The sequence below is a fragment of the Curtobacterium sp. VKM Ac-2861 genome (assembly GCF_013204965.1).
In the GTDB taxonomy this organism is placed as follows: domain Bacteria; phylum Actinomycetota; class Actinomycetes; order Actinomycetales; family Microbacteriaceae; genus Curtobacterium.
The window spans coordinates 1-56,204 of sequence record NZ_JABMLA010000003.1 but is presented as its reverse complement, the minus strand read 5'-3'; the positions used below and the strand labels follow the sequence as shown (position 1 = coordinate 56,204).

General features: G+C 71.1%; 55 protein-coding genes and 2 tRNA genes (1 of these 57 running past the window's edge). 17 read left to right on the top strand and 40 right to left on the bottom strand.

Annotated elements, in window-relative coordinates; genetic code table 11:
- The 15 genes from HQQ88_RS08230 to HQQ88_RS08160 form a co-directional block, all read right to left on the bottom strand.
- Positions 1–5: the 5' end (the start) of an HK97 gp10 family phage protein gene (locus HQQ88_RS08230; RefSeq protein WP_173169169.1), read on the bottom strand. It extends 394 nt beyond the left edge of the window; the window shows 5 of its 399 coding nt (coding positions 1–5); it begins with the start codon at positions 3–5; its stop codon lies beyond the left edge, outside the window.
- Positions 6–8: 3 nt separating this feature from the next.
- Positions 9–455, bottom strand: coding sequence for a hypothetical protein (locus HQQ88_RS08225; RefSeq protein ID WP_173169168.1), 447 nt, complete (start codon positions 453–455; stop codon positions 9–11).
- A gap of 10 nt (positions 456–465) precedes the next feature.
- Complete coding sequence (locus HQQ88_RS08220; RefSeq protein WP_173169167.1) at positions 466–855, bottom strand: hypothetical protein; 390 nt, start codon at positions 853–855, stop codon at positions 466–468.
- Positions 852–1,193, bottom strand: coding sequence for a hypothetical protein (locus HQQ88_RS08215; protein ID WP_173169166.1), 342 nt, complete (start codon positions 1,191–1,193; stop codon positions 852–854). The genes HQQ88_RS08220 and HQQ88_RS08215 overlap by 4 nt, the downstream gene beginning before the upstream one ends.
- A complete protein-coding gene (locus HQQ88_RS08210; RefSeq protein WP_173169165.1) occupies positions 1,190–2,779 on the bottom strand; it encodes an HK97 family phage prohead protease in 1,590 nt (529 codons plus the stop codon). The genes HQQ88_RS08215 and HQQ88_RS08210 overlap by 4 nt, the downstream gene beginning before the upstream one ends.
- Entirely contained in the window at positions 2,772–3,056 is a 285-nt protein-coding gene (locus HQQ88_RS08205) for a hypothetical protein (protein WP_173169164.1), read from the bottom strand. The genes HQQ88_RS08210 and HQQ88_RS08205 overlap by 8 nt, the downstream gene beginning before the upstream one ends.
- A complete protein-coding gene (locus HQQ88_RS08200) occupies positions 3,049–4,233 on the bottom strand; it encodes a phage portal protein (RefSeq protein ID WP_173169163.1) in 1,185 nt (394 codons plus the stop codon). The genes HQQ88_RS08205 and HQQ88_RS08200 overlap by 8 nt, the downstream gene beginning before the upstream one ends.
- A gap of 102 nt (positions 4,234–4,335) precedes the next feature.
- On the bottom strand, positions 4,336–5,793 hold the full coding sequence (locus HQQ88_RS08195) for a terminase large subunit (protein WP_173169162.1): 1,458 nt from the start codon (positions 5,791–5,793) through the stop codon (positions 4,336–4,338).
- Positions 5,790–6,122, bottom strand: coding sequence for a hypothetical protein (locus tag HQQ88_RS08190; protein ID WP_173169161.1), 333 nt, complete (start codon positions 6,120–6,122; stop codon positions 5,790–5,792). The genes HQQ88_RS08195 and HQQ88_RS08190 overlap by 4 nt, the downstream gene beginning before the upstream one ends.
- A gap of 210 nt (positions 6,123–6,332) precedes the next feature.
- Positions 6,333–6,590: an HNH endonuclease gene (locus tag HQQ88_RS08185; RefSeq protein ID WP_367916997.1), complete on the bottom strand. Its 258-nt coding sequence runs from the start codon at positions 6,588–6,590 to the stop codon at positions 6,333–6,335.
- Entirely contained in the window at positions 6,583–6,789 is a 207-nt protein-coding gene (locus HQQ88_RS08180; protein WP_173169159.1) for a DNA-binding protein, read from the bottom strand. The genes HQQ88_RS08185 and HQQ88_RS08180 overlap by 8 nt, the downstream gene beginning before the upstream one ends.
- The gene (locus tag HQQ88_RS08175; protein ID WP_173169158.1) at positions 6,786–7,007 is read right to left on the bottom strand and encodes a hypothetical protein; all 222 of its coding nucleotides are present in this window, start codon (positions 7,005–7,007) and stop codon (positions 6,786–6,788) included. Before HQQ88_RS08175 ends, HQQ88_RS08180 begins: the two co-directional genes overlap by 4 nt.
- Positions 7,004–7,411, bottom strand: a complete 408-nt coding sequence (locus tag HQQ88_RS08170; protein WP_173169157.1) for a hypothetical protein — start codon at positions 7,409–7,411, stop codon at positions 7,004–7,006. The genes HQQ88_RS08175 and HQQ88_RS08170 overlap by 4 nt, the downstream gene beginning before the upstream one ends.
- Positions 7,412–7,499: 88 nt before the next feature.
- A complete protein-coding gene (locus HQQ88_RS08165) occupies positions 7,500–8,270 on the bottom strand; it encodes a hypothetical protein (RefSeq protein WP_173169156.1) in 771 nt (256 codons plus the stop codon).
- Positions 8,267–8,488, bottom strand: coding sequence for a hypothetical protein (locus HQQ88_RS08160; RefSeq protein WP_173169155.1), 222 nt, complete (start codon positions 8,486–8,488; stop codon positions 8,267–8,269). Before HQQ88_RS08160 ends, HQQ88_RS08165 begins: the two co-directional genes overlap by 4 nt.
- A gap of 24 nt (positions 8,489–8,512) precedes the next feature.
- Between HQQ88_RS08160 and HQQ88_RS08155 the strand changes: the two genes are divergently transcribed.
- A complete protein-coding gene (locus HQQ88_RS08155; RefSeq protein ID WP_216834415.1) occupies positions 8,513–8,896 on the top strand; it encodes a helix-turn-helix transcriptional regulator in 384 nt (127 codons plus the stop codon).
- Here the strand turns inward: HQQ88_RS08155 and HQQ88_RS08150 are convergent.
- The 3 genes from HQQ88_RS08150 to HQQ88_RS08140 form a co-directional block, all read right to left on the bottom strand.
- A tRNA-Arg gene (locus tag HQQ88_RS08150) sits at positions 8,862–8,934 on the bottom strand. The two genes, HQQ88_RS08155 and HQQ88_RS08150, sit on opposite strands and share 35 nt — an antisense overlap.
- A gap of 110 nt (positions 8,935–9,044) precedes the next feature.
- Positions 9,045–9,830: a dienelactone hydrolase family protein gene (locus HQQ88_RS08145; protein WP_173169154.1), complete on the bottom strand. Its 786-nt coding sequence runs from the start codon at positions 9,828–9,830 to the stop codon at positions 9,045–9,047.
- A gap of 28 nt (positions 9,831–9,858) precedes the next feature.
- Positions 9,859–11,280: a glucose-6-phosphate dehydrogenase gene (locus tag HQQ88_RS08140; RefSeq protein WP_173169153.1), complete on the bottom strand. Its 1,422-nt coding sequence runs from the start codon at positions 11,278–11,280 to the stop codon at positions 9,859–9,861.
- Positions 11,281–11,356: 76 nt separating this feature from the next.
- Here HQQ88_RS08140 and HQQ88_RS08135 point away from each other — a divergent pair, with 76 nt between their 5' ends.
- The 3 genes from HQQ88_RS08135 to HQQ88_RS08125 all read left to right on the top strand — a co-directional run bounded on the left by HQQ88_RS08135 (position 11,357) and on the right by HQQ88_RS08125 (position 15,897).
- Entirely contained in the window at positions 11,357–12,514 is a 1,158-nt protein-coding gene (locus HQQ88_RS08135) for a Gfo/Idh/MocA family protein (protein WP_173169152.1), read from the top strand.
- On the top strand, positions 12,511–13,446 hold the full coding sequence (locus HQQ88_RS08130; protein ID WP_173169151.1) for a sugar phosphate isomerase/epimerase: 936 nt from the start codon (positions 12,511–12,513) through the stop codon (positions 13,444–13,446). The genes HQQ88_RS08135 and HQQ88_RS08130 overlap by 4 nt, the downstream gene beginning before the upstream one ends.
- Positions 13,447–13,512: 66 nt before the next feature.
- A complete protein-coding gene (locus HQQ88_RS08125; RefSeq protein WP_173169150.1) occupies positions 13,513–15,897 on the top strand; it encodes a bifunctional UDP-sugar hydrolase/5'-nucleotidase in 2,385 nt (794 codons plus the stop codon).
- Between the two features lie 327 nt (positions 15,898–16,224).
- Here the strand turns inward: HQQ88_RS08125 and efeB are convergent, their stop codons facing one another.
- The 3 genes from efeB to efeU are packed head-to-tail and all read right to left on the bottom strand — an operon-like array spanning position 16,225 to position 20,325.
- Entirely contained in the window at positions 16,225–17,526 is a 1,302-nt protein-coding gene (gene efeB, locus HQQ88_RS08120; protein ID WP_173169149.1) for an iron uptake transporter deferrochelatase/peroxidase subunit, read from the bottom strand.
- On the bottom strand, positions 17,523–18,743 hold the full coding sequence (efeO, locus tag HQQ88_RS08115) for an iron uptake system protein EfeO (protein ID WP_173169148.1): 1,221 nt from the start codon (positions 18,741–18,743) through the stop codon (positions 17,523–17,525). Before efeO ends, efeB begins: the two co-directional genes overlap by 4 nt.
- On the bottom strand, positions 18,730–20,325 hold the full coding sequence (efeU, locus tag HQQ88_RS08110; RefSeq protein ID WP_173169147.1) for an iron uptake transporter permease EfeU: 1,596 nt from the start codon (positions 20,323–20,325) through the stop codon (positions 18,730–18,732). The genes efeO and efeU overlap by 14 nt, the downstream gene beginning before the upstream one ends.
- A 69-nt stretch (positions 20,326–20,394) precedes the next feature.
- Here efeU and HQQ88_RS08105 point away from each other — a divergent pair, with 69 nt between their 5' ends.
- On the top strand, positions 20,395–21,180 hold the full coding sequence (locus HQQ88_RS08105) for a trimeric intracellular cation channel family protein (protein WP_173169146.1): 786 nt from the start codon (positions 20,395–20,397) through the stop codon (positions 21,178–21,180).
- Between the two features lie 258 nt (positions 21,181–21,438).
- A complete protein-coding gene (locus HQQ88_RS08100) occupies positions 21,439–22,047 on the top strand; it encodes a TetR/AcrR family transcriptional regulator (RefSeq protein ID WP_159573171.1) in 609 nt (202 codons plus the stop codon).
- 141 nt (positions 22,048–22,188) lie between these two features.
- On the opposite strand, the gene HQQ88_RS08095 is transcribed toward HQQ88_RS08100, so the two are convergent.
- The 5 genes from HQQ88_RS08095 to HQQ88_RS08075 all read right to left on the bottom strand — a co-directional run bounded on the left by HQQ88_RS08095 (position 22,189) and on the right by HQQ88_RS08075 (position 29,248).
- Positions 22,189–24,534 carry a DUF3488 and transglutaminase-like domain-containing protein gene (locus HQQ88_RS08095; protein WP_173169145.1) on the bottom strand — a complete coding sequence of 782 codons (2,346 nt, stop codon included), beginning with the start codon at positions 24,532–24,534 and terminating at the stop codon, positions 22,189–22,191.
- Positions 24,531–25,862 carry a DUF58 domain-containing protein gene (locus tag HQQ88_RS08090; RefSeq protein WP_123673877.1) on the bottom strand — a complete coding sequence of 444 codons (1,332 nt, stop codon included), beginning with the start codon at positions 25,860–25,862 and terminating at the stop codon, positions 24,531–24,533. The genes HQQ88_RS08095 and HQQ88_RS08090 overlap by 4 nt, the downstream gene beginning before the upstream one ends.
- The gene (locus HQQ88_RS08085) at positions 25,862–26,854 is read right to left on the bottom strand and encodes a MoxR family ATPase (protein ID WP_235035938.1); all 993 of its coding nucleotides are present in this window, start codon (positions 26,852–26,854) and stop codon (positions 25,862–25,864) included. Before HQQ88_RS08085 ends, HQQ88_RS08090 begins: the two co-directional genes overlap by 1 nt.
- Positions 26,855–27,026: 172 nt before the next feature.
- On the bottom strand, positions 27,027–28,031 hold the full coding sequence (locus tag HQQ88_RS08080) for a sugar phosphate isomerase/epimerase (RefSeq protein ID WP_173169144.1): 1,005 nt from the start codon (positions 28,029–28,031) through the stop codon (positions 27,027–27,029).
- Entirely contained in the window at positions 28,028–29,248 is a 1,221-nt protein-coding gene (locus HQQ88_RS08075; protein WP_123673881.1) for a Gfo/Idh/MocA family protein, read from the bottom strand. Before HQQ88_RS08075 ends, HQQ88_RS08080 begins: the two co-directional genes overlap by 4 nt.
- Before the next feature lie 98 nt (positions 29,249–29,346).
- Between HQQ88_RS08075 and HQQ88_RS08070 the strand changes: the two genes are divergently transcribed.
- Positions 29,347–30,342, top strand: a complete 996-nt coding sequence (locus HQQ88_RS08070) for a LacI family DNA-binding transcriptional regulator (protein ID WP_173169143.1) — start codon at positions 29,347–29,349, stop codon at positions 30,340–30,342.
- 64 nt (positions 30,343–30,406) lie between these two features.
- Here HQQ88_RS08070 and HQQ88_RS08065 read toward each other — a convergent pair whose 3' ends face one another.
- Positions 30,407–30,856 (bottom strand): MarR family winged helix-turn-helix transcriptional regulator, encoded by a 450-nt coding sequence (locus HQQ88_RS08065; RefSeq protein ID WP_123291868.1) that lies wholly within the window; start codon positions 30,854–30,856, stop codon positions 30,407–30,409.
- A gap of 171 nt (positions 30,857–31,027) precedes the next feature.
- Between HQQ88_RS08065 and HQQ88_RS08060 the strand changes: the two genes are divergently transcribed.
- Entirely contained in the window at positions 31,028–32,224 is a 1,197-nt protein-coding gene (locus tag HQQ88_RS08060) for an MFS transporter (RefSeq protein ID WP_173169142.1), read from the top strand.
- 141 nt (positions 32,225–32,365) lie between these two features.
- On the opposite strand, the gene HQQ88_RS08055 is transcribed toward HQQ88_RS08060, so the two are convergent.
- From HQQ88_RS08055 to HQQ88_RS08040, 4 genes are all read right to left on the bottom strand, one after another.
- A tRNA-Ser gene (locus tag HQQ88_RS08055) sits at positions 32,366–32,454 on the bottom strand.
- 464 nt (positions 32,455–32,918) lie between these two features.
- Positions 32,919–34,109, bottom strand: coding sequence for an LCP family protein (locus HQQ88_RS08050; RefSeq protein ID WP_367916996.1), 1,191 nt, complete (start codon positions 34,107–34,109; stop codon positions 32,919–32,921).
- Between the two features lie 293 nt (positions 34,110–34,402).
- Positions 34,403–35,083 carry a GntR family transcriptional regulator gene (locus HQQ88_RS08045; RefSeq protein WP_131846694.1) on the bottom strand — a complete coding sequence of 227 codons (681 nt, stop codon included), beginning with the start codon at positions 35,081–35,083 and terminating at the stop codon, positions 34,403–34,405.
- A 170-nt stretch (positions 35,084–35,253) separates the two neighbouring features.
- On the bottom strand, positions 35,254–36,708 hold the full coding sequence (locus HQQ88_RS08040) for an MFS transporter (RefSeq protein ID WP_311316753.1): 1,455 nt from the start codon (positions 36,706–36,708) through the stop codon (positions 35,254–35,256).
- 284 nt (positions 36,709–36,992) lie between these two features.
- On the opposite strand from HQQ88_RS08040, the gene HQQ88_RS08035 reads away from it, so the two are divergent.
- A complete protein-coding gene (locus tag HQQ88_RS08035; protein WP_123291862.1) occupies positions 36,993–38,378 on the top strand; it encodes an AAA family ATPase in 1,386 nt (461 codons plus the stop codon).
- On the top strand, positions 38,371–40,389 hold the full coding sequence (locus HQQ88_RS08030; RefSeq protein ID WP_173169140.1) for a VWA domain-containing protein: 2,019 nt from the start codon (positions 38,371–38,373) through the stop codon (positions 40,387–40,389). Before HQQ88_RS08035 ends, HQQ88_RS08030 begins: the two co-directional genes overlap by 8 nt.
- A gap of 380 nt (positions 40,390–40,769) precedes the next feature.
- On the opposite strand, the gene HQQ88_RS08025 is transcribed toward HQQ88_RS08030, so the two are convergent.
- From HQQ88_RS08025 to HQQ88_RS08005, 5 genes are read right to left on the bottom strand one after another with little or no spacing between them, the layout of a single operon-like run.
- Positions 40,770–41,528, bottom strand: coding sequence for an SCO1664 family protein (locus HQQ88_RS08025; RefSeq protein WP_131880514.1), 759 nt, complete (start codon positions 41,526–41,528; stop codon positions 40,770–40,772).
- Positions 41,525–42,052, bottom strand: coding sequence for a DUF3090 domain-containing protein (locus HQQ88_RS08020; protein WP_123291859.1), 528 nt, complete (start codon positions 42,050–42,052; stop codon positions 41,525–41,527). Before HQQ88_RS08020 ends, HQQ88_RS08025 begins: the two co-directional genes overlap by 4 nt.
- Positions 42,053–42,085: 33 nt before the next feature.
- Positions 42,086–42,808 (bottom strand): MSMEG_4193 family putative phosphomutase, encoded by a 723-nt coding sequence (locus tag HQQ88_RS08015; RefSeq protein WP_173169139.1) that lies wholly within the window; start codon positions 42,806–42,808, stop codon positions 42,086–42,088.
- Between the two features lie 10 nt (positions 42,809–42,818).
- Positions 42,819–43,520, bottom strand: a complete 702-nt coding sequence (locus HQQ88_RS08010) for an ABC transporter ATP-binding protein (protein ID WP_123291857.1) — start codon at positions 43,518–43,520, stop codon at positions 42,819–42,821.
- On the bottom strand, positions 43,517–44,650 hold the full coding sequence (locus HQQ88_RS08005; RefSeq protein WP_173169138.1) for an ABC transporter permease: 1,134 nt from the start codon (positions 44,648–44,650) through the stop codon (positions 43,517–43,519). The genes HQQ88_RS08010 and HQQ88_RS08005 overlap by 4 nt, the downstream gene beginning before the upstream one ends.
- Positions 44,651–44,800: 150 nt before the next feature.
- Between HQQ88_RS08005 and HQQ88_RS08000 the strand changes: the two genes are divergently transcribed.
- The 5 genes from HQQ88_RS08000 (at position 44,801) to HQQ88_RS07980 (ending at position 49,544) form a co-directional block, all read left to right on the top strand.
- Positions 44,801–45,970 carry a sensor histidine kinase gene (locus tag HQQ88_RS08000; protein ID WP_173169137.1) on the top strand — a complete coding sequence of 390 codons (1,170 nt, stop codon included), beginning with the start codon at positions 44,801–44,803 and terminating at the stop codon, positions 45,968–45,970.
- Positions 45,967–46,587 (top strand): response regulator transcription factor, encoded by a 621-nt coding sequence (locus HQQ88_RS07995; RefSeq protein WP_123291854.1) that lies wholly within the window; start codon positions 45,967–45,969, stop codon positions 46,585–46,587. The genes HQQ88_RS08000 and HQQ88_RS07995 overlap by 4 nt, the downstream gene beginning before the upstream one ends.
- Before the next feature lie 46 nt (positions 46,588–46,633).
- Positions 46,634–47,848, top strand: coding sequence for an MFS transporter (locus HQQ88_RS07990; RefSeq protein WP_123938366.1), 1,215 nt, complete (start codon positions 46,634–46,636; stop codon positions 47,846–47,848).
- 59 nt (positions 47,849–47,907) lie between these two features.
- Positions 47,908–49,053, top strand: a complete 1,146-nt coding sequence (locus HQQ88_RS07985) for an AI-2E family transporter (RefSeq protein ID WP_123291852.1) — start codon at positions 47,908–47,910, stop codon at positions 49,051–49,053.
- A gap of 62 nt (positions 49,054–49,115) precedes the next feature.
- Positions 49,116–49,544, top strand: a complete 429-nt coding sequence (locus HQQ88_RS07980; protein WP_111084665.1) for a BLUF domain-containing protein — start codon at positions 49,116–49,118, stop codon at positions 49,542–49,544.
- Here HQQ88_RS07980 and HQQ88_RS07975 read toward each other — a convergent pair.
- The 4 genes from HQQ88_RS07975 to HQQ88_RS07960 all read right to left on the bottom strand — a co-directional run bounded on the left by HQQ88_RS07975 (position 49,507) and on the right by HQQ88_RS07960 (position 53,572).
- Positions 49,507–50,139: a ScbR family autoregulator-binding transcription factor gene (locus tag HQQ88_RS07975; RefSeq protein WP_134194579.1), complete on the bottom strand. Its 633-nt coding sequence runs from the start codon at positions 50,137–50,139 to the stop codon at positions 49,507–49,509. The two genes, HQQ88_RS07980 and HQQ88_RS07975, sit on opposite strands and share 38 nt — an antisense overlap.
- Positions 50,140–50,236: 97 nt before the next feature.
- The gene (locus HQQ88_RS07970; protein WP_123938368.1) at positions 50,237–51,610 is read right to left on the bottom strand and encodes a sugar ABC transporter substrate-binding protein; all 1,374 of its coding nucleotides are present in this window, start codon (positions 51,608–51,610) and stop codon (positions 50,237–50,239) included.
- Positions 51,611–51,637: 27 nt separating this feature from the next.
- Positions 51,638–52,579, bottom strand: coding sequence for a carbohydrate ABC transporter permease (locus HQQ88_RS07965; RefSeq protein ID WP_123291849.1), 942 nt, complete (start codon positions 52,577–52,579; stop codon positions 51,638–51,640).
- 15 nt (positions 52,580–52,594) lie between these two features.
- Positions 52,595–53,572 carry a carbohydrate ABC transporter permease gene (locus tag HQQ88_RS07960; RefSeq protein WP_228506149.1) on the bottom strand — a complete coding sequence of 326 codons (978 nt, stop codon included), beginning with the start codon at positions 53,570–53,572 and terminating at the stop codon, positions 52,595–52,597.
- A gap of 197 nt (positions 53,573–53,769) precedes the next feature.
- Between HQQ88_RS07960 and HQQ88_RS07955 the strand changes: the two genes are divergently transcribed.
- Positions 53,770–55,005 carry a Gfo/Idh/MocA family protein gene (locus HQQ88_RS07955; RefSeq protein ID WP_123339021.1) on the top strand — a complete coding sequence of 412 codons (1,236 nt, stop codon included), beginning with the start codon at positions 53,770–53,772 and terminating at the stop codon, positions 55,003–55,005.
- 74 nt (positions 55,006–55,079) lie between these two features.
- Positions 55,080–56,093, top strand: a complete 1,014-nt coding sequence (locus HQQ88_RS07950; protein ID WP_243692417.1) for a LacI family DNA-binding transcriptional regulator — start codon at positions 55,080–55,082, stop codon at positions 56,091–56,093.
- The last annotated feature ends 111 nt before the right edge of the window (positions 56,094–56,204 follow it).

Below are 56,204 nucleotides of genomic sequence, written 5' to 3'. Positions count from 1 at the left end.
GCCACGCGCTACTCGGTGGTCGGTGCGGTGGTGATGAGCTGCGGCTTGCCGTCGCACTTCCACTCGAGGTCGGTGGTGTACTCCTCGTCCTCGCCGGCGTCGCCACCGATCTCGGGCGGGACACCGATGCGGACGTTCCCGACGAACCACGGGGCATCCTCGGTCGGCGCGTCCGCGTTGCCCTTGGGTGCGTAGACGTAGGGCACGGTCTTTCCGACGTTCTCCCACGCGTAGCGCCAGAACGACGCCGGGTGGAGGGACTGGACCGCGCTGATTGCGAGGGTGTACGCCTTGCCGCCGCCCTCGCTGGCGTCCTTGAACGTGACGACGTTGCTGTCCGCGTCGTCGTTGGTGATCTTGCAGCTCGTCAGATCCATCCAGTAGTCGACCGTGTCGATCTGGAGGCTGAGGGCGTTGCCCTTCAGTCGGGGCGAGCCGCTGGCGGGGAGGGTCACGGGTGGTCTCCTAGGTGTTGTTGGTGGTGAGGAGCTGGAGCCGGCACGCGGTGTACGTGACGCCGGCGACCTCCAGCGGGTAGGGCTGGCCGACTGACTGGAGCCCGTGGTTGACGGCGACGTGCATCGCGGCCTCTACGAGCACGTCCAGCGAGCTCGCTTGCACGGCGTTCGCGGCGGTGGGCGGGAGGAGCAGGATGAGCTCGTGCCGGATCGACCACGAGCCGCGGGCGAACCCTGAGCCGGTCGCCGGCTCCAGGTAGGGGCTGCCGGGCTGCACGAGCGCGAGCGGCGGGTTGAGGCGGTCGGGGAGGTTGGGGTAGGCGCGAGCTCCGAGGGGGCGGAGCGCGGCGTCGAGCTCGGCGGCGATGCCGGTGCGGAGCTCGCCGAGCTCACTCACGCGAGACCTCGCGGGACGAACTGGTCGAGGAGCGGGTAGGTGCGCACGAGCGGATCGCGGGCGGTGAACACGGGCGCGGACTCGAACTGGCCGAACTGGGCGACCCCGCCGGGGGCCTTGCGGCGGGCGTAGAGCTCGCTGCCGACCTCCAGCACGGCCTCATCCAGAATCACGTCCGGGACCGCCGCCGCGCCCACGTAGGCGGACACGAGCGCGGCGGCGCGCTGCACGCACGACTCCACGAACGCGTCCGGGGCCTCGCCGGCCTCGCCATCCCGAACGGCGTCCGGGTTGACGTAGGCGGCGAGGTCCTGCGCGGTGACGGTCACGACGATCACGCGGTGGGGTCCGCGGCGACGACGGGGACGATCGCGTCGGGGACCTCGGCGGCGAGGGCCGCGTAGAAGTAGACCGAGAACGCGTTGGTCAGGTTGACCACGTTGCCGTCCGTGAGGGACACGAGCGGGCTGTTGTACTGCTTGATGGCGGACCGGTTGTAGAACGCCGCACCTTCGGCCTTCTGGCGGGCGTCCACCTTGACGGTGACGCCGGCGAGGTTGCCGTCGATGTTCTTGACGTTGACCTCGCCCACGGCGTTGGTGCCGGTGCCGTAGACGGTCATGAGCGGACGGCCGGCCGAGTCGTGCAGTCCGGCGAGCTCCTTGAACGTGGACTTGTCAGCGAGGAGCCCGTCGAGCGGGAGCGCCTGGTCCTCGTAGATGCCGGCGGCGTCCACGATCCCAGAGACCCACGCGAGGTAGGTGTCGGGGGCGTCCACCGTGACGGTCTTGCGCGCGGCGAGCGTGTCGGCGACGCGCTGGGCGGCGACGAGCTCGGCGAGGTAGGCGCGGAGGCCGACGTTGCGGCGCTTCGCGGCGGCGAGGGCGAGGGCGTTGAGGGTGTGGTTCAGCAGGTTCGCGCTGGAGCGCTCGACGGCCTGACGGGTCAGCGTCGAGTAGCCGCCGTAGGTGTGCACGTCGGCCGACTTGTTCTCGATCGACACCTTGCCGAACGTGAGCGGGTCGCCCTCGTTGGTCTGCTCCTCCACGGTGACCGTGTTGCTCTTGAGCTGGCCGTATTCGACCTTGTTGCCGGTCGCCGGCAGGGTGCCGGTGGAGAACAGGCCGGGCAGGATCGAGCTGTCTGCGATGATGCGGGTGAGGTCGCCGACCCACGTCGGCCGCGGGGCCGCGTCGGCGCTGGTGGCCGGCTCGTCGGCGCGCTGCTGCATGAGCTGGTCGTAAGACGCGACGGTGGCCTCGTCGCCACGCACGAGGGCGTGCAGTACCTCGCCGGCGGAACGGGTGTCCACGGCGGGCTCCTCGTCGCGCTGGAGGCCGGCGAGGCGCTGGTCGAGGCCGCGGTCGAGGTCCTGGAACTCGGTGCGGAGCGCGTCGAGGTCGGCGCGGGTGAGAACGTCGGTCATGTGGTCTGTCTCCTGGCGGGGGTTGGTGGTGGTGGACTGGTGGCGGACGTCGGTGACGGCTGCGCCGTCGTAGGCCGGCATCGGGACGACGGAGACCTCGCGGACTTCGACCTCCTCGCGGGTGACTGCGCCGGTCTCCTCGTCCACGGAGCTGCGGACGGGCCGGAACCCGACGGAGAACGAACGGATCACGCCGTCGCGGAGGAGCGTGTAGGCCTCCTCGCCGCGCGGGGTGGAGCTGATCGACGCGGTGATTTCCCACCCGGCGTCGGTGTCACGAGCGGCGGTGAGCCGGCCGATCGGCTCGTCGTGCCGCCAGTAGAGGAGCGCGTCGTCGCTGTCGCGGACCGAGCCGCGGGCAAACTGCTCGGTGTACTCGCCGGCCCAATCGCGGATCGTGACGGGCTGGTCCCACGGGACGGCGATGCCGGAGACCGTGCGGGCCTCCTGATCGACGGCGCGGACGTGGACGCTGCGGACGTGGAGCTGGTCAGGCATCCGCCGGCTCCTCGGTCGGCTCGTCAGTCGGCTCGTCGCCGGCGGCGGTCTCGTCGGGCTCGGTGACGTAGCCGTAGGCGGACGCGACGGCCTCGTTGGTCCAGAACTTCGCTTCCTGGAGCGCGGTGAGCGCCAGGGCGAGCTCGCGGCCGGCGGGGGCCATCGTCAGGACCTCCTCGGCGAACTCGCGGAACTTGCGCGAGTTGTCGGCGAGGGTCTCGACGGTCTCGGGCGCGAGCTCGCGGCGCTCGAACCGGTCCAGGATCGGGTTACTCATTGGTCGGGGTCTCCTCGTCGTCGGGCGTCGGGGCGTCGGGCGTCGAGCTCGTCGGGAGCGGGGGCCGGCCCTCGATGGCGCGCACTTCGTCTTTGGTCAGGAAGCCGGCGCGGATCGCGATTTCGTGCGCCTTGTAGCGGGTCTCGGTGTCGGCGCGGAGCACGCCGTCGAGGTTGAACCGGACGGTCTGGCCGCGGTTGGTAATCGCGGTCCACGCCTCCTCGATTTCGCGGAGGACCTTGTTGAGCGTCCAGCGCACGAACGACAGGTCCTCTTGCTGGAGGTTCGCGTAGGTGTCGCCGGACCCCTCCAGGCTGGCGAGCATGATCCGGGGCGGGATGCCGAACATGCGGGCTACCTGGAGCACGCTGAGGTTCTGCGACTCGATCCACTGCGCGTCCTTGGGCGCGAGCATGATCGGGGAGAACGACAGGCCGGCTCCGAGGACCTTGATGCCCTCGGTGTCGCGATACCACGAGTCCTTGTAGGCCTTCGCCATGTCGGCGTTGAGCTGCTGCTCGGTGGTGAGCACGCCGGGCGGCACGTCGCCGCGCTTGAACCAGTCGGTCGCGTAGTCGCGGAGGTCGATCGCGCCGGCGAGCTCGGCGCGGGCTGCCTGGATCGGGCCGAGCCCGGTGGTGTGGCCGGGGACGCGGAGGAGCTTTAGGTGCTGCACGTCGTCCAGGCCGAGCGTCTTGCCCTGGTAGCTGTAGCCGACGACGCGGGCGGTGGCGTCCTTGACGAGCGGGGTGACGAGGAGCGGGTTGATGACCTCGGCGGTGCGCACTTCGCCCTTGGCGCGGGAGCCGAACGAGCCGCCGGCGCGGTGGAGCCGCCAGTAGGCGTTGCCGGTGGTGGCGAGGCTGGTGGTGGTCTCCTCGATGAACGCCGAGCGGGACGTTGCGAGGTCGGGCTGGCGGACGATCGCCGGTTGCGGGTCCACGAGCTCCAGGCCGCGGTACACGTCCACGGTGAGCTGTGAGGCCCCGGTCGCCCAAATCTGGACGGCACGGTAGACGGCGGAGAGGCTGAGGGCGCTGTCGATGGTGACGCCGGCGGCGGCACGAGCGGCCGGCTGGACGTTCGCGGCGAACTCCTCGACATCGCTCGTGTGGTCGTTCTCGACGGCCGCGGAGCGGAGGCCGAGAGCGGCGGCGAGGGAGCGAATCAGGGGCACGAAAGAGACCCTGACGGCCGAGCTCGGTGAACCCCTAGCGGGTGCTGCGGGACCCGACCGTACCCGTCCGATGGCTACGTTTCGGTACGGGCCCGGTGGGGCCTAGAACAGCTGAATGCCGGCCTCCTCGGAGACCTCCGCAACGTAGATCCCGCGGACGGTGGCGAGCACGGCGTCGATGCCGCCCGCGCCGGCGCGAGCGAGCTTGTACTGGTCGCCGTGGGCCTTGCGGATCACGTTGGGGAGCTGGCGGGTCAGGAGCTCGTCGCCGGCGTGCCGGACCCGTCCGCCGGCCACCTTCGCGTAGGCCATGCTCGCCGCGCTCACTTCGTCGCCGAGTGTCATGTAGCGCACGGGGAGCCCGTTGCGCTTCAACTGGTCGCCGAGCGCTCGGAGGCTGTAGCCGTCCACGACGTAGGTCGCCGGCGAGTGCTTGTAGAGCCGCTGGCACGCCTCCGCCAGCTTCTCGACGGTCGGATGCGGCATGCTCTCGATGACCTCGGTCTCGATCACCCCGTCAGCGGCTTTCGAGCTCGCGACGATCGACGCGTAGCTCCAATCCGGCGTCCGGTCGATCGTGATGACGGGCCGGCTGATGTGGACCGCGCCGGCACACGAGCTCCAGAGCGTCGGGGTCATGTAGCCGTTGTCGGAGCCGCTGACGAACCGGTTGAGGCGGTAGCGCACGGCCTCGCCGGGCGGCATGCCGCGGACGGCCGAGACCGCGATGGACACCTTGCGCCGACCGGACGCGATGCCGGGGTTTGCCATCGCGAGCCACCGCGCGAGCACGGCGTCGTCGTCGGGCACGCGCGGCTCGGGGGCCTCCCAGATGAATCGGCCGAACCCGGTGCCGGGGGCGTCGTCGCGGTCGTAGAGGCGGAGCAGGAGCGCGCTGTCGTCGTCGCCGGCGGTGGTGATGCCGGCGACCATGCAGTTCTCGCGGTCGCCGGTGCCGTTCACCAGGTCGGTCCAGAGCTCGGGCTTCAACAGGTGTACTTCGTCGATCGCTCCGAGGTCGATCGGGAGGCCCTGGAGCGCGGCGGACTTGCTCGCTTTGAGCTCCCACGAGCCGCCGGTCGCGGTGGACAGGCCGCGGGTGTCGGTGAGGCGCGCGAACCGACGGGTGAGCGGGCCGTAGCGGGCCACCACGTCGTAGGCACGCTTGTAGACGAGTCGCGCCTGCTCGGCGCTGGAGGCGATGCCGATGACTTGCGGCGCGCGCTTGGCGACCATGAACAGCAGGCCGAGCGCGGCGGCAATCTCGGTCTTGCCGTTCTGCCGGCCGAGCGAAATCAGGACCTCGCGGTAGCGGAGGTTGCCGAACGCGTCGAGCTCGGTGATGGCGTGCAGTAGCCGCTCCTGCCACTCCTCCAGGCAGTAGGCGTTGCTCACCCACCACGCGCGTTGCAGAGTCTCGCGGTAGCGCTCCCAGAGCGACGGGTGACGCTCGGTGAGCGGGGCGGTGTAGCGCGTCGGGGGCCACGGGGCCACGTCCGACACGTCGAACGCCGGCCCCGCGTCGGGGGCCGGCGTCGGCGTCGGTGCGGTGAGAGTCACCAGTCGATCCCGCCCATTGGCGGCGGCATGCTCGGGTCGCCGGCGTCGTCGCCGGCGGGCTTCTGGCCGAGCTTCGCGAGGTCCCGGTAGGTGAGCCCGAACTGTGACACGAGCGCGGCCTGCGGAGCCTTCCCGCGGGTGAGCTCGTCGTCCAGGACCCGCGCGAGCGAGCGGAGGACCTTCATGGCCGGCCGGTGCTCCTCGCCGAGCCATGTCGCCGACTTGATGAACCGCTTGACGCTCTCCAGGTAGGTCTCGTCATCGTCGTCGTCGGGCTCGGCGGCGTTCGCGAGCTCGTCGGCGTCGATCGCGGCGGTCTGGTCGGTCATGGCTGGGGACTCCCGAATATTTGGGCTGATCTGGGAAAAAGACAGAAGGGGGCGGGGCTGGCCGGGGGTCGCTCAGAAGAAACGGCCGGCCTCGCCGGGCGGGTTAGGCGGGCGGGCCGGCTGGTCTGCGGCTGAGGTCGGCGGACAGGCGGGCGAGCTGGAGGCGGGACGATCGGGTGGTGACGGGGCGAGCTCTTGGGGGCAAGCGGTTCAGCTCCAGCGAGGGTTGCGGTAGTGAAGGCGGGCGTCGGGGCGGTCGCCCTTGCTGCTGTTGCACGGGCGGCAGAGGGTGGTGAGCATGTGGTCGGGGTACTGGTCGCCGGGGATGCCGGTGACCGAGGGCGGGCTGATGTGGTCCACGGTCAGGTCCTCGGGGTTGCCGCACGACGTGCAGGCCCCGTCCCTGGCCTTGATCCGGACGCACTGTGCGCGCCAGCGCCGGCTCTCCAGGTCGGGCCGGCTACCCACCGATGAGCTCGCGCCGGCGGTGCGCGTAGGCGTACACGTCGGCCCACGCGTACCGGATCGCCTTGGCAGTGAGCGCGATGTGGCGGGGACCCTGGCCGGCCCGGCGGAGGTCGGCGAGCTGGCGGGGCGTCAGGGCCATCCAGTCGGCGACTTCCCGCTCGGTGGCGAGGCGCTGCTGGGGCTGCTGCTGGCCGCTCACCAGCCGAACGCCTCGCGGACGGCGAGCAGGTGGGCGGTGCGGTTGAACGCGCGGCGGTAGGGCGCTGGCAGGCGCTCCTCGGCGGTGAGGAGCCGGCCGCGCATGCCGAACATGCCGTGCAGGTGACGGGCGTTGAGGATGCCGGCGCGGAGCTCCCGGGCGGCTCGGGTGCTGATCGGTCGGCGGGGGCGGTCGTGGGCGGTGCGGGGCCAGGTCATCGGATCGTGCTTCCTTGCTGGGCGTGGATGAGGGCGAGGCGGAGGGCTGCGGTCTGGCGGGCGTCGAGGTCAATGGACTGGTCTCCTACGTCGAGTCGGATGGTGGGGCCGGATGCGTGGGCGAACTCGCCTGATCGGACGGCGATGCCGAGTGCTCGGAGAGTGCCACCGATTCCGAGACCGGCCGTGCTCGTCACTCCCCCTGCCTGGCCGCGGAGCGGCCCTCCTGCCGAGCTCTCGGTGGCGCGAGCCGCACGAGCGAGGCGAGACATGTGCCAGGCCAACGCGTCAGAGGCGCTGCGGAGCAGGCCACTCAGGTTCTGCTCTCCGACCTGCCGGCGGCTCTCCGCCGTCCTGCGGAGCTCTCCGATGAGCTCCTTGCCAGCGGCCTCGTGATCGGTCATCGCTTCACCCATGTCTGTACGGCGAGGACGGCGAACGCGACGACGGCGAGAGCTGCGATGACGAGCGGGTCGTTGTGCATGTCCGGGGTCATGCGCTAGCCCCGATCGGGCCAGAGGTGATCCGCTGCCCGCAGTGCGCGCAGTACCCGCTCACGCTGTCGATCCAGTGCGCTCCACGCGGGGACTGCATGCAGAGCCCCGCTTCAACCTGGGAACTCGCCGAACGTGCCTCGTAACTCATCTTGGACACAGTACCAGGATTGTGGGTTGAGTCTTCTACTTGATCTTCTGATGAGTGCTCTTCTGTAGTCGTGCGATTCTCCGTGGACGGGGTTTCCGTGACACGGGATTCCGTTGCACGGGATTCCGTCGTACGGGATTCCGTGTCACGGAAATCGCACGACGGAGCTGATCGGGGCTTTCCGTCGTCATCCGTAGCGTCCGGTGCCACCGGGGGCACGAGCGCCATCGGCCGGCGCGGGGACTTATCCACAGGTTTCGCGCCGTCCTCGAATGGGTCAGAGAGGGTCCAGACGTTGCCGCCGAACTTCTGCCCGCCCCGTCCGCCGGTCTGCTCACGGGACACGTACCCGTAGGCCTCCAGCTCGTGCAGGGCGGTCCGGACGCCGGCCATACCCTCGCGGGCGTTCTCGTCCTTGTCCCGGACGTTCGCGGCGAGCTCGCGGATGGTTTGCGACCAGCCCTCCGCGTGGCTCATGAGGTGCACGAGGATGCCGAGCGCTCGGTAGCTGAGGCGGCGGTCGCGGAGCCAGTCGTTGGGGATGCGGGTGAACCCGCGCTGCTCGAACGAGAGGCCGTTACGGACGATCCTGCCGGCCGTGTGGGGCACGCCGGTCATCGGGTGAGCTCCGGGGCGAGGCAGAACACGTCCGGGGCGGAGAACAGGTAGCCGCCGGTGCGCGCCGGCGACTTGTAGATCGGGCGGAGCGTGCCGGCGTTGACGCGCTGGAGGACGGCCTGCCGGGTGATGCCGAGCGCTGCGGCGACCTCGCTGGTCGTGACGAGCTCGTTGGTGTAGGTGTGCAGGCCGAGTTCCTGCGTTGCTGAGTTGGACATATGTCCACCTTGTCAGATGGACATATGCACAAGCAACTCGTGTCGCTGCAAGTTTTTCGCGCAATGCGTGCTAGCGACCGCTATGCTCCAGACATGAGCATGGACGTATCCCCGCAGTGGGGCATCCCAGAGTGGACAGTCAGCGACAGACTGCGCAAAGCACGCGAGTTCGCGGGCATTGACCAATTCGAGCTCGCGCGGAGAGCGGGCCTCGGGCGCAACACGATCAGCAACTACGAGCGCGGTGCAGTGACGCCTCGACGCGCGAACATGCTGGCGTGGGCGATGGCTACCGGCGTCCCGATCGCATGGCTGGAGAAAGGCGAAACGCCCCAGTCAGGCGGAGGGCCTGACGGGGGCGTTTCTGGTGATGTGCGCTCGAAGGGACTCGAACCCCCAACCTTCTGATCCGTAGTCAGATGCTCTATCCATTGAGCTACGAGCGCGTGGCCTTGCGGCCGTGGAAGACTCTACAACAGCTCCGGCCCGGGCGCCAATCGAGGCCGCCCGACCGCTCCACCCGGCGTGTCGCGAGGCGACAGCCGAGCCCCCGACGTCACAGCGCCGCGGCCTCCTCGTCGAAGACCTCGGCCAGGAACACCCGCAGCGCCTGCCACGATCGGCGATCGGCGCGCTCCTGGTACTGGGCGCCGTGGTCGGGCGCGTCGGTCCCGGGCACGGCGAACGCGTGCATGGCCCCGGCGTAGGTGACGACCTGCCAGTCGACGCCGGGCTCGGTGCGCATCTCGTCCTGCCAGGCGTGCACGGCGTCGTCGGGCACGACCGGGTCCGCTCCCCCGGTCAGCACGAGCAGCTTCGCCCGGATCGCCGAGGCGTCGGCGGGGTCGTGCGTGATGAGGCCGCCGTGGAACGACACCGCTCCGACCAGGTCCGCGCCGGTGCGTGCGAGCTCGATCGCGGTGGAGCCGCCGAAGCAGTAGCCGATGACGACGATGCGGGCGGGGTCGACGTCGGGGTCCTGTCGCAGCCGCTCGAGTCCGGCGGTGGCACGTGCCCGGAGCAGCGGCAGGTCCTGGTAGTACGACCCGGCGACCTGGCCGGCGGTGTCGTCTCCGGGCCGCACGCCGGCACCGTAGATGTCCGCGCCGAACGCCACGTAGCCGAGGCGGGCGAGCATCGTCACGCGCGCTTCGACGTGCTCGTTCACGCCGTGCCAGTCGTGCACGACCAGGACGGCAGGGCGGGGACCGGTGACGGCCGAGTCCTTGGCGAGCACGCCGAGCAGGTCGGTGCCGTCGTGGTCGTAGTGGACGGGCTCGACACGGATGTCGGCGCCGGCGGGTTCGGGAACGGTCTGCAGGACGTCGTCGATGGTGGTCACGTCGTCCGACGCTACGCCGCCGTCCGGCTCAGGCGTCGATGTTGTCCCAGTCCTCAGGACCGCTCGACCCGGCCGGGTACTCGTCGAGCGGCGTCGTGCCGGCCTTCCACGCCTCGAGGAACGGTCCGACGACCTTCCAACCCTGCACGGCGCTGTCACCGCGGACCGACAGCGTCGCATCGCCCTCGAGCACGCCGGCCAGGACCTCGCCGTAGGCGCTGAGCCGTCCGGGGTTGAACGTCGTCTCGAGGCTGGTGCGGTCGATCGTGTACGGGTCGCCGGGACCGTTGACGTTCAGCTCGAGCTGCATCTCGTCCGGGGCGATCCAGATCCGGAGCCGGTCCGGCTGCGCGGCGCCGGACAGACCGACGGGCACCTGCGGGGAGTCCTTGAACGTGATGACGATCTCGCGGCGCTGCTTCGCGAGCGCCTTGCCGGACCGCAACGTGAAGGGGACTCCGGCCCATCGCCAGTTCGCGATCTCCAGGGTCAGCTGGGCGAGGGTCTCGGTGCCGAGCGAGGGGTCGACGCCGTCCTCGTCGGCGTACGACGGCAGCTTGCGGTCGCCGACCGTGCCCGCGGTGTAGCGGGCGCGCCTGCCGGCGGCGACCACGTCCCCGCCCCACGGCCGCACGGCGCGCAGCACGAGTTCCTTCTGGGTCCGCAGGTCGTCGGCGTCGATCGACGCCGGTGCCTCCATCGCCACGACCGCCATGACCTGGAGCAGGTGGCTCTGGATCATGTCGGTGAGGGCGCCGGCCTTGTCGTAGTAGCGGGCGCGTCCCTCGAGCCCGAGGGTCTCGTCGTACACGATGTCGACCCGTTCGACGTGCTGCGAGGACAGCAGGGGCTCGATGATGCGGTTCGCGAAGCGCAGTCCGATCAGGTTGAGCACCGTCGAACGGCCGAGGAAGTGGTCGACCCGGTGGATGCGCTCCTCGGGGATGAACGAGTGCAGCAGGTCGTTCAGGTGCTCGGCGCTGGCCGCGTCGGTGCCGAACGGCTTCTCGAGCGCGAGGCGGGTGCGCTTCGGCAGGTCGAGGTGGGCGAGCTGTTCGCAGCTCTTCTCGGTCACGGCCGGGGGCAGCGCGAAGTAGATCGCGGGGTCGTGGTCGCAGGCTCCGAGCAGCGCGCGCAGGTCGTCGGCGCTCGTGACGTCGGCCTTGCGGTACGAGGACGCGTCGATCACGGCCTGCAGCCGCTCCGACAGCGACGACTCGCCCTCCGCGCCTTCGTCGCCCTCGTTCTTCGACGCCTGCGCGTTCTCGAAGGACTCGCGCACCTGCGCCTTCCAGTCAGCGTCGGAGAGGTCCTCGACACCCGCCCCGATGAGCTGGACGTCCCAGTCGTCCTTGACCTCGAGCAGGGTCGCGAGACCCGGCAGGAGCAGGCGCTTGGACAGGTCGCCGCTGGCTCCGAGGATGAGCAGGCTGGTCTGGAGGCTCGACATGCCTCCGACCGTACTCATCGGCCCCGGTGGACGGCCGGGCCGCTACGGTGGTGACAGTTCGGCGCGAGGGAGCACCATGAGCAGTGGGTACGAAGGACGACGCCTCCGCGTCGTCGTGATCGGCACCGGCATGATCGCGGGGGTCCACGCCCGCGCGGCCCGGGCCGCTGGTGCCGAGGTGCTCGGGGTGCTCGGCCGGAACGCATCGCGCTCCGAGCAGGTCGCGGCGCAACTCGACCTGCCTCGTGGGTACGCCTCGCTCGACGACGTCATCGCGGACGCCCCCGACGTCGTGCACATCTGCACGCCGAACGACCAGCACCACCCGCAGGCGATGGCGGTCATCGCCGCGGGCATCCACGTGGTGTGCGAGAAGCCCCTCGCGATCGACCCGGCGCAGGCCGCCGAGCTCGTCGCCGCGGCGGCGGACGCCGGTGTCGTCGCCACGGTGCCGTTCGTGTACCGGTACCACCCGATGATCCGCGAGATCCGCGCGCGCATCGCCGACGGCGACCTCGGTCGACTGCTCGCCGTGCACGGCCACTACCTGCAGGACTGGATGCTCGACGAGGACGCCTCGAGCTGGCGGGTCGACCCGACCTCGAGCGGGTTGTCCCGCGCGTTCGCCGACATCGGCTCGCACTGGTGCGACCTGGTCGAGTTCGTCACCGGTGAGCGCTTCGCCTCGGTGTCCGCGGCGACCGACATCGTCTACCCGACCCGCCCCGCGGCCTCGGGGCCGTCGTTCTCCGGCTCGCCGGACCCCGACCCGGTCGCCGACGCCGCGGAACGGGCCGAGGTCACCACCGAGGACACCGCGGTCGCGACGTTCCGCACCGGCACCGGCCGCATCGGCAACGTGGTGATCTCGCAGGTGGCGTCCGGTCGGAAGAACCGCCTGTGGTTCGAGGTCGACGGCACCCGGGGCAGCGCCGCCTTCGACCAGGAACAGCCCGAGTCCGCGTGGTTCGGCAACGAGCGTGGTGCGCAGATCGTCGTGCGCGACCCGTCGCAGGGGTACCCGGACCAGCGGCGTCTGGCGATCGTGCCGTCCGGGCACCCGCAGGGCTACCTCGATGCCTTCGCCGCGTTCGTCGCCGACACCTACACCGCGGTCCGCACCGGTGTGGCCCCCGACGGCCTGCCGACCTTCGCGGACGGCGCACGTTCCGCCGACATCATCGACGCCGTGATCACCAGCGCGGCCGAGACCACGTGGCGGGAGATCCGGTGAAGCTCGGCATGCTGACGGCCTGCCTGCCCGGGTGGACCCTCGACCGCATCGCGGACTTCGCCGCCGAGCAGGGGTACGAGCGGCTCGAGGTCGGCGTGTGGCCCGGCACCGGTGGCCGCGACTTCGAGGCGGCGCACCTGCCGGTGGCGACGTTCACCGACGCGGACGCCGCTGCGACCCGTGACCTGCTCGACCGCACCGGCCTCGAGATCTCGGCGCTCGCGTACTACGAGAACAACCTGCACCAGGACCTCGCCCGGCGCGAGGAGGTCCGCACCCACCTCAAGCACGCGATCGATGCCGCACAGGTGCTCGGCGTGCCGTACGTCGGCACGTTCATCGGCCGCGACATGAGCCGCAGCGTCGTCGACAACATGCGGATCGGCGACCGGGTCCTCCCCGAGCTCGTCGACTACGCCGGCGAGCGCGGCGTGCGGTTGATCATCGAGAACTGCGTGATGGAGGGCTGGCACCCGGACGGCTACCCCGGCAACCTGGCGTACTCCCCCGAGCTCTGGGGCTGGGTCACCGGCCTCGGCTTCGGTCTGAACTGGGACCCGTCGCACCTGACCTGGATCGGCATCGACCCGGTCGAGACGATCCTGCCGTTCGCCGAGCACATCGTGCACGCGCAGGCGAAGGACCTCGAGCTGTTCCCCCGGAAGCGCGACGCGTACGGGTTCTTCGGCAAGGTCGACAAGGGTGACGACCCGTGGGACATGGGCTGGTGGCGCTTCCGGGTGCCGGGCCGTGGCGTCGTGGACTGGCCGCACGTCGTCGACCGCCTGTACGAAGCGGGGTTCGACGGCACCCTGTCGGTCGAGCACGAGGACCCGCTCTGGGGCGGCACGGACGAGAAGGTCCTCGAAGGGCTGCGCATCGCCCACCGCACGCTCCGACCCCTCATCGCACAGGACCCCCAGCCCATGTGAACGTCGTGTGACGACTTCGACCCGACACTGGCGGGTCGGCTGTGCGTCCTCATAGGTTCTCCGACGATGAACCTCCACTCCTCTCCGCGCCGCCGACGGCGCATCACCAGCGGCGCGGCCTTCGCCACCGCGGGTGTGCTCGTCGCACTGTCCGTCCCCTCCACCGCCGTCGCCGCCGAGGGCGACACGACGATCGACATCATCGACGTCAACGACTTCCACGGCCGCATCGAGTCCGAGGGCACCGCCGTCGACAAGGCAGCCGGTGCCGCCGAGCTCGCCGGTGTCGTGCAGTCGTACCGCGAGGCCAACCCGAACACGATCTTCGCCAGTGTCGGCGACAACGTCGGTGCCTCGACGTTCACCTCGCTGATCCAGCAGGACGCCCCGACGATCGATGCGCTCAACGCCATGGACCTCGACGTCAGCGCGATCGGCAACCACGAGCTCGACAAGGGCCAGGACGACCTGACCGGGCGCATCGAGGACCGGGCCGACTGGCCCTACGTCTCGGCGAACATCGTCAAGCAGGGCACGACCGAACCCGCGTTCGAGCCGTACTCCATCGTGGAGAAGGGCGGCGTGAAGGTCGGCTTCATCGGCGCGACCACCGAGGACCTCATCCCGGGGCTCGTCAGCCCCGGCGGTGTCGAGGGCCTCGCGATGGCCCCGATCGTCAGCCAGGTCAACAAGTACGCCGACCAGCTCACCGACGGTGTCGACAGCAACGGCGAGGCCGACGTGCTCGTCCTGCTGGTGCACGAGGGTGCTCCCACGAACGCTCTCGCCGACGCGACCGGGTCCGGCGTGTTCGGCACGATCACCTCGGGCGTCTCGTCGAAGGTGTCCGCGATCGTCTCCGCACACACCCACGCGACCTACAACCACCAGATCGCGGGTCCCGACGGCACGACCCGCCCGGTGATCCAGACCGGTTCCTACGGCGTGAACTTCGGACACCTGCAGCTCACCGTCGACGCCGACAAGCAGCTCACCGGCATCACGTCCGAGGTCAAGTCGGTCAACGGTGAGACCCGTGTGCCGGCCGACTCCACCTCGGTGGACGCGGTGGCCGACATCGTGACGGCTGCGAAGGCCGTCGCCGACGTCGAGGGCAGCAAGAAGCTCGGCGAGGTCACCGGCGACCTGCGTCGTGCGGTGCAGTCGGACCGCACGACCGAGAACCGCGGCGGCGAGTCCGTCCTGGGCAACTACATCGCCGAAGTGCAGCGCTCCGCGACCGAGCGCAACGGCTCGCAGATCGCCTTCATGAACCCCGGCGGGCTGCGCACGGACATGGTCTACGCGTCGAGCGGCGCCGGCGACCCGGACGGCACGGTGACCTACAAGGAGGCCGCGCTCGTCCAGCCGTTCGCGAACACCCTCGTCACCGAGGACATGACCGGCCAGCAGATCAAGGACGCCCTCGAGCAGCAGTGGCAGCCGGACGGCCTGCCGCGTCCGTTCCTCAAGCTCGGCGTCTCGGACGGCTTCGCGTACACCTACGACCCCGCGAAGGGCCGTGGCGAGCGCATCACCGGCATGACCTTGAACGGCGAGTCGATCGCCCTCGACGACACCCTCAAGGTGACGGTCAACTCGTTCCTGTCGACCGGTGGCGACAACTTCGCCGCCTTCGCGACCGGCGCGAACATCGCCGACTCGGGCCAGGTCGACCTGCAGGCGCAGGTGGACTACTTCCTGGACAACCCGACGGTCACCCCGCCGTCCGACCAGCGTGCCGTCGGCACCACGGTCACGCCGACCCCCGAGGGCGGGTTCCAGCCCGGCGACGAGATCACGATCGACCTGTCGTCGCTCGTGTTCAGCAGCGACGACCCCGCTGCAGCCGGCACCGTGTCGGTCAGCGCCGGTGACGTCGAGCTCGCCACCGCCGAGATCGACCCGACGATCGTCGACACGAACGACGAGCAGGGTCGTGCGACGCTGACCTTCGCCGTGCCGACCGTCGAGTCGTCGGCCGACGCAGCGACGGTCCGGACGGCTGCCCGTGCCGCCGCGACGACGGACGAGCCGCTCGTCGTCACCCTGCCGGGCGGCCAGACGATCACGCTCGCCGTGACCATCCCGCTCGCCGCGGCCGTCGACCCGACGGACCCGACCGAGCCCACGGACCCGACCGAGCCCACGGACCCGACCGACCCCACGGACCCGGCTGACCCGGGCGCGGGCAACGGGGACGCCCCGGGTGCCGGCAACGGCAACGGCAACGGCAACGGCAACGCTCCGGGAACGGACACGGGCACCGGCACGGACCTGGCGGGCGACCCGTCCGACTCGACGAACGCCGGCGGTGACCTCGCCTACACGGGCGCGGACCTGACGGCGCCGGGGATCGCAGCGGGCCTGCTCCTGCTGGCGGGCATCACCGCACTCGTCGCCGTGCGCCGGAAGCGCGCACGGACCGACGCGAGCGTCCAGACCGACTGACACCGGGCCTCCCGTCCGACACGAACGGGCCGTCTCACCACCGTGAGACGGCCCGTTCCGTCGCGCCGGGAGGCACGGATCGCGTCCGGCGCGCACCGCGCGCCGATCCGCTGCCGCGCTCCCTGTCCCATAGCAGCGCTCGCACTGCGGATCCGGGGATCGGCGGGGTACTCTCGGGGCTGTCGCATCGCGACGCGTCGCGCCGGGTCGCCTCTCAGGTCGGCGGTGGTTCCGTTCGACGAGACCCCGCGGCGCGGGTGCCCTCCGCCTCCAGGGAAACGGCGGAGGGCGCCCTCTCCCCAGCGGCGTCAGCGGCTCCCGACACCGTCAGCGGAACAGCTGCTCGCCGATGTACGACCCCTTGCGCGGTGCCGGCGGGATCGCGAACACCGCGGACCCGATGTGCGAGACGTACTCGTTCAACCGGTCCGAGGCGCCGAGCTTCCGCTGCAGCCGGGTGAAGTGCTCCGGGTCGTTCATGTACGCCAGGAACAGCAGCCCGGCGTCGAGCTGGCCGTACTCGTTGAGGCCGTCGGTGTAGTTGTACGGACGCCGCAGGATCTTCACGCCGCCGTTCGCCTCGTGGGCGGCCAGGGCGATGTGGGACGTCGCGTCGATCTTCGTGGCACCGTCCTTCCCGGTCGCCGCGAAGTCCGGTGTCGTGTGCTCGGTCCCGCCGGACAACGGTGCGCCCTCGATCTTGGTCCGACCGAAGACGCGCTGCTGGTCGCTGACGACGTCGGCGTCCCAGATCTCGATGTTCATCCGGATCTTCCGTACCACCTGGTAGGTGCCGCCGGTCATCCACTCCGCGCCGTCGCCCGGGTCGTCGACCCACACGAAGCGGTCGTGGTCCTCGTCCGTCGTGATGTTCCTGGTGCCGTCCTTGAAGCCCATCAGGTTGCGCGGCGTCGTCTGGTGCGGGCCAGCCGACGCACGACCGAAGCCGAGCACGGTCCACCGCACGGTCGCCGTCCCCCGCGCCATCCGGGCCAGGTCGCGGACCGCGTGGTACGCCACCTGCGGGTCGTCGGCGCAGGCCTGCAACGACAGGTCGCCGCCGGTCAGTCCGGCCTGCAGGTTGTCGCTCGGCAGCCGAGGCACGTCGGCGAGGTCCGCCGGGCGCTTGTCGGCCAGACCGAAGCGCTCGTCGAACACGCCGGGGCCGAACCCCACCGTGACCGTCAGGGACGCCGGACCGAGGTCGAGCGCCTCACCGGTGTCCGCGCCGACGCCGTCACCGTGCGCGGGCTCGACGCTGCCGACGGTCTTCCCCGCCTGCAGCTGCGCGATCGCCGCGGACCAGCGGGCGAGGAGCACCTGCAGCTCGGTCGCGACGCTGGTGGACAGGTCGAAGGTCATGAACACGCAGTACCGCTGGGGGGCGGTCTGCACCCCGCCCTGCGGCTGCCGTGCGGCGGTCGCGTAGAACGGGTGGCTCTGGGACAGGTCGATGGACTCGTCACCGTTGGCGGCCGCCGTGAACGGGTTGACCCCCGTCGCGGCCGTCGCGCCGCCGATGCCGACCGCGGCGCCCGCCCCGGCTCCGGCCGCGGCGAGTCCCGCGCCGAACAGCCCGCGCCGGGAGACCCCGGTGCGGGCTGCGCGGTCGTCGTCGGGCTGCGTCACGCGGTGGCGACCTTCTCGGCGAGGCGGGACAGCGGGTCCTGCAGGGCCTGGATCTGCTGCGAGATGCGGTTCGCGTCGGACTTCTTGGTCGCCGCGTCCCACGTGTCGAAGCCGCCGAGGTCGTCGGCGTTGCGGTAGCCGTCCATCATCGTGTTCGTCGCGTCGAACTGCTTCGCGATCTGCTTCGTCAGGGTCGGGTCGAGCTTCGTCAGGCCCGGCTTGAGGTACGCGAAGGCCTGACGGGCGCCCTCGACGTTGGCGGCGAGGTCGACGAGGTCGATGTGGCTGTACGCCTCTTCCTCACCGGTGACCTTGTTCGACTGGACCTCTTCGAGCAGGCCAGCGGCACCGTTCGCCAGGTCCTCGGGCTTGTAGTCGAGCGTCGGGACGAGCTTCGCGAGCAGCTGCACGTTCTCGGTCAGGTCGGCCGCGGTCTTCTTGGTCGACGCGGTGATCTCCCCCGCCTGGAACAGGTCCTTCTCGACGGCGTGGAACCCGCTCCAGCCGACGGCCGGGTCGAGGTTCGAGGCGCGCATGTCGATCAGGTAGTCGAGGTTGCCGGCGTTGTCGGTCGCCTTGTGGCCCTTCTTGACGAAGCCGTCGACGTCGCTCTCGACGTGCTCGTAGAACGGGCGGGCGTTCGCGTAGTCGGTCTTCGCGGCGTCGAGGTCGCCGGCGTCGATGTCCTTCTGCAGGAGTTCGACCGCGGTGACCATGTCGGTGACCTGGCCGTCGACGTAGTCGGCGTAGCCCTTCGTGCCCTCGTCGAGGAGGGTGGCGGCGCTGCTGTTCGCGGTCGAGGTGACCTTGCCCGTGACCGTGAAGTCGGTGAGCTCGGTGTCGGCTCCGGGGCAGTACACCTGGTACTTCCCGCCGCTCAGGGTCGCGGTGAACTGCACGGCGTCGAGGCCGGGAGCGAGGTTCTCCTTCTCGCCCAGGATCCGCTGGTCCTGCAGCAGTTCGACCTCGGTGATGGCCGTCGAGGACTCGTTCTTCACCGAGAACGTGACCGGCCCGGCGGGGACCTTCGTCTCGGAGACCTTGCACTGGTCCGAGCCGTCGTTCGTCAGGGTGATGGTGACGCGCGAGACCTTCGCGGCGTCGGTGGAGCTGTCGGAGGCACCGTCGGAGCTCGCGCAGCCGGTCAGTGCGAGGGCGGTGACGACGCCGAGGGCGCCGAGGGTGATCAGGGGTCGAACGGGCTTACCGAACGGCATAGTCGTTGCTCCTTGCAGGGTCCCCGGCGGGTGGGCCGCGTGTCGGGACGGTTTCGGGGGTGGGATTCACGGGTGCCGTCCGACGACGGCGGTCACGGAGCGCGAGCAGCGCCTGGGCGGCCGCTGCGACGCCGAGGGCGATCGGCAACCAGGCCTTCCAGAGCAGCAGCTCGGCAGCCCGCGTGTCCGCGGCCGCCACCGCAGTGGCGGACCGCTCGACGCGGGAGTCGGGGACGGACCACACGGAGCGGTCCAGGGTCGTGGTGCGGGCGGACGGGAGGCCCCCACCGCTCAGCGTCAGCACGGTGCGTTCGTCGCGGGTGGCGTCCAGGACCCCACCACGGACCGTCCACAGGGTCACGGTGTCGCGCACCGCCCAGCGGGCGGTGAACGGGCCGGGGTTCGTCGACGGCGAGACGCCGACCGGGATCCGGCCGAACAGGTCGACGAGGTCGACGAGCGTCAGCGTCGCCGGGCGGTCCGCGGCGGTGGCCGACGTGCGGATCCGCCACCGGTCGGCGGCCACGCCCGCGCGGGTCACGCGGCGGTGGGCCGACGTCGGCAACGTGAGCCGTGCCTCCTGGCCGGTGGTGGTGCCGGCGACGCGGAGGACGCCGGACGCACCGTGGATGTCCGCCGAGACGGACGTGGCGTCGCCGCGGACGGTGGCGGAGCCGGGCAGGTCGACGCCGCCCATCGGGACGGCGATCGCCAGCGCGGCTGCGGCCACCGCGAGGGCTCCGGCGACGGTGGCGCGGACCATCGGGACGCGTGCCGACGACGGACGCCAGGCGCGGGGCCAGAGCGTCAGGGCGAGGACCGGCACCACGTAGAGGACCCAGCCGAGCACCTCGATGACGCGGGGGTCCGGCGGGATGCCGAGCACGCCCGTGACGAGCGCACCCTGCACCGACCCGTTCGGGGCGAGCCAGGACAGGTCGACGGTCCGCTGCTGCCCGATGACGATCCACCCGGCCTCGTGCGCGCGCCGGAGCACCGTCAGCACGAGCCCGCCGGCGACGAACACCAGGAAGACGCCGGTGCCGGTGAAGAACTTCGACAGGTTCAGCCGGACGCCGCCGGTGTAGATGCCGTAGCCGATGACGACGGCGCCCGCGATGCCGATGACCGCGCCGAGGGCGGCGAGACCGGTGTCCGACGACGCCTGGAAGGTCGCGAGGAGGAAGACCGCGGTCTCGAAGCCCTCCTTGAGCACGGCGAGGAAGGCCATGCCGGCCAGTGCCCACGCGGTGCCGCGGCCGAGCGCCTCGGTCGCGCTCGCCTCGAGTTCCTTGGTCAGGGTGCGCGCGTGGGTGCGCATCCAGACGATCATGCCGGTGACGAAGACCACGGCGACGATGCCGATGATCGCCTCCATGCCCTCCTGCTGCGCCTGCGGCAAGGCCTGCTCGACGACCTGCAGGCCGAACCCGACGCCGATGCTGAGCACGACGGCGACCCCGACGCCGAACCACATGGGGGCGAGGGGGACACGGTTGCGACGCAGGAACGCGGCGATGATGCCGACGATGAGCGTCGCTTCGAGGCCTTCACGGAGGCCGATGACGAGAGTGGCGAGCATGACGTAGGTGAGGCTAACCTAACCGTCGTTCGGCCCGCCAGTCGTCCAGCGTGGGGTTTGATGGTTCTCATGAACCTGCTGTCCGTCGATGGCCTGGCGTCGGTCACGAACCTGCTCGACCTCGCCGGGGTGTTCGCGTCCGCCCTGCTCGGTGGATCGATCGCCCGCGCGATGGACTTCGACCTGTTCGGGTTCCTGGTCGTCGGCTTCGTCTCGGGGCTCGGCGGCGGCATGCTGCGCGACACCCTGCTGCAGAACGGCCCCCCGGTCGCACTCGTCGACCCGCTCTACGTGCCGGTCGCCCTGGCCGGGGCACTCATCGCCTTCTTCGTGTCGTTCTCCGAGATCACCTGGGACCGGTTGTTCACCGTGCTCGACGCCGCGGTGATCGGGTTCTGGGCGGTGGTCGGGGTGCAGCGCACCTACGACGCCGGCCTGGAGTGGCCAGCCGCGATCATCATGGGGACGATCACCGCGGTGGGCGGCGGCGCGATGCGGGACCTGCTGCTCCGCCGGGTGCCCGCGGTGTTCGGTGGGAACGCGCTGTACGCCACCGTGGCCGTCGCGGCGTCGGTGGTGATGGTCGTCGCGTCCGCCCTCGGGTCGCCGTCGATCGGGATCGTGGCCGCGATCGCGCTGTCGCTCGGTCTGCGCTGGGGTGCGGTCCGCCGCGGCTGGGGACTGCCCAACGGTCGTGACTGGCAGCCGAAGTCGACGCTCGGCTCGCTGCTGCGGCGCGGGCGGAGCCTGCGACCCGACGCACTCCGGCTGCTCCGACGCCCCGGACGGCGCACGGGAGCGGGCAGTGTGCGCGAAAAACACGACACGGCAACGGATTCCTCGTTCGACGACTGAGGGGTGTCATCTGTCAGTGCTCCGGCGTAGCATCCCTACCGTCGGGTATGGACCCGGCTCATGTCGTCCGCACCGAACCGACGCGACCCGAACGCGGCGGTTCCGCGCAGACGTGGTGATGGGGGCTTCGCTGATGCCGCGCGTGATCAGACGCGCGGCGCGGCAGGTCTCCCACCCCAAACTCGCCCGCCCCAAGCTCGCCCGCCCCCAGCTCGCCCGCCCGGGTTTCAGCCCCGGTGCCCCGCCCCGGCAGGAACGATGAACGACGACGTCTCCGACTCCCCCACGCCGCGGACACCACGGGCCGAGGTCCGAGAACGTCTCCTCATCGCCGGCGCTGCCGTCTTCGCCGAACAGGGCGTGCACGGCGCGCGTCTCGACGAGGTCGCCGCCCGTGCCGGGTTCAGCAAGGGCGCGGTCTACTCGAACTTCTCGTCGAAGGAGGACCTCCTCGCGCAGGTCATGCAGCGCGGGACGAACCTGGTGCTCGGGTCGCTGCAGGAGCTCATCCGCGCCGACATCGCCGCGGCGGACATCGCGGACGTCGTGCGGGCAGCCTTCGGACGGCACGACCAGCGCGCGCAGTTCGCCCTGCTGTCGGAGTTCCGCGCCTACGCGATCCGACACACCGATCTGCTGCCCGAGTTCGTGCGGCAGCGACGGGTGCTGCAGGACGGCGTGCACGAGCTGGTGCGACTGTGGTTCGGGGCGCACCCGGAGGTCGACGCCGGCATGCCGCTCGACGCCTTCGCCACGGCGCTCGTCGCCGCCAACGTCGGGGTCGTGTTCGACGGGCCCGCGCTGCCGGGGGTCGACCCCGGCGAGGTCATCGCCGCCCTGGTCGAGGCGGTCGTCCGCCGCCGCTGACCGGGCGGCGGCATGGTGCTGCGGCGTGGCGCTCTGGCGTGGTGCTGCGGCGTAGTGCGGCGTTGACCACTCGGTGCGAGCTTGTTGCGCCGCACCGAGTGGCCAACCTCGCACCAGCCGAGACTCCGGGGTCAGGCGGGGTCAGGCAGGGCGACGGGAGCGCCGACGGCCCTCGTGCGACCACGCGGACGACGGCAGCAGGCTCGGCGGCAGCAGGCGCGACCGCAGCACCCGTCCACCGGAGACCGAGGCGTCGAGCGCCTCCCGCGCCTGCTGCACGTGCTGCACGAGCGCCTCGCCGTCGACCGCTGCGACCCCGCCGGCCGCGAACCGTTCACGGTCGACGGCGTCGACCACGGCGTCGAGGTGCGGGAGCGCTGATGCCGGCAGCACCGGGCGGAGTCGCCCGAGGACGGCTCGGGCAGTCCGGGCCGCAGCCCCTGCGTCACCGGGGGGTGCCAGCCCCGGGGCGTAGCCGTGGTCGGCGACGTCGTCGAGGGCCTCACGCCAGGCGTTCACCGCCGGCGAGCGACCAGCGGCGACGGCGGACAACCGCGACCGCCGTCGGAGTGCTCGGACGAGTCCGGGGGCGATGAGCAACGCGAGGACGAGTGCCGCGCCGAACAGCAGGCCGGCCGGACCGCTGCCACCCGAGGCACCGGCCGCACCGGGCTGCGCCGACGCCGAGGGGGTCGGCGTCGCCGAGGACTCGGCGGGGGCGGACTGCTCGGGCGCGGGCAGCGGGGACTCGGGCGTCGCCGCGGTCGGGGTCTCCGTGGGTTCGGTCGAGGGCTGCGCTGCCGCGTCGGAGTCCGGCGTCGGCTCGAACGCGACCCAGCCGGCCCCCTTGATGTACAGCTCGGGCCAGGAGTGCAGCTGCCGGTTCGACACCGCGTACTCACCTCCGGGCTGCGCTGCCCCGGCCCGATACCCCACCGCGATCCGGGACGGGATGCCGAGCGTCCGGGCCATCACGGCCATCGCCGACGAGAAGTGCACGCAGTAGCCCTCGCGCACCTGCAGGAAGGTCGAGACGACGTCCATGCTGTCGCCGTCGTAGCCCTGCTCGACGGGGGCCGTCTCGGAGTAGGTGAACAGGTCGCTGCGGAACCACTGCTCGAGGGCGCGGGCCTGGGCGTAGTCGTCGGACGCGGCCCCGGCCACCCGCTCCGCGGTCGACGTGATGTTCGCGGGCAGGTCCTTCGGCAGCGTCAGGTCGGTCTGCAGCTGGTCGCCGCTCGGCTCCCGGAACCCCCGGCCGTCGGCACGGGACAGGACACCCGAGGCCGCGACGGCGTCGAGGTACGCGTTCGCGAAGGTCGAGGCACCGTAGACCTCGTACGTCGCACCGCGCGGCGTGGCCGGACCGGTCGATCGCACGGTGCTCGAGGACCCCATCCAGCGCCACTGCGACAGGTCGAGGTTGGTGGAACGCGACTCGATCGACACCGCCCCGGACGGCACCGGCAGGTACGTGCTCGACAGCCCGGTGATCCGGACCGTGACGTCGCCGCGGGTCGCCAGGCGGGGGTTCACGCCCTCGGCCCACTGCTGCTGGTCGGCGGTGTCGGCCTCGGCGGCGTTCGTCACCGTCGGCACCCAGTCCCCGGTGCCGAACTCGTCCAGGTCGGCGAGCTTGAGGTACTCGGGCTGGCCGTCGGACGACCGGTAGCGGAGCACCTCGAGTTCGCTCGGCTGCCGCAGGTCGTTGCCGAGCTCGAGCAGGGTGCCGGGTCGCCCGGGTTGGATCGGCGACTGGATGGCCCCGGTGACGCCGGACAGCCAGCTCGCGTTGAGCGGCACGATCGCGGGCAGGCCGATCGCGACGACGAGCCCGATCGCACCGACGACCGCGGCCGGGACCGCTCGCTGCACGGGTCGGACCGACAGCCACAGCAGGGCGAGGAAGGCGACGGCTGTGGTGATCACGAGCGCGGTGCTCGCCGGCTGTCCGGTGATGATCCCCGGGACGATGAGGATGACGAGTGCCGGCGCGGCGGCGAGCGACGGGATCCGGGCGATCGCGGCGAGGAACAACGAGACGCCCGCCACCCAGGCGATCGACACGGTCACGACCAGTCGGATCGCGTCGGTCTGCGGCAACGGCGCGGGGTTCAGGCGGATGGCGGCGAGCGTCTCGCCCAGCGCTCCGTCGGCGTCGAGCCAGCCGAGGGGTTGCACGTCGTTGACCAGGGCGGCGGCGCACGAGCACAGCACGAGGGTGGCGACGAGTGCCACGAACCGGACCCCGGGGGCCCGGCGACGCACCGCGAGCATGACGGCCACGAGCACCGCGACGACCACGACGCCGGACACCCACCAGGCGGTGCCCTGCACGAGCGGGCGGATCGCGAGCGCGGCGATGAGCACGGGCACCGGGGCGAGCGCGACGACCCAGGTGCTCGGGGTGTCACGGGTGTCGTCGTCGCGGTCCAGGACCTCGCGCACGTCGACGGGCCGGCGCGACGACGCAGCGGCGCCGCTCACCGTGCGGCTCCGGACGCGGTCGCCCCGGCGACCGGCACCACGAGGGTGCGCCAACCACCGCGGTCGAGGATCCCGCGGACCACCGGGTCCGGCGGCACGATCGTCGCCATGATCCCGCGGCTCGATCCGCTCGTCGCCGTCACGAGTTCAGCCGCTTGCTCGGCGGTGCAGTTGCCGGTGACCACCGCGGTCATGCCGTGCACGTCCCGCCCACGCACCTCGGGCAGGACCTCGGTGACCGGACGAGCGTCGCTGCGGAGCCGGACGTCCGCGAGTCCGACGAGCACGTCGGTGAGGCCGCCGACGTCGCCGGCGTGCCGGGTGCTGCCGGACGGCCCGTCGCTCACGAGCACGACGCGCGAGGTCCGGGCGGCGAGGGCGCGGGCGACACTGGCGGCGACGACGACGGCGTGTTCGAAGGCCTGGTCACCGCCCAGGTCGGACAGCTCCGCCAGGTCCTCACGCCCGAGGCCCTGGTAGGACTCGCGCCGGACGTCGAGCGCGATGACGGCCTCGGGTGGTTGTGCCTGCGTGGTCTGCCGGACGTGCAGTTCGCCGCGGCGAGCACTCTGCGCCCAATGCACCCGACGGATCGGGTCGCCGGGACGGTACGGCCGGAGTTCGCTGTCGTCGGCGGACCCGCCCTGCCCGACCCGTCCTTCGTCGGCGGAGACGGCCCCGGCGAGGGCGCCGGTGTCGATCGCGGCGAGGGGTGCGCTCGCGGGGACGACGACGACCTCTTCCGCCGGCACCACCGGGCGGTCGATGCGGAGCAGGCCGAAGGGGTCCTCGACCCGGATGGTGACGGGTCCGACGAGCGTGCGGCCGCGGTGCATCGCGAGTGCCTCGACGTCGAGCACCGCTGGCGGCAGGCCCGGGCCGACGAGCGCGTAGGTCTCTGCCTCGGACGCACTGGCGAAGGCGTCCTCGAGCTGTTCGCGGACGAGCAGGGTCGACCGCGGTCCGATCGGCAGACTGGTGCTGCCGAGGGTGATCCGCTCGCGGTACACCTCGCCGACCTGCACGATCGCGCGGGCCGTGCTCCGGCTGCCCCGGAGCGGTGCGGCGACCACGAACGCCATCACGATGCCGAGCACGACGAGCACGAGCAGCAGCAGCCCGGCCGAGACGGCGACGCTGGTGGTGCCCACGAGTCCGCCCCCGATCAGCCCGATGCCGATCGCGATGACGGTCCAGCCGCGCACGGTCGGACGGGGGAACGGCGTGCGCCGGAGCAGGGACAGCCCACGGCGGCCGAAGCGCCCGAGCGTCGAGCGCGCGGCACCGGTGCGCCGCAGCAGCGACGACGGTGCCGATCGGCCGGGCATCAGGAGCGGACGGGGGTCGCCGTGAACGGCACGGCGGTGTCGGAGACGATGCGGACGACGATCTCGCGCACGGTGTCCTCGCCCGTGCCGCCGAGTCCGCGCGCCACCGGCACGAGCCGGTGGGCGAGCACGATCGGTGCCAGGGCGGCGACGTCGTCCGGCGTGACGAACGGCCGGCCGAGCAACGCCGCGTGGGCACGGGCCGCCTGGGCCAGGTGCAGCGTCGCGCGGGGGCTGGCGCCGAGCACCAGGTCGGGGTGGGTGCGGGTGGAGCGGACGATCGCGATGACGTACGCCTCGACGTCGGGGGCGATGTGGACGTTCGCCACGGCCTCGATGATCCCGCGCAGCGTGGTCACGTCGACGATCGGTCGCAGGTGCGAGAGCGGGTCGCCGCCGCCGCGGTTCGCGAGCATCTGCCGTTCGGCGTCGACGCTCGGGTACCCCATCGTGATGCGCGCCATGAAACGGTCACGCTGGGCCTCGGGCAACGGGTAGGTGCCCTCCATGTCGATCGGGTTCTGCGTCGCCACGATCATGAAGGGGCGGTCGAGCAGCCGGGTCACGCCGTCGACCGTGACCTGCGACTCCGCCATCGCCTCGAGCAGGGCGGACTGGGTCTTCGGGCTGGTGCGGTTGATCTCGTCACCGATGACGACGTTCGCGAACACCGGCCCCGGTGAGAACCGGAACGTGCCAGAGGACTGGTCGAAGATGTTCACCCCGGTGACGTCCGACGGCAGCATGTCGGACGTGAACTGGATGCGGTTCACCGAGCCGCCCACCGAGGCGCCGAGTGCCTTCGCCAGGACCGTCTTGCCGACGCCGGGGACGTCCTCGACGAGCAGGTGCCCCTCGGCCAGCATCACGGTGAGGGCGGTGCGGATCGCCTCGGTCTTGCCGTCGATCACCGTCGAGACGGACGCGACGATGGCGTCGCCGACCTCTCGGATGCGCTCGAGGGGGAAGGCGGGGTCGGTCGGCTCCGGCACGCAGGGCTCCTCGTCTCGGGACAGGTGTCGTGCATGCTACATCGGTCCGGTGACAGCGCCCGGTGGGCGTGTCACCGATGCGCACTGGACGGGAGGCCCGTGGAGCGTGCGCCGATCGGCGCACGTCCCACGAGCCTCCCGTCCAGATCACGTGGTGCGTCTCAGACGCGACTCACGCGCGCGTCGTGAGCGCCGTGTCGGCTGCGAGCAGGACCTTCGCGGCGACCGCGACCCCTTCTTCGCGACCGAGCTCGGTGTCCTCGTGCTCGATGTTGACCCACATGTCCGGGTCCACCTCGCGCAGGGCCTCGAGGAACGCCGACCAGTACGCCTCGTCGTGGCCCTTGCCGAGCGCGACGAAGTCCCACGCGGACGGCTTCGGCCACTCGTTCGCCCACTCGTCGCCACCGAGGTTCGTGCGCGGCTCGTCCGGCGACAGCCGACGGAACGAGTTGTCGAGCACGCCGTTGATCGCCGCGTGCGGGTTGATCCGGACGTCCTTCGCAGCGGCGTGGAACACCAGGTCGCCGAGGTCGCGGACGACCGCCACCGGGTCCATCTGCTGCCAGAACAGGTGACTCGCGTCGAGTTCGACGCCGGTGTTCGTCAGGCCACCGCGCTGCACGAGCTCGCGGATCGTCGCCGGGTTGAACACCACGTTCTGCGGGTGCAGCTCGAGCGCCACCTTGACCCCGTGCTCCCGCGCTAGGGCATCGATCTCCTGCCAGAACGGCACGGCGACGCTCCACTGGTACTCGATGACGTCGAGCGCGGCGGAGTTCCAGGCGTTCACGATCCAGTTCGGTCGGGCGCCGCCGGGCTCGCCCGCCGGCAGCCCGGACATCGTGACGACGCGGTCCTGCCCGAGGCGGGCGGCGAGGCGGATGCTGCGCCGGATGTCCTCGGCGTGGGCCTGACCGATCGCTCGGTCCGGGTGCAGTGGGTTGCCGTTGCAGTTCAGGCCGGCGATGGACACCCCGGTGCCCTCGAACTGCGCGAGGAAGGCGTCACGTGCTGCGTCGTCCTCGAGGATCGCGTCGATGTCCGGCACGTGCACCGGCGGCAGGAACCCGCCGGTGTTCAGCTCGATGCCGGTCAGGCCGTTGCCCGCGATGGCCGTCAGGGCCTCGGCGAGCGGCCGGTCGTGGAAGATGGCGTTGTAGAGACCGAGCTTCATGCGTGCGCTCCTTCGGTGGTGCGGACGGACGGCACGTCGAGGGAGGCCCCACCGGCCCCGGCGGACCGTGCCACCGCGTCGAGGATCTCCATGTTGTGCACGCCGTCGTCGAACGTGGCGTTGGCCGGCAGCGGGTCCGCGACGCCGGCGACCTCGTCGAGGAACGCGCGTGCCTGGTACTCGAACATCTGGTTCTGCCCCCAGCCGACACCGGGCGCGTCCATCGCCATGCCGCCGGCGACGTAGGGGTGGTCCGGGCCGAGGACGACCTGGCGGTACCCACCGAGGCGGGAGCCGTCGGACTGCAGCGCGAGGCCGATCTCCGAGGCGCGCTCCTGGTCCCAGCGCGCTGCACCGTTCTCGCAGAAGACCTCGATGACCAGGCCGTTCGGGTGCGCCGTGGCGACCCGGGACACCTCGAGCGAGCCCACCACGGAGCCGTCGCCGAAGCGTGCGTTGAAGGTGGCGTAGTCGTCGTTCTCGACGTCGGCGAACTCACCGGTCAGCGGGACGGCCTGGCCGCGCAGGGCGAACCCGGCGGCGATCGGGCGCTTCGTGATCGCGGTGGTGAACATGCCGCCGTTGACGCTCTGCACCTCGCCGGCCAGGAACTCGGCCACGTACGCCAGGTGCGAGCCGACGTCGGCGAGGGCTCCGGTGCCGGGGGCACCCGCGAAGCGCCACGAGAAGGGCACGTCGGGCGACGAGCCGTAGTCGGTCCAGTAACGGGCGGAGACGTGCAGGACACGGCCGAGCGTGCCGTCCTCGACGAGCTGCTTGATCGCGGCGAGGCCAGGGGCGCGGCGGTAGGTGAAGCCGACGCGGGCGACGAGCCCGCGCTGCGATGCCTCGGTGGCCGCGGTGGCCATCGCCCGTGCGTCCTCGAGCGAGTCCGACAGCGGCTTCTCGCACAGGACGTGCTTGCCGGCGGCCAGCAGCCCCTCGACGATCTCGCGGTGCAGCTTGTTCGCGACGACGACGCTCACGACGTCGATGTCGTCGGCCTCGGCGATGGCTCGCCAGTCCGTGTCGTGGCGGGCGTAGCCGAAGCGCTGCGCAGCCTCGGCCGCCAACGGCTCGTACACGTCGCCGATCGACACGAGCCGCACGGGCGGCAGCGTCGGGGCGAAGAGTGAGGGTGCGTTCCGCCACGCGGCCATGTGGGCCTTGCCCGCCATGCCCGCCCCGATGACGGCGACGCCGATGCTGTCGCTCATGGTTCTCTCCTTCGAGAAGTCCGGTGCCGATTCTGGAACGTTCCAGAACGTGTCGGTAGACTGTAGCCCGACCACCCCATGTCCTGTCAAGGAGCCGCGTGTCACGACCCCCGACGATCATCGACGTCGCGACCCGTGCCGGCGTCTCGAAGTCACTCGTCTCGATGGTGCTCCGCGACGACCCGGGCGTCTCCGACGCACGCCGCTCGGCCGTGCTCGCGGCCGCCGCCGAGCTCGGCTACCGCCCGAACCGCGCCGCCGCGATCCTCGCCGGAACCCGGACCCGCACCGTCGGGGTCATCGTCGACGACTTCCGCAACCCGTGGTTCGTCCCGCTGCTCGACGGCATCCGTGACGCGCTCGCACCACACGGCCTGCGACTCACCCTGGCGGACACCCGTGCGAACGCCCACCTCGACTCCTCGCCGTTCGACGACCTCGTCTCGCTGCGGGTCGACGGCGTCGTCCTCGCCGCCGAGGGCTTCCCCGACCTCGTCGTGCCGGCCGACACCCCCGTCGTCGTCGCCGGCGCCCGGGCCGACGTGCCCGGCGGGCTCGACGTCGTCGCCTCGGACGAGGCCGCCGGCGGCCGGTTGGCAGCGGATCACCTGATCGGACTCGGTCACCGCCGCATCGTCCACGTCACCGGCTCGGGAGGCCCGGCTGCGGTCCGCCGCGAGGGCACCGTCGCGCGGATGGTCGCGTCCGGCATCGCGCCACTGGTCTTCGGCGACGGCCCGACGTCCGAGACGACCGGGTACGAGGGCACCCGCCGCGCACTGCGGGACCACCCGGACCTGACGGCGGTGTTCGCCGCGAACGACGTCATGGCGATGGGCGCGATCGCCGCCGTGCGCGAAGCCGGACTCCGTGTCCCCGAGGACGTCTCGGTGGTCGGCAACGACGAGACGCCGCTCGCCGCCTCACCCCTGCTGCGTCTGACCACGGTCGACCCGCACAACGACGAGGTCGGGCGGCTCGCGGCGAACCGGCTCGTGGAGCTCGTCGGCGCGGCCGAACGACCCGCTCCGAGCCGGGTCCTGGTGCCGCCGTCGCTCGTCGTGCGGTCCACGACGGCGCCGCCGCGGGCCTGAGACGCCACCACCCCGCGACCGCAGCGCGCGGGGCGGCGGTGATCCGGGCCTCCCGGCCGACGGATCAGACGCTGGCACCCTCGAGCCGGTCGACCGCGACCGCGAGTTCTTCGAGTTCCGGGACCTCGCGCGCTTCGGCGAGCGCCCCCTCGAGCGCAGCGGCGTGGATCGGCGTGGCCGCATCCAGCAGCCGCTGACCGGCGTGGGTGAGCTCCGTGTAGAGCCCGCGGCGGTCGTCGGCGCAGAGCACGCGGGTGAGCAGCGCACGTTCCTCGAGTCGGTTGACCAGCCGGGTCGTGGCGCTCGGACTGAGGGCCGCTGCGCGGGCGAGCTGCTGCATGCGCATGTGGAAGCCGTCCTGCCGGCGCAGCGCATCGAGCACGGTGTACTCGACCACGGACAGGTCGACGTCGCGCAGCGCGCGCTCGAGTCGCGTCTCGATCAGGCCGTGCAGTGCCGCCAGGGTGCGCCAGCCGTGGGCACGGACAGCGGTGGAGGTGTCGTCGACGGACATCGGGCTCCTTCTGGTCGGCTGCGCGGTCGGTCGCTGCGGTCGGTCGCCGCGGTCGTTGCGGGCGCGTGAAGTTGCTTGCGCGGATACCCCGCGTGTGCAACTATCGATACCGCGCGTCTGCAACATCCAGCGTACGCGGCACAGCGCCACCGCACAACGGAAGGAACCCCCATGCCCGCGGGACTCATCGCCCTCGCACTCGGCGGATTCGGCATCGGACTGACCGAGTTCGTCATCACCGGCCTGCTGCCCGAGGTCGCCGCCGACTACGACGTCACCGAGACCACGGCCGGCTGGCTCGTCACCGGCTACGCACTCGCCGTCATCGTCGGCGCCCTCGGCCTGACCGCCGCCACCACCCGGCTCCCCCGCAAGCCCGTCCTGCTCGGGCTGCTCGTGCTGTTCATCATCGGCAACACGCTGTCGGCGATCGCACCGACCTACGAGGTCATGATGTCCGGACGCGTCATCGCGGCGCTCTGCCACGGAGCGTTCTTCGGCATCGGCTCCGTCGTCGCCGCGAACATGGTCGAGCGCTCGAAGCGCGCCTCGGCCGTCGCCCTGATGTTCACGGGACTGACGGCGTCGAACGTGCTCGGGGTGCCGTTCGGCACGTTCCTCGGCCAGGCGCTCGGCTGGCGTTCGACCTTCTGGGCCATCGTCGCGATCGGAGTCGTCGCCCTGGTCGGCGTCCTCGTGCTCGTCCCCGCCGTCCGCCAGGCCGAGACGCCGTCACTGGCCCGCGAGCTCGGCGTCTTTCGCTCCGGCCAGGTGTGGCTGTCACTCGGCATGACCGTGCTCGGCTACGGCGGGATGTTCGGGGCGTTCACCTACATCGCGTACACGCTGACCTCGGTGTCCGGGTTCCCGTCGTCAGCGGTGCCGTGGCTGCTCGTGGTGTTCGGCGTCGGGCTGTTCGTCGGGAACTTCGTCGGCGGCAAGCTCGCCGCACGCTCGATCGACCGGACCCTGCTCGTCGTGCTCGTCGCCCTCACCGTGGTGCTCGGACTGTTCGCCCTCGTCGCGACCTCGCCCGTGCTGACCGTCATCGCACTCGTGCTCATGGGCGCCTTCGGGTTCGCTACGGTGCCGGCCCTGCAGACGCGCGTGATGCAGTACGCGGACCACGCGCCGACCCTGGCGAGCGGGGCGAACATCGCGGCGTTCAACCTCGGCAACGCGCTCGGTGCCTGGATCGGTGGGCTCACCATCGCCGCCGGGCTCGGCTACACCTCGCCGATCTGGGCGGGCGCCGGGATCACCCTGGCCGCCGTGGCCCTGACGCTCGTCGCCACGGGTGCCGTGCGGCGTGGGCGTTCGCGCGGCGCTGGCGAGCTGACCTCGACAGGGAGCATCGCGACGGCCTGACGGCAGCCCGGCAGAACCTGGTTCCGGACACAGCACCACGCCGTTCCGCGGTGCCGTGTCCGGAACCTGGTTCACGCGGCGTGCAGACCAGCACGGAGACGACGAAACCCCGGTCCGATCGGACCGGGGTTTCATGGAGTGCGGAGACGGAGGGATTTGAACCCTCGGTCCCCTAAAGGGGACTCCACCTTAGCAGGGTGGTGCACTCGGCCGGACTATGCGACGTCTCCAAGCACTCTCGCGAGCGCTCCGACCACCATACAGGAGGACCGGGCCACTCTCGACCCGACCGCACCCCGCGCGTGGCACGGTCGCAGAACGCGGGTCCCCCGAAGTGGGGACACCTCGGGGTTGTCCCGACGTACCCCGGTGAATAGCATCATCGAGACGCGGCGATCACATTCCGGGGCTCGTCCCCGTAGTCGCGACACAGCACCGACGTCGCTCTCCGAGCCGGGCCCGGCGCGCCCGGTTGTCTGGCGCCCGCTCGGGGAGCGGCTTCCGGGGGCGCGGTCCACCACCGCGCCCCCGTTTCTGCGTCCGGGCACGGCGGCCGACCAGTACGCGAAAGCGACAGTGCCCCAGCACGGCCCGTGGTCTGTGCCGTCAGCGCGACAGTGTGCCGCCGATGTTCGGCGGCAGACTGTCGCTTTCGCGTGGGCGGGAGCCCGGCGGGCCCAGAGCCCCAGCCGGGTCAGTAGCCGAAGGCCTTGGAGCACGTTTCCTGGTCGGCGGACTGCCCCTCGAGCCCGTCGATGGTCTCCGGCGTCGCGGAGGCAGTCGGAGCAGCAGCGGCAGGCGACGACGGCGCAGCAGCCGCGGGTGCGGACGCCGGAGCCGACGGCGCCGCAGCAGCCGGCGACGAGGCCGCTTCCGACGGCGCCGCATTCGCCTCGGACCCGATGCCCGTGCTGTCCTCCCCCAGGGAGAACGACTGGTCCGCCTTGATCTTCGCGAACAACTGGTCGGCCAGGTACGTCGTCGGCTGGACCTTGCCCTCGTAGACCCCGGTCCCGCCGGTCGTGCCCGGGTACTGCACGAAGTTCACCTGCGACAGCGGGAGGTCCTGCAGCGCCCGACCCATCTGCACCATCGTCCCGATGTCGTTCAGGCTCTGGGACAGCTGCATATTCGACGCCGCGGCGCGGGCCAGCTTGTACAGGGTGGGCGGCGACGTGAGGGTGTCGTTCGACTTCACGGTCCGGAGCAGCGACGACAGGAACACCTGCTGGCTCGAGATCCGGCCGAGGTCGGAACCGTCACCGACGCCGTGCCGGGTCCGGAGGAACGCGAGGGCTTCGTCGCCCTGCAGGGTCGAGGTGCCGGCGGGCAGGTCGAGCCCGGTGTAGGGGTCCTCGATCGGCTGCGCCACGCAGACCGGCACACCACCGATCGCGTTCGACATCTCGATGACGCCGTTGAACGAGACCGCGGCCGAGTACTGGATGTCCAGGCCGGTGAGCCCCTGCACGGTCTGGGTCACGCAGTTCAGCCCGCCGTCGCTGAACGAGGTGTTGATCGGCTGCGCAGCCATGGCCGGTGCGGTCCCGGAGCCGTCGGTCTTCTTGCACGCGGGGATCGGGGTGACGAGGTCACGGGGGATGCTCACCGCGGTCGCGTTGGTGTGGTCGGCCGACACGTGGAGCAGGATGTTGACGTCGTTGAGCGTGGCATCGCGCTCCCCGAACTCCGCGGACTGGTCCGGGTCGTTGTCCGTCCCGACGACGAGCATGTTGAAGCCGCCCTTGTACGCGCTGAGCGACGGGGCCTTGGTGCCGTTCGACCGCGGCGCGGGCTGCCCCTCGATCTGCACGCCGTCACCGAGGTCGTCGGTCACCTGCTTCGCGGCGATCGCGGCGACCGAGGCGGTGCTGACGAGCGCCACTGCGGCCACGCTCGCGACCAGCGCAGCGACGGTCCGGAGGGGTCCGGAACGACGGAGACGTCCGTGCCGTGCGATCCCGTCGGCTCGGTTGAGTCGGTGGGAGCGATCGCGGACGTCGTTCACGGGCTCTCCTGTCGTCGGTGGACGCGCCGGGGCGGCAACCGGTCAAGGCTGCCACGGAGGTCCCTGGCGATCCAGTGCGAACGACGTCGGAGCGAGCCCACCGGGCCACCGTCGACCCCCGGATCCGTGCGCCGTGGCGCCGACCTGTGCGAACCCGCAGCCGGGACGGCTCAGGAGGCCACGGCCACCCGGAACCGGTCCGGCAGGGCGATGAGCGCCGCCGCGAGCTCGAGCAGCACCACGGCGCAGTCGTCGAGCGCGTCACGCTCCGCTGCCCGCACGGCCTGGTCGACGAGGTCGAGTCGCCGCGCCCGGTCGACCACGGCGTCGATCCCGTTGGCCAGTGCGACGTCGTCGGTGAAGAACGTGTCGAGCACGGTGCGCTGCGACAGCATCCAGTCGGCGCTGACCGAGGCGCCGCGCCGCCGGAGGAACCACGCGGCGAGTTCGACGAAGGCCCCGGCTTCGGTCCAGCACTCGCGGAGCCAGGCCGGGTCGAATCGGTCGTCGTGGCCCGTGCCGCTCACCGGCGGGTCGACGACCAGCGCCCGGGCGATGCGCAGGCGCTCGGTCATCTGCCCGACGGACCACTGCGTGATCACCACGCCGACGTACCGCTGCACGGTGACGAGCTGATGGGACTCGAGGGAGACGAGGGCTTCGCGCACCGGCGTGCGGGAGACCCGCATGTCCTCGGCGATGGTGTCGAGGCGCAGGCGCTGCCCGCGGCGGTACTCGCCGCGCAGCACGCTGTCGAGCAGGCGGAGGAAGACCGCGTCGCGCAACAGACTGCGCCGGAGGCCGTGGGGGTCGCGGTCGCCCCGGCCGACACGCATCGGTGACTGCTCCATCGCGCCAGCCTCACGCACGGCGGTCACCCTGGCCGACCGCACCGGCACCGTCGTGGATCGTCGTGGTGGGTGTCGCGCTGTGGAGGAGTGCCATGCCAGCACCGTGACACCACGACGACGGCCGTGCTAAACACTCTGAATACAGAATGTTGCATGGCCGCCGTTGCTGTTCAGCGTCGCTGCTGTTCCGCGTCCCCGGTCAGGACGGACAGGGGCTGGGTGACGTCCTCGAGCCCCTTCCGTGCGGCATCGACCCCGAAGACCAGGGCTATCACCCCACCGCCGATCATCACCGCAGACCCGAGCAGGTACCCCCAGAAGAGCGGTTCACGCGAGGACCCGTCCCCGATGAAGGCACCGTAGATCAGCGGTGCGACCGCACCGAAGACCTGCGCGAGCGCGAAGAAGTACGAGATGGCCTGCGACCGCAGCTCGAGGGGGAAGATCTCGCTGACCGTCAGGTACGCGCTCGAGGCACCGGCGGAAGCGAAGAAGAACGACACGCACCAGAAGGCCACCTGCACCGTCGCCGAGATCGCGTCGGCGCGGAAGAGGAACGCAGAGGTCGCCAGGACGAGCCCCGACACCAGGTACGTCAGGAAGATCATCTGCCGACGGCCCCACGTGTCGAAGAACCGACCGAGGATGATCGGTCCGAGCAGGTTCCCGATCGCGAACGGGAAGAAGTAGATCGACGTCTGCGCGGTCTTCAGGCCGAAGAAGTTCGTCAGGACGAGCGCGTAGGTGAAGAAGATCGCGTTGTAGAGGAACGCCTGCGTGATCATCATCGACGCACCGACCAGGGTGCGCGTCGGGTACTGCTTGAGCAGCACGCGCGCGATGGTCAGGAACCCGACGCGGTCGGTCGGCGTGACGGTCATGGCCTTCGACTCGTCGACGTCCGGCAGCCGCTTGCCCGTGGACTTCTCGACCGCCTCCTCGATCTGGGTGACGGTCGCTTCGGCCTCTTCCTCGCGCCCGTGGGTCATGAGCCAGCGCGGACTCTCGGGGATGTGCCGCCGCAGGAAGATGATCGCGATGCCGAGCACCGGGCCGAGGAAGAAGCCGATGCGCCAGCCGATGCTCTCCGAGAAGTTGGCCGTGTCGAGCAGGTAGATGTTCGCGAAGGCGCCGAGCGCGGCGCCGCCCCAGTAGGTGCCGTTGATGGCGATGTCGACGTGGCCGCGGTACTTCGCGGGGATCAGTTCGTCGATCGCCGAGTTGATCGCCGCGTACTCGCCGCCGATGCCGAGACCGGCGACGAACCGGAACGCGGCCAGGAACCAGAAGTCCTGGGCGAGACCGGCGACGCCCGAGCCGATCAGGTAGATCGCGAGCGTCAGGATGAAGAGCTTGCGCCGCCCGAGCCGGTCGGACATGCGCCCGAACACCAGCGCTCCGACCACCTGGCCGACCAGGTAGATCGTGCCGAGGGAGGTCACCTGTTGCGTCGACAGGTTCAGGTCGGCCTGGAAGCCGGCGTTGGAGACGATCTGGATCTCCAGACCGTCCAGGATCCAGGAGACCCCGAGTCCGACGACGACACTCCAGTGGAACCTCGTCCACGGCAGTCTGTCCATCCTGGCGGGGACCAGGCTCTTGATCGCCCCGTTCGTGCTGCTCACGAGAGGGGAACCTACGCCGAGATCGGCGAGATGGTTCACATTCGGTACGACGGGGCCGGCTCGGAGCCGGATCCCCCTATCGAATCCGGCTCCGATGCCGGAGCCTCAATCATTGCGGTTGCTATGGAAACCCACAAGCGGACGGGCGCGCCCCGCTCAGCGGCAACGCGAAGCGTTGCGCGGGGCGCGCCGACCGAGCCTGCGAGGGAGGACGGGGCGGGCCCGCCACGGGCCTCCCGTCCGCCTTCCGGTCGCTTTCGCGATCGCGGCGTAGCGTCGAGGAGGTGACCCGACCCGACATCCGCACGGTCGGCGAGCTCCGCACTTCTGGCCACGTCCAGAAGACGGTCCGCGCCGAGATCCGCGACAACCTGCTCACCGCGCTGCGCGCGGGAGACGACCCCTGGCCCGGCCTGCACGGCTTCGAGACGACCGTGATCCCGCAACTCGAACGTGCCCTGATCGCCGGACACGACGTCGTCCTGCTCGGTGAGCGCGGCCAGGGCAAGACCCGCCTGCTCCGCACCCTGCAGGGCCTGCTCGACGAGTGGACCCCTGTGATCACCGGCTCCGAGCTCGGCGAGCACCCCTACGAGCCCATCACCACCGCGAGCGCCCGCCGAGCCGACGACCTCGGCGATGCCCTGCCGATCTCGTGGCGGCACCGCGACGACCGCTACGTCGAGAAGCTCGCGACGCCGGACACGAGCGTCGCCGACCTGATCGGCGACGTCGACCCGATGAAGGTCGCCGAGGGGCGCAGCCTGGGCGACCCGGAGACCATCCACTTCGGACTCGTCCCCCGCGGCCACCGCGGCATCGTCGCGATCAACGAGCTGCCGGACCTCGCCGAACGCATCCAGGTGGCGATGCTCAACGTGATGGAGGAACGCGACGTCCAGATCCGTGGCTACGTGCTCCGACTCCCCCTCGACGTGCTCGTGGTGGCCAGCGCGAACCCGGAGGACTACACGAACCGCGGCCGGATCATCACGCCGCTGAAGGACCGCTTCGGCGCGGAGATCCGGACCCACTACCCGATCGAACTCGAGGACGAGATCGCGGTCATCCGGCAGGAGGCGCAGCTCACCGCCGAGGTGCCGGACGCGATCGTCGAGATCCTCGCCCGCTTCACCCGTGCCCTGCGCGGGTCGAGCGCGGTCGACCAGCGCAGCGGTGTCAGCGCCCGGTTCGCGATCGCCGGCGCCGAGACGGTCGCCGCGGCGGCCGTGCACCGTGCAGCACGCCAGGGCGAGCCGGAGGCCGTCGCGCGACCGATCGACCTCGAGACGGCGGTCGACGTGCTCGGCGGCAAGATCGAGTTCGAGAACGGCGAAGAGGACCGCGCGGACGAGGTCCTCGAGCACCTGCTGCGGACCGCCACGGCCGAGACGGTGCGTGCCCGGTTCCGCGGACTCGACTTCGGGGTGCTCGTCGAGGCGCTCGACGGAGGGACGATGGTGACGACGGGCGAACAGGTCGGCGCACGGGCGTTCCTCGAGGGGCTGCCGTCGATCGGCGAGTCCGACCTGTACGACCAGGTCTGCGAACGCCTCGGTGCCACGAACGACGGCGAGCGCGCGGGTGCGATCGAACTCGCGCTCGAGGGGCTCTTCCTCGCCCGCCGCATCAGCAAGGAGTCCGGCGGGGGCGAAGCCGTCTATGGCTAGGCAGAACCGACGACTGACGCGGGACACCCGGTACGGCGCCGCAGCGCTGTACGGGAAGTACCACGACGGTCCGGACCCGCTCGCGCCGCCCGCCGACCTCGCCGAAGCACTCGACGCCATCGGGCAGGACGTGATGGCCGGCACCTCACCGGAGCGGGCCATGCGGGAGTTCCTGCGCCGTGGTGGCCGGACGCAGCGCGGACTCGACGACCTCGCGCGCAAGGTCGCGGAGCGGCGGCGGGAACTCACCGCGAAGAACAACCTCGACGGCACCCTGCAACAGGTCCGCGAACTGCTCGACCAGGCGCTCCGCGCCGAACGCGGCGAACTCGCACGCAACGTGGACCTCGACGACGGCGACCGCGCCCTGGCCGAGATGCAGCTCGACAGCCTGTCCCCGTCGCCGGCCGCCGCGGTGCAGGAGCTCGGCGGGTACGACTGGACGAGCCGCGAGGCCCGGCAGAAGTACGACGAGATCAAGGACCTGCTCGGCCGCGAGGTGCTCGACCAGCGCTTCGCGGGCATGAAGCAGGCGCTCGAGGGGGCCACGGACGAAGACCGTGCCGCGGTCAGCGCGATGATGCAGGACCTCAACCAGCTGCTCGAGGACCACCGCGCCGGCACCGACTCGCAGGAGCAGTTCGACGCGTTCATGGCGGAGCACGCGGAGTACTTCCCGTCGAACCCCGCGAACGTCGACGAGCTGCTCGACGACCTCGCGGCACGGGCCGCCGCCGCCCAGCGCATGCGGAACTCGATGACCGAGGAGCAGCGCGACGAACTCGACGCCCTCGCCCAGCAGGCCTTCGGCTCCCCCGACCTGATGGGGCAGCTGTCCCAGCTCGACGGCAACCTGCGGTCCCTCCGCCCCGGTGAGGACTGGGGCGGATCCGAGCGCATGGAGGGCGACCAGGGGCTCGGACTCGGCGACGGGACCGGGGTCTTCCAGGACATCGCCGACCTCGACGCCCTCGCCGACCAACTCGCCCAGTCCGGACCGGGCTCCGAGCTCGACGACCTGGACCTCGACGCCCTGACCCGGCAGCTCGGCGCCGAGGCCGCCGTGGACGCCAGGACCCTGCAGCAGCTCGAGAAGGCCCTGCGGAACTCCGGGGCGATGCGCCGCGGTGCCGACGGGCAGCTCCGGCTCACCCCGAAGGCCATGCGGCAGCTCGGCAAGAGCCTGCTCCGTGACGTCGCCGAGCGGATGTCCGGCCGACAGGGTGCCCGCGACATCCGGCAGTCCGGTGCGGCCGGCGAACCCTCGGGCGCGACCCGGCAGTGGGCGTACGGCGACACCGAGCCGTGGGACGTCACCCGGTCGATCACGAACGCGCTGACCCGGACCGCGGCCGACGGGCGGGTGGGCCCCGGCGTCCGCCTGACCATCGACGACGTCGAGGTGCAGGAGACCGAGTCCCGCACACAGGCCTGCGTGGCACTGCTCGTCGACACGTCGTTCTCGATGGCGATGGAGGACCGCTGGGTGCCGATGAAGCGCACGGCCCTGGCGCTGCACACGCTCGTCTCGACGCGGTTCCGCGGCGACGACCTGCAGCTCATCGCGTTCGGACGCGAGGCCGAGGTCGTGGACATCGAGCAGCTCGTGGGTCTCGACGCGATGTGGGACAAGGGCACGAACCTGCACCACGCGCTGCTCCTCGCCAACCGGCACTTCCGGAAGCACCCGACCGCCCAACCCGTGCTGCTCATCGTCACCGACGGGGAACCGACGTCGCACCTCGAGCCGAACGGACAGGTGTGGTTCGACTACCCGCCGGACCCCGTGACGATCGCGCTGACCGTTCGGGAGCTCGAGAACGCCGGTCGTCTCGGCGCCCAGACGACGTTCTTCCGCCTCGGCGACGACCCGGGGCTCGCACGGTTCATCGACGCGATGGCGAAGCGGGTGGACGGCTCGGTCGTCGCTCCGGAGAACGACGACCTCGGTGTCGCTGTCGTGGGGTCGTACCTGGGGTCGCGCCGCGGCGGGCCGTCGTTGTTCGACTAGCCGCCGGATCGGTCCCGGCAGGGACTGTTGCGCGGGGTTCCGCAGTCGTATGCTGAGCGCCACCACAGTTGCCCCAGACCCCGGCCGCCGTGATCGTTCTTCCTGCGCCGACGTCGTCGGCGTGCCGGAAGCGGTCGGCCGAGTGCACCTGATCCGTTCTCGACCGGTCGACTCCCGCGGGGTCCCGGAGTGCAACGGCGCACGCCACCGGACGCCACGGGTCTCCGCGTCCACGGATCACGGACGCGGACCGGTCGGTGGGGTCCGGACCCGACGGGCCCCACCGTCCCGGACCAGGGTGTCCACATCTGGCCGGGTGTCCACGGCCGGTCGGGCCGGGCCGCCGGTTCACGACGAGTGCTCCAGAACAGACGGGTGCGTCAGAACAAGGGCCACGGCACCGCGGGGCCGTGCCCCGGCGGTGGCGGGAAGATGCCGACGGCCCGCAGCGCCGCACACCGCGCGCGCACCGTGTCGACCTCTTCCGGCGTCAGGTGTTCGGCGAGTTCGTCGCCCAGGGCACCGCGGAGCGCTTCCGACACCCGGTCGAGCCCCTCGAGTTCGTCCGGTCCGAGCGGCTCGCCGATCCAGCCCCACAGCACCGTGCGGAGCTTGTGCTCGACGTGGAAGGCCAGCCCGTGGTCGACACCGAACCGGTGTCCGTCGGGCATCGCCAGCACGTGCCCGCCCTTGCGGTCGGCGTTGTTCACCACGACGTCGAAGACGGCCATGCGGCGCAACGCCTCGGAGTCCTCGTGCACGAGCGTCACCGGCTGGTCGTGCTCGTCGATCGCCTCGAGGACGGGCAGCCACGGCGAACCCTCCGCCTCGGCGGTCTCGGGGGTGACGAGGTCGACGGCGTCCTGGTCCGGGTCGATCGTCTGCCAGCGCTGCACCATCCCGGGGCCGAACGGGCCGTCACCGAGCCACGTCGGTGGCACGATGCCCCAACCGAACGCCTCGGACACCAGGTGGGCCGCGACCTCGCGGCCGGCGAGCGTGCCGTCCGGGAAGTCCCAGAGCGGGCGCTCCCCCTCGATCGGCTTGTAGACGACCGCCTCGCCGTCCAGCTCGGCCAGGAACGTCGCGTTCGAGGCCTCACGGATCCGCGCCGTGATGCTCAGTGAGCCGTCGCTCATGCGTCGCCGGGCGGACGGCCCGCGGCGACGATCTCGCGGGTGCGCTCGACGAACGCGCGAGCGGTGCCGACCGGGATCTTGACCTGGAAGAGCTCGTCGGGTTCGGGGATCTCGACGACCGCCTCGATCTCGAGGCCGTCCTCGCTCTCCTCGGACACGATCTCGACGTCGTCGTCGATCGGGTACGCCTCGATGACCACCTGCGCCGTCGACGGGTCGAAGCCCAGGCTCAGGGCACCGGCACGGAACTCGGGCTCCACCGGCTGGTCGAGCGGTTCCGGGTCGCGGAGCTCCACGGGGGCGGTGTCCGGCACGCTGAAGCGGTTCGCCTCGACCGTGGCGACCTCGTCCAGCAGCTCGTCGATCTTCTCGGCGAGCACGGCGGTCTGCTCCTTCTCGAGGGCGACGCTCGTGACGCGCTTGCCGGAGCGGGCCTGCAAGTAGAAGGCGCGCTCGCCCGGACGGCCGATGGTGCCGACGACGAGGCGGTCCGGCCAGTCGAAGCCGTGGACGATGGAGGGCATACCCGCATTGTAGGAGTGCGGGCCTGCGCCCGTTCAGGGTCTGGCAGGGCCTGCCTCGGACGGGGCCTCCGGATGTCCGGCTCCGCCGCCGACCGCTGCGTCCCCGCTGGGCGCCGGAGCGGTCGCGAGCCACGACAGATCGCCGGACTCGGTGTTCGTCGCGACCACCTCGGGCCGGTGCTCGCCGTACCGCACGACCGACACCGACGCCGGCCCGACGCCGATGCGCTGGAACAGGTCGAGGTGCATGCCGAACGCGTCGGCCAGGACGGACTTGATGATGTCTCCGTGGCTCACCGCGACCCAGACCGCTCCGGGCCCGTGTTCCGCCTCGACCTGGGCGTCGATGCGCCGGACGGCCGACACCGCCCGGGACTGCATGGTCTGCATGGACTCGCCGCCGGGGAACACCACGGCGCTCGGGTTCGCCTGCACCGTCCGCCACAGCGGCTCCTTCGCCAGGTCGACGAGCTTCCGCCCCTGCCACTCGCCGTAGTCCGCCTCGGTGATCGCCCGCTCGATGGCCGACGCGGGGTCGCCCGACTGTCGCTCCAGGATCGCCCGGGCCGTCTGCCGGCACCGCTCGAGCGGACTCGACACGACGGCGACGACCGGCACGGCAGCGATGCGCTCCGCGGTCCGGTCGGCCTGCTTGCGGCCGACGGCGTCGAGTCGCACGCCGGCGGTGCGTCCGGCGAGCACGCCCGTGGCGTTCGCGGTGGTGCGTCCGTGTCGGACGAGGAGGACGGTCGCCATGTGCCCGATCCTAGGCGGCGATCACCGGCGCCCCGGCCAGCCGACCGTCCACCACCGTGACGAGTTCGTCGAGGGTCCCGCGGTGCACCAGGTCGTGGGTGACCAGCATCGTCGCGGTGTCCCGCTCGCGCGTCAGTTTGGCGATGAGCTCCATGATCGCCGCGCCGCGCTCCTGGTCCAGCGCACTCGTCGGTTCGTCCACGAGCAGGACGTCGGGTTCGTGCACGAGTGCCCGGGCGATCGCGACGCGCTGCCGCTGCCCGCCGGACAGCTGCGCCGGCCGCTTGTCCAGGTGGTCGGACAGCCCCACGGCGTCCAGCAGGTCGTCGGCCCGGTCCCGGAGCCCTCCCGCGCGACGACCTCCGGCAGGGTGCCGGCCGCCGAGGTGCGCCATCACGAGCACCTGCTCCCGTGCGGTCAGCGACGGGAGCAGGTTCGACTGCTGGAACACGATCCCGATGTGCGCACGCCGCAGGGCGGTGGCTTCGTCCCGGGACAGCGCGGCCGCGTCGACGTCGCCGATGAGCACCCGACCGGAGTCCGGCCGGATGAGCGTCGCGGCGACGGCGAGCAGCGACGACTTGCCCGATCCGGAGGGGCCGGTGATGCCGGTCACGACGCCGGGCCGGGCGACGAGGGACACGTGGTCGACCGCGGTGATCCGCCGGTCGCCGTCGGGGAAGGTCAGGGTGACGTCGTCGAGGGTGATCATCGGTTGCTCCCGAGGGCGGTGAGGGGGTCGGCGGAGGTGACGGTGCGGAGCGCGACGGCGGCGCCGGCGAGTCCGAGGACGGCCATCGCGGCGGCCGGCACGACGGTGGTGACCGGGCTGAGCAGGAACGGCAGTGCACCGCCGGCGAGCGCGCCGAGTCCGACGACGGCCAGCATCCCGACGCCGATCCCCAGGACGAGCACGACGAGCGCCTGTCCGAGCGCATCGCGGACGAGTGATCCGGTGCTCGCGCCGAGGGCCTTGAGCACGGCGACGTCGCCGGCCCGCTGCATGGTCCAGACCGTGAAGAACGCCCCGACGACGAGCGCGGACACCCCGAAGAGCATGACGATCATCAGGCCGAGCGACCCGATCTCGGACCGGAAGGTCTCGAGGGCGGTCAGCGACCCGAGCGGCGACGCGGCGGACGTGCCGGTGGACGCTGCGACTGCGTCCCAGTCCGGGCTGCCGCTGACGGCCAGGACGGTCGGCGCGCCGTCGCCGCCGAGCCGCCGGTCGGCCGCGGCCCACGCCTCCGGGGTCATGGCGAGCACCGGTGTGTGGCTGTACCAGGCGTCGCCACCGACGACGGCGACGCGGTAGTCCGTCCCGGTGACGGTGATGCGGTCGCCGACCTGCACGCCGAGGTCGGCCGCAGCACCGGACGACAGCCCGACCTGGTCGTCGCGACCGGGTGCGATATCGGTGACGGGGGTCGACCGTGCTCCCGTCGGCAGCCCGACCAGCGCGACGCCGACGGCCGCGCCCGACGCCGCAGCACCCGACCCCGCGGCGCCCGACCCCGCAGCGCCGGACCCCGCGCCCGGTGCCGTCGCCCGGCCCTGGACGATGCCCACCGGCACCACGTCGTCGACCCCGCGGGCCGCCTGCCAGCCGTCCACGGCCCGCTGCCCGATGGTGGAGTCGCCGAACGACGGCTGCCCGGTGGACGGCTGCTGCAGGACCAGGCGGTCGCCGGGCAGGTCGAGCACCGCCGAGACGTTCTGCGACGCGAGCCCGCCGGTGAGCCCGGCGAGGAACCCGACGAGCAGGGTGATGAGCGCCACGACGGAGCCGATGAGGACGAACCGGCCACGGGCGAACCGGAGATCGCGCCAAGCGACGAACACGGTGTTCCCTTCCCGGGTCGCAGACCTTCCACGACCACGACTCCCAGCCTCGCCGCGGTGCTCCCACCCGGCATCGCCGGAGGGTTCGGTCCTCCGATCGAACTTTCGGTTGATCCCCACCGGCCGGTGCCTCCGTACGCTGGGGAGCACATGGCGCACAGCACCCTCACCCCGGTCTTCGTCGGTCTGCGGACCGGCCTGCACGTGCTGTCGGCCGCGCTGCTCGCCCTGGTCGTCGTGCGGGTGCTCGTGGACGGTGGCGCCGGCACGTGGGTGCGGTTGGCCCTGGCTGCGGTGTTCGCGGGCGTGTACCTGCTCGGGGCGGTCGTCGCGCGCGGCGACGGCCGCCGTCGGACGGTCGCCGGTGCGGTCTGGCTCGTCGCCCTGACCCTCGTCTGGATCGCCCTGCTCGTCGGCGTCCCCGAGGCCGCCTACCTCGTCTTCCCGCTCTTCTTCCTGTACCTGCACGTCCTGCCGCGCATCGTCGGACCGGTGGCCGTCATCGCCGCGACCCTGGTCGCCGTCGTCGCCCTCGGACTGCACGGCGGATTCACCGCCGGTGGTGTGGTCGGTCCGCTCGTCGGAGCGGGTGTCGCACTGCTCATCGGACTGGGGTACCGGGCGCTCGCGCGCGAGGCGGTCGAACGCGAGGCCCTGGTCGCCGAGCTCCTCGCCACGCGCGACCGGTTGGCCGTCACCGAACGCGAGCAGGGCGTCCTCGCTGAGCGGGCCCGGTTGGCCCGTGAGATCCACGACACCGTCGCGCAGGGGTTGTCGAGCATCCAGATGCTGCTGCACGCGGCCGAACGCGCGGACGGGGAGCGTCCGGGGACGGAGCACATCCGGCTCGCCCGTGAGACCGCTGCCGAGGGCCTCGCCGACACCCGGCGGTTCATCCGCGAACTCGCACCACCGGCGCTCGAACGCGGACTCGGAGCAGCTCTGGAACGGTTGGCCGGCTCCCAGTGGTCGCGCGACGGCCTCGACGTCACGGTCAACGTCGCGGAGGCCTCGCTGCCGATGGACGTCCAGACCGCGCTGCTCCGCATCGCCCAGGGCGCCGTCGCCAACGTGGTGCAGCACGCCGCGGCCACCCACGTCCGACTGTCACTCACCGTGGACGGTCAGGAGGCCCGGCTCACCATCGCGGACGACGGCGTCGGTTTCGACCCGGTCGCCGTCCACGACCGGTCGGGCACGACGGACTCGTTCGGGTTGCGTGCCACCGAAGAGCGCGTCGAGCAGTTCGGCGGCCGGCTCGAGGTCGACTCGGCCCCTGGCCGCGGGACGACGCTCGTCGCGATCCTGGAGGTCCGGTGATCCGCATCCTCATCGCCGACGACCACCCGGTGGTCCGCGCCGGGCTCCGAGCACTCCTCGACGGCACGGACGGCATCGTCGTCGCGGGTGAGGCGTCCACCCCGGACGAAGCCGTGGACCTCGCCGCCCGGCTCTCGCCGGAACTCGTGCTCATGGACCTGCAGTTCGGGCAGGACCTCACCGGGGCGGACGCGACGCGACGGATCCGCGCGCTCGACGCCGCGCCGTACGTGCTCGTGCTGACGAACTACGACTCCGACGGGGACATCCTCGGTGCGGTCGAGGCCGGCGCGAGCGGGTACCTACTCAAGGACGCGCCCCCGCACGAACTCGTCGCGGCCGTCCGCGCCGCCGCGTCCGGACAGAGCGCCCTCGCGCCGACGATCGCGGGTCGGCTCATGGCGCGGATGCGCGCCCCGTCGGTGAGCCTGTCGGCGCGGGAGCTCGAGGTGCTGCGCCTCGTCGCCGAGGGGGCGTCGAACGGCGCCGTCGCCGCGCGCCTGCACATCAGCGACGCCACCGTGAAGTCGCACCTGGTGCACGTGTTCTCGAAGCTCGGGGTGTCCTCGCGCACGGCCGCGGTCTCCGAGGCCCGCGCCCTCGGCATGCTCCGCTGACGACCGCACCCTTGACGGGCCGTCGGCGGACCGATCAGATGGTCACATGACCCGGCACCCTCGAGGGGCCCTGTTCGCCACGTCGACGATGACCGGCTTCGGCATCGCCACGTGGGTGACCAGGACGCCCGCCATCCGCGACGAACTCGGGGCGTCGATCGAGGCGATGGGGCTCGTGCTCCTCGGGCTGTCGATCGGGTCGATGATCGGGATCCTCGGCGCCGGTGCGCTCGTCCGACGGCTCGGGACACGACCCTTGATCCTGCTCGGTGGCGCGCTGCCCGTGGTGGGGATGGTCCTCGTCGCCCTGCTCGCCCCGGCACAGGTGCCGGCGGGTGTCTGGGCGGGGCTGTTCCTGATCGGGTTCGGGTCGGGGGTCGCCGAGATCGGGCTGAACGTCGAGGCCGCCGCGGTCGAGCGGCGCATCGGCCACCCGGTGGTGCCGGTGCTGCACGCCTGCTTCAGCCTGGGGACCGTCGTCGGCGGTGTCGTCGGCATCGCGATGACGGCTGCCCGGACACCGGTGCTCGTGCACCTGCTCGTGGGGGCTGCGGTGATGGCGGCACTCGCGGCGTTCGCTGCCCTCAACCTGCAGCCGCTGCCGCGTGCCGGAGTGCAGACGGAGGGAGCCGACACCGCAGACGCCGCCGGCACGTCCCGCGTCACCACGGCCACCCGCCGCTCCGTCATCACCGTGCAGCTCGCGCTCATCGCGGTGATCACGCTCGCGATGGCCTTCGCCGAGGGTGCCGCCAGCGACTGGCTCCCGCTCCTGATGACGACCGACCACGACGCCCCGGAAGCGGTCGGCTCGCTGGTCTTCACCGGGTTCGCGCTCGCCATGCTCATCGGCCGGTCGGCCGGCACCCCGCTCGTCACGCGGCTGGGGCGGGGCCCGGTCGTCCGGCTCTGCGCCGCGGTCGGCGGGATCGGGGTCCTGCTCGTGGTGGTCTCGCCGAGCCCGGTGGTCACGGCGATCGCCGCGGGCGTCTGGGGGCTCGGCATCGCGCTCGGGTTCCCGCTCGCGATCTCGGCAGCGGGTGACCACCCGACCGACGGGGACCGCCGGGTGTCGGTCGTCGCGACCGCCGGCTACATCGCGTTCCTGGTCGGACCGCCCCTGCTCGGCTTCGTCGGCGAGCACCTCGGGCTGCAGGCGGCGATGCTGGTGCCCCTCGTGCTGCTCGTCGCCGCCTTCGTCGTCGCGCCCGCCGCACGGGACTCCCACGACGTCGACGTCCGGCGGACCGTCTCCACCTGATCCGCGACGCCGGGCGCGGGTCCGGGCGCGCCGCCCCGCGGATCAGTACGGTCGATCCCATGCCGTTCTTCCGCGACAGCCCCCAGCCGACCACCCCCTCGAAGATCCAGGCGGCGTGGTCCGACTCGACGGGCCGCCTCGCCACGCGGTGCCTGCAGGTGATCATCGTCGTCGTGGTCATCGCCGGCGTCGTCTACGCCGGCAGCGTGCTGAGCGTCGTCACCATCCCGGTGCTCCTCGCGCTCATCATCGCTTCGGCCATGCACCCGATCGTGTCCTGGTTGCGCAAGCACAAGGTGCCGTCGGTCCTCGCGACCCTCGCGGTGCTCATCGGCGTCCTCGCGGTGCTCGGGCTCATCGGGTGGCTCATCGTCGTCGCCGTCGAGAACCAGTGGTCGCAGCTGCAGAAGTCGGCCGTCGACGGGTTCCAGCAGTTGCAGGACTTCGCGAAGAACCTGCCGATCTCGATCTCGGACAAGCAGGTCGACGACGCCGTGGCGTCCGTCACCGACTTCATCACGAGTGCGCAGTTCGGCTCCGGCGCCCTGGCCGGCGCCTCGGCCACCGCGAACTTCCTGACCGGCCTCGTGCTGATGATCGTGGTGCTGTTCTTCTTCCTCAAGGACGGCCCGAGCATCTGGGAGTTCCTGCTCCGCCCGTTCACCGGTGAGCGCTACGACCGTGCACGCCGGGTGGGCGACCGCGTGGTCTCGACCCTCGGCGGGTACGTCCGCGGCACCGCCACGGTCGCCGCCGTCGACGCCATCGGCATCGGTGTCGGCATCGCGATCGTCGGCGTCCCGCTGGCACTCCCCCTGGCCGTCGTCGTGTTCATCACGGCCTTCATCCCGATCGTCGGTGCGACGGCAGCCGGCATCCTGGCCGCGCTGGTGGCGCTCGTCGCACTCGGTCCCGTCCAGGCGCTCATCGTCGTCGGGATCGTGATCCTCGTGAACCAGCTCGAGGGCAACCTGCTCCAGCCGGTGCTGATGGGACGCACCCTCAAGCTGCACGGCCTGGTCATCCTCATCGGCCTGACCGCGGGCACCGTCCTGGCCGGCATCACCGGGGCCATCATCTCGGTGCCGCTGCTGGCCGCCGCGTGGGGCGCGATCCTGGTCTGGGACGGCCCGAACACCCCGGCGCGGCCGTGGCGGAAGAAGCGCAACGAGGACGTCACCGCCCACGAGCTCCCCGCCGACTGAGCCGAGAACGTTCTGCGGACATCCGTTTCGCGCAATCGGGACCGTCGCACGAAGATGGACCCGTGCTCGTCTCCATCGTCTACATGAGTCGCGCCGTCGTCCCCTTCGACGACGGCGACCTGGCGACGCTGCTGGACGGCTCACGGCTCCGCAACGAGGCGCTCGGCGTCTCCGGACTGCTCGTGGTGAAGGGCGGTCGCTTCATGCAGTTGCTCGAGGGTCCGGCGTGGAGCGTCGACGACCGGTTCGCCGCCATCAGCCGTGATCCGCGGCACGGCGAGGTGAAGTCGCTCATCCGCGAGGACATCGAGCGACGACGCTTCGACGGATGGTCGATGGCCTACCGCTCGCTCGACGACGCGGACGTCCACGCGGAGCCGGGCTTCAGTCCGTTCCTGTCCGGCGAGACGGACTTCCCGCGGTCGTTCGACCGCACGAGCGCCGCGTGGCTGCTCAAGTGGTTCCGCGACCGCGAACTCCACGACCGCTGAACGCCTCGTCGACGACGCCGAGCAGCCGGTCGCGGTGCGCCGGGTCAGCCGTGGCCGTCAGGACCACCCGCCACATCGTCGCGACCGCGGGGAACAGATCGGCCCGCCCGGTGCGGACGTCGGACACCAGTTGCACGCCCGTGAAGTACGGCACGACGGTGGCGCCGAGCTGTTCCGCGGTCAGGTCGGTGCGGAGCTCGCCGCTCGCGATCGCCAGCCGGAACACGTCGACGATCCCGCCGATCCACTGCTCGTAGAAGCTGACCGTGGCCGCGTGGAACTCGCCGCGCTCCAGTGACAACCGGATGCCCGCCCGCACGATCGGGTCGGTCCGCAGCAGGTCCGCGATGGCTCGCGAGGCGCCGACCAGGGCAGCTGCTGGTGACTGCTCGGTGTGGCTCACGACGTCGAAGGTCCGGACGTTCTGCTCGTCGATCACACCGAGCGCGAGGGCCAGCTTGGTCGGGAAGTGGAAGTGCAGCGCCCCCTGCGAGACGCCCGCCCCGCGGGCGATGGCCGCGATCGTCGCGGCGGCGAAGCCGACGCGGTCGAACTCCTCCGCAGCGGCCACCAGGATCTGCTCACGTCGTTCCACGTGACCAGTCTGACGGTCTGGAGGCGCGGGGCGGGCGTGCCCCGTGCCTCCAGACCGAGGGGTGGTCGCGTCAGACCGCGTCAGGCGACCCGCGCACTCAGGTGAGCGCCAGCAGGTTGTTGACCTGCTCGTTGATGCCGGTCAACGTCGAGATCGGCTTGCCGTTCGCGTAGACGTTGTCGAAGGCCGGCTGCAGCAGCGCCTGCACGTCCGCCGGGTTGCGGGTGACGGGGAACAGGAACGTGGTCTTCTCCTCGACCTGCCGGGTGAACGCCGACACGTCCAGCCCGCGCTTCCGGAACGACGCGACCGCCGCCTCGGTACCGGCGGGACGGGCCGGGAACACGACGCCTGCGCGGCCGACGATCTCCTGGGCGGTGTCGCTGCCGAGGAACGCGACCCACTTCGCCGCCGCCTCCGGGTCCTTCGCCTGCTTCGTGATCGAGTCGCCGAGCCCGTTGAACATCGACGCCCGCTTGCCCGTCGGCCCGATCGGCGTCGGGGCGACGGCGATGTCGAGGTCCTTCATGTTCAGGTACGTGCCGATCATCCACGAACCGTTGAACGACAGCGCGCACTTGCCCGCGCCGAGCTGCACGTCGGGACCGGTCGTCGTCGAGAAGACGCCGTACTTCGCCATGTAGCCCTTGTCGGCCAGGCGGTAGTACCAGGCGAGGGTGTCCTGCACGGTCTTCTCGTCGTAGCGGAACTTGTCGCCCCACGGGTTCTCGTTCGTGTAGAACCAGTCGGTCGACCCGGTGAAGGGCGACCACTGCGTCTGGCCGAAGCCGTCGCCGCCGGACCCGTTCGACGAGATGCCGTAGACCTCGACGTTCTCCTTGTCGAAGCCGGGCTCGTCGCCCCGCCGACCCTTGGAGTCGATGGTCAGGTGCGCGAGCATCCGTTCGAACGAGCCGCCGTCGTCGGGGTTCCACTCGAGCGTGGCGAGCTCGTCGTCGGAGACGCCAGCCTTCTGCATCGCCTTCCGGTCGTAGAACATCCCGATGGTGTCCCAGTCCTTCGGCGAGCCGTAGCGGTGCCCGTCCTGGCCCTTCCACAGCTCGGCGAGGCCGGACTGGTAGTCGTCGTCGCTGATGGACTTCGTCGCGTCGAGCTCGTCGAGCTTGTAGAGCACGTCGAGGTCGGAGAACTGCGGGAACTTCGTCAGGTGGTCGGTGAAGACGTCCGGCGCGGTGCCGGCGATGAACCCGGCCGTCAGCTTGGTCCAGTAGTCGGCCCACCCGAGCTGGGTGATCTGCACCGTGATGTCGGGGTTCTCGCGGTGGAAGGCCTTCGCGACCTGCTGGTAGGCGGGCAGCTGGTTGGAGTCCCAGAGCCAGTAGCTCACGGTGCGGGCGCCGCTCTTGGACGCGGTCCCACGGCTCGGGGACGAGCAGGCGGCGAGCGCACCGAGGGCGAGGGCTGAAGCGCCGCCCGCGAACAGTGCGCGGCGGGAGAGGTTGTTCGTCATGGTGTGGTGGTCCTGTCCGAGCCGGGGCTACTTGATCCCGGAGAAGCCGATGGAGTTGACGATCCGCTTGGCGAAGACGCCGAACAGCACGATCATCGGGAGCGCCGCCACGAGGGTCGCGGACATCAGCCCGGCCCAGTCGGTGCCGGACTGCGGGGACTGCGACTTGAAGACGCCGAGGGCGACGGTGAGCACCCGCGAGCTGTCCGTGTACGACACCATGAGCGGCCAGAAGTAGTCGTTCCAGCTCGTGATGTACGTCAGTACGGCGAGCGTCGCGATCGGTGCAGCGGCCATCGGGATGACGAGCCGGAAGAACACCCGGACCTTGCCCGCGCCGTCGATCAGCGCGGCCTCCTCGACTTCCTTCGAGATGCCGAGGAAGAACTGCCGCAGGAAGAACACCGCGAACGGGGTCATGAACATCGTCGGCAACGCGATGCCGAGCAGGTTGTCGACGAGCCCGAGCTGCTTGATGAGCGTGAAGTTCGGCAGCAGCGTGAAGATCGCGGGCACCATCAGGCCGGCGAGGAACACCCCGAAGACCTTGTCGCGTCCGGGCCAGCGCAGTCGGGCGAAGGCGTACGCGGCAGCGGCCGAGAAGAACACCTGGCCGACCGTGACGAGCGTCGACACGATCACCGAGTTGAGCAGGTACCGCCAGAAGTTCAGGGCAGCGCCGGAGCCACCCTGGGCGAGGGCCTCCTCGGTGGACTGCAGGCCGAGGACCCGCTCGAACCCACCCAGGCTGAACCCGACGGGCAGCAGCGACGTGGGGTCGGAGTTGATCGCACCGTTCGACGACAGGGCGGTGCGCAGGATCCAGTAGAACGGGAACAGGGTGACGACGATGACGATGATCATCGCGACCCAGGCGAGGACGCGGCCGACCGACGGACGGCGACGGTGGCCGGCTCCGGGTCGGGGCGGACGCTTCGTGGTGACGGAACGGGTGAGGGTCGTGGTCATGGTGCGGCGCTCCGTTCAGTCCAGGTCCGACTCACCCGAGCGGGTGAGGCGGTACTGGATGATCGTGATGATGCTGAGGACGATGAGGAGCGCGACCGAGACCGCGGACGCGTAGCCGAACTGGAACCGGCCGAACGCCAGGTTGTAGATGTAGTTCTGCACGACGTTCGTGGCGTTCGCGGGGCCGCCCTGCGTGGTGACGGCGACGGTGTCGAACACCTGGAACGACCCGATCACCGTGATGATGAGCACCAGCGACAGGATCGGGCGGAGCAGCGGCACCGTGATGCGCCAGAACATCTTCCACTCGCTCGCACCGTCGATGCGGCCGGCTTCGTACACCGTCTCGGGCAGCGACTGCAGGCCGGCGAAGATCAGGAGCGCCGTGTAGCCGACGTGCCGCCACACGTTGATGAGCGCGATCGACGGGATGCCCCAGACGTCGCTCTGCAGGAACGGGATGCGGTCCAGGCCGAGGGCCGCGAGCATCTCGTTGCCGATGCCGAGCTGGGTGTCGAGGATCCACAGCCAGACGAGCGCCGCGACGACGTTCGACACCAGGTAGGGCGCCAGGACGATGCCGCGCACGAAGGTCGACTTCGTCAGGCGGTGCATCATCACGGCGATGAACAGTGCGACGACCGTCTGGATGACGATGTTGATGAGCACGTACTCGATCGTGACGACCATCGAGTGCCAGAAGATCGAGTCCTGCACGAGCCGCGCGTAGTTCTGCAGCCCGGTGAACTCCGGCTCGGTGAGCAGGTTGTAGGACGTGAAGCTCAGGTAGATGCCCCGCACGGTCGGCCAGGCGAGGAACACCACGAAGCCGATCGCGGCCGGCGCGATGAACAGCAGCGCGAGCCACAGGTCGTTCCGGGGACGGCGGCGGCGTGGGACGGTGGTACGGGCGAGCGGGAGGTCGGCTGCCCGACTCCTCCGTCTCGTGCTGGCGGTCGTCAAGGGTGACGACACAGGGCTCTCGGTGGCCATCGCGACTCCTTCGTCTGCGGTGGACTGACGTGCAGCAGTCCGTGAGCCGGGAATCTACACGTGGTGACATCGGGTGGCAAGAGGCTATTTCACGCTCCGAATCCAGGGTTGTCACGTGTAGACAATCGTGTCAGGATGGCGGTCGATCGCATCGGCGCGACCTGCCCGGCGACGCATCCCTCACCCTGGAAAGGTCACTGATGATCTCTGTCGGAATGGTCGGCGCGGGCCAGTTCGCCCCCCAGTTCGCCAAGCTGTTCAAGCTCCACCCGGACGTCGACCGCGTCTTCGTGACCGACCTCGTCGACGACCGCGCGTCGGAGCTCGTCGAGTCGCAGCACCTCGACGGCACGTTCGCCGACTTCGACGCCGTGCTCGCCTCGGACGTCGACGCCGTCGCGATCTTCACCCAACGCTGGACGCACGGTCCGCTCGTCGTCAAGGCGCTCCGCGCCGGCAAGCACGTCTACTCGGCGGTGCCGATGGCGATCTCCGTCGACGAGATCCGCGACATCATCGAGGCCGTCCGCGAGACCGGGCTCACCTACATGATGGGCGAGACGAGCTACTACAACCCCGCGACGGTGTTCGCCCGCAAGCAGGTCGCCGACGGCGCCTTCGGCCGGGTCTTCTACTCCGAGGGCGACTACGTGCACGACATGGACCTCGGGTTCTACGCCGCGTACCAGTTCAGCGGTGGCGAGGACTGGAAGCGCACCGCCAGCTACCCGCCCATGCTGTACCCGACCCACTCCGTCGGCGGCGTCCTCGGCGCCATCCCCGGACACGCGGTCAGCGTCAGCTGCATCGGCGTCAAGGACGACCGGGGCGACGGCGTCTTCGACAAGGACGTCAGCCAGTTCGACAACGACTTCTCGAACGCCACCGCCCTGTTCGAGCTCGACAACGGCGGCGTCATGCGCATCAACGAGATGCGCCGTGTCGGCTACCCGTCGCACATCCGCGAGTCCCGCTTCCGCTACTTCGGCACCGAAGCGAGCTTCGAACAGCTCGCGAAGACCAGCGTCTGGCAGGACAAGGAGGACTCGCACGACATCAGCGACAAGATCAACACGCAGGCGACGATGGACCTCGACGACCCGCGTCTCGCCGGCGTCGACCCCTCGCTGCGCGACGCGTTCGTGTCCGGCTACGCCGAGGTGCACGACACCGACCGCCTGCCCGCCGAGTACGCCGGCGTGCCGACCGGGCACGAGGGCTCGCACCAGTTCCTGGCCGACGACTTCGTCCGCGCCGTCGTCGACCGGACCCTGCCGCCGGTGAACGCCTGGACCGCCGCACGCTTCACGCTGCCCGGCATCATCGCCCACCAGTCGGCCCTGCAGGGCGGTGCACGCCTCGAGGTGCCGGACTTCGGGGACGCCCCGGAGACGACCTCGGCGGTGCCCTCGTCTAGTATCGCCAGCGAATAGCAAGTGGTGTTCGGGTGTCGGTCCGCACGGGCCGGCACCCGAACGCGACTTCCGAGCCGACGAAGGTGGCACCCGTGAGCGTCCCGACGACCCCGAGGGCGGTCACCCGCGCCGACGTCGCCCGGTACGCCGGCGTGAGCACCTCCGTCGTCAGCTACGTCGTGCACGACGGCCCCCGCCCCGTCGCGGCGGCCACCGCCGCCCGGGTCCGTGACGCGATCCGGGTCCTCGGGTACCGCCCGAACGCCAGCGCCCAGGCCCTGCGCACCGGGTCGTCGAAGATGCTCGGGCTCATCGTGCCCGAGCTCGACAACCCCTTCTGGTCCGAGCTCGCCGTGGAGGTCACCCACGCCGCAGCAGCCCGCGGCTACGACGTCCTGCTCGCCAACAGCGACGGCGACGCCAGCCAGGAGCGCGAGCGGCTCCGCAGCCTGTCCGCCCGCCAGGTCGACGGGATCATCGTCACGAGCATCATGACCCACCCGGACCTGTCCACCGTGTCGGACCCGGGCATCCCGATGGTCCTGCTCAACACCTTCTTCGAGGTGCCCGAGTACGCCAGCATCGGCGTCGACGCCCTGCGTGGCGCATACGACGGCACCCGCCACCTGGTCGAGCACGGCTACGGGTCGATCGGCCTGGTCATGGGGCACGCCGGCTCCATGGAGCTCCGCGAACAGGGCTGGATGCGGGCCCTGCGCGACGCCGGGCTGCCGGACGGCCCGATCGTGCGCTGCGACTTCACCCGGCGGGGCGGGTACGAGGCCGGCCTGCGCATGTTCGCGGACGGGACGGGACCCCGCGCCGTCTTCGTCAGCTCGGACATGCAGGCCGTCGGTGTGCTGCGGGCACTGTGGGAACTCGGGCTGCGCGCACCGGAGGACGTCGCGATCGTGTCGTTCGACGGCGGTGCCGAGGCCGACTACACGAACCCGCAGCTCACGACGGTCCGGCAGCCGATCGAGACGATGGCGACCGCCGCCGTCGACCGTGTGCTCGGGCTCGACGCGGACAACCAGTGGCACCGCGACCTTGTGCCCGCCGAGTTGGTCCTGGGCGCGAGTTGCGGGTGCGACGTGCGTCGCTGACGCACCACCAAACCGTCCTGGAGGCGCGGGGCGGGTGAACTGGTCCCCGGTTCTTGGACTGATTAGTCGGTTCGAGATCCGGGGATGGTTCGTGTGGGTGGTACCGCGTCG

Bases quoted from the DNA above. Each gene is read 5' to 3' on its own strand.
- HQQ88_RS08210 (WP_173169165.1), bottom strand. From the start codon at position 2,779: ATGCCTGACCAGCTCCACGTCCGCAGCGTCCACGTCCGCGCCGTCGAT.
- HQQ88_RS08205 (WP_173169164.1), bottom strand. From the start codon at position 3,056: ATGAGTAACCCGATCCTGGACCGGTTCGAGCGCCGCGAGCTCGCGCCC.
- HQQ88_RS08190 (WP_173169161.1), bottom strand. From the start codon at position 6,122: ATGACCGACCAGACCGCCGCGATCGACGCCGACGAGCTCGCGAACGCC.
- HQQ88_RS08175 (WP_173169158.1), bottom strand. From the start codon at position 7,007: ATGACCTGGCCCCGCACCGCCCACGACCGCCCCCGCCGACCGATCAGC.
- HQQ88_RS08170 (WP_173169157.1), bottom strand. From the start codon at position 7,411: ATGACCGATCACGAGGCCGCTGGCAAGGAGCTCATCGGAGAGCTCCGC.
- HQQ88_RS08165 (WP_173169156.1), bottom strand. From the start codon at position 8,270: ATGACCGGCGTGCCCCACACGGCCGGCAGGATCGTCCGTAACGGCCTC.
- HQQ88_RS08160 (WP_173169155.1), bottom strand. From the start codon at position 8,488: ATGTCCAACTCAGCAACGCAGGAACTCGGCCTGCACACCTACACCAAC.
- HQQ88_RS08155 (WP_216834415.1), top strand. From the start codon at position 8,513: ATGCACAAGCAACTCGTGTCGCTGCAAGTTTTTCGCGCAATGCGTGCT.
- HQQ88_RS08140 (WP_173169153.1), bottom strand. From the start codon at position 11,280: ATGTCGAGCCTCCAGACCAGCCTGCTCATCCTCGGAGCCAGCGGCGAC.
- HQQ88_RS08135 (WP_173169152.1), top strand. From the start codon at position 11,357: ATGAGCAGTGGGTACGAAGGACGACGCCTCCGCGTCGTCGTGATCGGC.
- HQQ88_RS08125 (WP_173169150.1), top strand. From the start codon at position 13,513: ATGAACCTCCACTCCTCTCCGCGCCGCCGACGGCGCATCACCAGCGGC.
- efeO (WP_173169148.1), bottom strand. From the start codon at position 18,743: ATGCCGTTCGGTAAGCCCGTTCGACCCCTGATCACCCTCGGCGCCCTC.
- efeU (WP_173169147.1), bottom strand. From the start codon at position 20,325: ATGCTCGCCACTCTCGTCATCGGCCTCCGTGAAGGCCTCGAAGCGACG.
- HQQ88_RS08105 (WP_173169146.1), top strand. From the start codon at position 20,395: ATGAACCTGCTGTCCGTCGATGGCCTGGCGTCGGTCACGAACCTGCTC.
- HQQ88_RS08100 (WP_159573171.1), top strand. From the start codon at position 21,439: ATGAACGACGACGTCTCCGACTCCCCCACGCCGCGGACACCACGGGCC.
- HQQ88_RS08090 (WP_123673877.1), bottom strand. From the start codon at position 25,862: ATGCCCGGCCGATCGGCACCGTCGTCGCTGCTGCGGCGCACCGGTGCC.
- HQQ88_RS08080 (WP_173169144.1), bottom strand. From the start codon at position 28,031: ATGAAGCTCGGTCTCTACAACGCCATCTTCCACGACCGGCCGCTCGCC.
- HQQ88_RS08075 (WP_123673881.1), bottom strand. From the start codon at position 29,248: ATGAGCGACAGCATCGGCGTCGCCGTCATCGGGGCGGGCATGGCGGGC.
- HQQ88_RS08065 (WP_123291868.1), bottom strand. From the start codon at position 30,856: ATGTCCGTCGACGACACCTCCACCGCTGTCCGTGCCCACGGCTGGCGC.
- HQQ88_RS08060 (WP_173169142.1), top strand. From the start codon at position 31,028: ATGCCCGCGGGACTCATCGCCCTCGCACTCGGCGGATTCGGCATCGGA.
- HQQ88_RS08045 (WP_131846694.1), bottom strand. From the start codon at position 35,083: ATGGAGCAGTCACCGATGCGTGTCGGCCGGGGCGACCGCGACCCCCAC.
- HQQ88_RS08030 (WP_173169140.1), top strand. From the start codon at position 38,371: ATGGCTAGGCAGAACCGACGACTGACGCGGGACACCCGGTACGGCGCC.
- HQQ88_RS08025 (WP_131880514.1), bottom strand. From the start codon at position 41,528: ATGAGCGACGGCTCACTGAGCATCACGGCGCGGATCCGTGAGGCCTCG.
- HQQ88_RS08020 (WP_123291859.1), bottom strand. From the start codon at position 42,052: ATGCCCTCCATCGTCCACGGCTTCGACTGGCCGGACCGCCTCGTCGTC.
- HQQ88_RS08015 (WP_173169139.1), bottom strand. From the start codon at position 42,808: ATGGCGACCGTCCTCCTCGTCCGACACGGACGCACCACCGCGAACGCC.
- HQQ88_RS08010 (WP_123291857.1), bottom strand. From the start codon at position 43,520: ATGATCACCCTCGACGACGTCACCCTGACCTTCCCCGACGGCGACCGG.
- HQQ88_RS08000 (WP_173169137.1), top strand. From the start codon at position 44,801: ATGGCGCACAGCACCCTCACCCCGGTCTTCGTCGGTCTGCGGACCGGC.
- HQQ88_RS07990 (WP_123938366.1), top strand. From the start codon at position 46,634: ATGACCCGGCACCCTCGAGGGGCCCTGTTCGCCACGTCGACGATGACC.
- HQQ88_RS07985 (WP_123291852.1), top strand. From the start codon at position 47,908: ATGCCGTTCTTCCGCGACAGCCCCCAGCCGACCACCCCCTCGAAGATC.
- HQQ88_RS07970 (WP_123938368.1), bottom strand. From the start codon at position 51,610: ATGACGAACAACCTCTCCCGCCGCGCACTGTTCGCGGGCGGCGCTTCA.
- HQQ88_RS07965 (WP_123291849.1), bottom strand. From the start codon at position 52,579: ATGACCACGACCCTCACCCGTTCCGTCACCACGAAGCGTCCGCCCCGA.
- HQQ88_RS07960 (WP_228506149.1), bottom strand. From the start codon at position 53,572: ATGGCCACCGAGAGCCCTGTGTCGTCACCCTTGACGACCGCCAGCACG.